We start from the raw sequence: 55,969 nt of genomic DNA, 5'->3' as shown, positions 1-55,969 counted from the left end.
GGGCCAGTGGTGGCTGGACGTCCGCAAGCCGAAGAAGGCGGAGGTCGCGGCGCACCTGGTGAACCTGTGCTGGCACGGCCTGGAGAACCTGGAGGCCAAGCCGCGCCTGATAGGCCACAGGAAGAGCTGACCCCGGCGGGTCACCGGCCGGTGGCGAGTGCGTGGAGCAGCCCGTACGCCGTCTCCACCAGGCGGCATCTGTCGCCCCGGCGGGTCGCGAGGGCCGCGACGCCGGTCCCCGAGGCCGGATGGAAGCCGAGGAACGCCTGCTGGCCGAAGGTGGCTCCGGCGTGGAAGAGCAGTGGTCCGCGCGGCGCCGGGTGGTGGAACCAGGTCAGGGTGTGCGTCTCGCGGTGGCGCGGACCGTGGCGCAGCTGCGGGATCTGGACGTCGCTCAGGGCCCGGCGCAGCGGCGCCGCCCCGGGGCCGCGGTGCGCTTTGGGGCGGGCGTCGAGGAGTGCTTCGAGGTACGCGAGCAGGTCGGCCGGGGTGGAGCGGACGGCCCCGGCGGCCAGGAACGGGCCCATGCCGATGCCCGGTACGGGTGTGTGGCCGTCCCTGCGGTGCCCGACGGCGGTGGTCGCGGGGTCGCCGGGTCCCAGCGTCGTCCCGCCCAGCCCCAGGGGGCGCAGCACGTGGCGGGCGAGCAGTGTGCGGCAGTCGGCGCCGGCGGCGCGGGCCATGGCGGGGGCGAGCAGCGCGACGCCGAAGTTGGAGTAGTGCCAGCGGGTACCGGGGCGGTGGTGGGGCCGGGTGCGGGCGAAGGTGTGCAGGAGGCGTTCGGTGTCGTACGTGGCGTAGGCGTCGGTGTACGGGCGCAGCAGGGCGCTGGGGATCAGGTCACCGGGGATGCGGGGCAGTCCTGCGGTGTGGGTGGCGAGATGGCGCAGGGTGATGCGGCGTGAGGCGGGGTGGCGCAGCGGCAGGTCCGGCAGGTGGGCGGCGAGCGGGTCGTCGAGCCTGAGGACGCCGGTGCGGGCGAGAGCGGCGAGGAGCAGGACGGTGAAGGTCTTGCTCACCGAGCCGAGTTCGTAGCGCAGTGCGTGGCGCGGCACGGCCGGGGCGAGGGCGTGGCCGCCGCTGATCGTGGTCCGCCGGCCGTGGTGGGTGACGGCGAGCACGACGTCCGGGGCGTCGACGGCGGTGACCGCCTCGGCGAGGCGCAGCGCGAGCGCGGCGTCGGGTGTCGCGGCCGTCGCGAGGCGGCTGGTCACGTGGCGGACATCGCGCGGGAGGTGGCCATGGCGGAGGCGAACGCGGCGACCAGGGTGGGGTGGTGGACGACGTCGAACACGTCCGCCGCGTCTCCGTCCGGCAGGGCGCGCTGCAGCGGCATCGCGCCGCTCTCGGACTGGGCCGCGGCGTACCGCTCCCAGACCCGCGCGTCGAGGGCAGGGCGGGGCAGGCAGGTGTCGACGACGAGGAGTTCGCCGAGCAGGTCCCAGTGTTCGAGGTCGGCCCAGTCCTCGATCCAGGCGGGCAGGTACAGGGCGAGGTAGTCGGCGGTCTGCGGGGGGATGCGGCCGGGTTCCGCGCCCCAGTCGGTGAGGTGGAAGACGGTGTGGGTGATGTCGTACGCGATGTGGTACTGCACCGTCCACGGTTCGGGCAGCCGGCTCAGCCAGGTCAGGCGGGCGGCGTCGTCGAAGTCGCCGCTGGGCGGCAGGCCGATCCTGCGTTCGGCGCGCAGGACGCTGAGCCTTCGGTTGGGCACCATGTCGAGCGCCGGCCAGGTCAGGGTGCGGCGGCAGACCTCCACGGCGGACTCCAGGCCGGGGTGGCGAAAGCCCAGTTCGTGGAAGGTCGAGTAGATCTCCAGGGGTACCGGGGAGAAGGGCTCGTCGTGCTGGAGGGCGGCCAGTACGTTGCCGCCGTCCAGCAGCTCCCGCCAGGTGAAGTCCAGGAGCTGCCCGGCGCGGGCGTGCTGGCGCGAGCCGGCCACTCCTTCCCGGAAGAGCACCCGCATGTTGACCGCCAACTCGCCGATGGGTTTGAGCCGTTCGACGACGCCCCGGCCGGTGGCGCGGTCCTCGTCGGTCAGCCGGAACTGCTCGCGGTGGGCGTCGAGCCACATCAGGGCGCGGTCTCCGACGCCGTGCAGCAGCGCGGGCGGGGCGGTCGCGGTCGCGGCTGTCATGGGGCCACCTCGCTTTCGTGGACCTGGGCGCGCTGTCCGGCCCCGGTCGCGTCGAGGGCGACGCGGGTGAGGGTGCCGGCGAAGGCGGTCGCCAGGGTGGAGTGGTAGCAGGACGTGAAGGTGGCGGCGTGGTCGCCGCTGGAGGACCCCGCTCCCAGGTCGGGCACGCGGCCGTCGGACTCCTGCGCGGCGGCCAGCCGCTGCCAGGCCACGGTGTCGTACGGGGCGGCGGACACACAGGCGGTCACCGCGAGCAACTCGGCGGCGAGGTCCCACAGTTGCTCGTCCAGCCAGTTCTCCAGCCAGGCGGGGAGCCAGAGCCGCAGGTAGTCGGCGTACGCCGGGGGCAGCCGGCCGGGGGCGCGGCCCCAGTCGGTGAGGTGGAAGACGTCGTGGGTGAGGCCGTACGCCCCCTTGCGGTCCAGTGCCCACGGTTCGGACAGCATGCCGAGGTTGGTGCGTTCGAGGACGGTCGTGAAGTCGGCGTGCGGCGCCAGGCCGATCCTGCGTTCCGCGTTGAGCACGCCGAGCGTCCGGGTGTGGTCCTCGCGCGCCACCCGCCAGCCGCGCAGGGCGGTCGTCGCCGCCAGCAGCCGGTCGACGGCCGGGGCGCGCAGCCCGGCCTGGGCGAAGACTCCGTAGATCTCCACCGGGTACGTCGCGTGCGGCTCGCCCCGCACCAGTTCGGCGAACAGCTCCCCTTCGCGCGTCTCGTCCCACGCGAAGGCGAACAGGCCGCCCGCCGCCCGGCGCAGGTCGTCGCGGGGGTGCGAGGTGCTGATCAGGTACGTCAGTTCGGCCAGTTCGCCCAGGGGTTTGAGGGTGTGGTCGGGGTCGGCGTCCGTCGTGACGTCCGGGGGAAGCCGGAAGTCGTCGCGCACCGTGTCCAGCCACCCCAGGGCGCCGCCGACCAGGTGGTCGAGGAGCGACGCCGGGGCGGCCCGGTCGCCGCTCACCCGCCCCGTCCGTAGAACTGCCGTGCGGCCACGACGTGGAGCGCCACGCGGGGGTCGCCGTCGCTCATCTGCCGGACGAAGGCCAGTCCGGTGTCGAGGCCCAGCGTCGGCGGGACGTCGGGCAGCCGGGCCAGCCACCGCCCGAGGCCCGCCGCCTGGAGCCAGTCCCTGCGGCGTACGGCCCGGACGAACCCGCGGGCCAGGTCGTCGGTCCGGGCCGTCAGCCGGTCGGCCAGGTCCTGAGCGACGCCGGGGAGGGCGAGTGCGGCCAGTTGTGACACCCGATGGGAAAGCTTTGGCCAAGGATCGTCGGTCACCCAGGCGGAGGCGGCCCGCGGCGCCTGCGGGAAGCGGTCGGCGCCGCCGGGCAAGAAGGCGTGCGAGGCCTCGACGAGGCCCCGGTAGGTCCACACCGACACCGCCGAGGCGTCAGGGCCCGGCGGGTAGGCGGCCAGTGCTTCCCGGACGACCGCTTCGTCGTTCTCACCACCGGGTACTGCCCGGTGGTCCAGCGCGTAGGGTGCGAGCGCGTCGGCGCCCAGTACCCGGATCGCCGCCGATGCCATCGCGTCGCCCTGCCGCAGGAGGCGGGAGAGCGCGTAGGGGTCGCCCCCGCCCGCGAGGGCGAGGACGACTCCGTTCGCGGCATCGGCGACCACAGCGCTCAGCGGGACGGCGCCCGCTCCTTGAGCCTGTTCAGCCAACGCTTCCTCCTCAACGGGCCTTCGGGTCCGTCTTCGGGCGGGGGGTGGGCGGTGAGCCGAGAAGCAGGAGTGCGAGCAGGAGAGCGCCCTCGCACTCGCGGGTGTCCCGGAAGACGCCCTGTGGCTCCGCGGAGTCCAGCAGCCCCTCGACTTCAGCGCTCAGGGCTGCGGTCTCGACGTGGGAAGTGCGGTCCATGATCATGGGACCATCTCCTCGTTGTTGCGGCTGAATAACCAGCGTTGCATGGGCCCCATTTGGTTGCAAACGGTAGAAAACGGCGAGGTCGCGGCAGGAAAAACGGCACTGGTTGACGACACAACAGCTCACCCCTGACCCTCGGTCAGTTCAGACGGCCGCCGCCTTGCGGGCCACCGCGAAGACGCGCCGGAACGGGAACACGGTGCCGTACGGGCCCGCCGGGTACGCGGCGCGCAGCGCCTCGGCGTACTCGCCGACGAACGCCTCGCACGCCTGCGGATCGTCCGCCAGAGCCGTCAGAACCGGGCGGAGCGCGGTGCCCTTGACCCAGTCGAGCACGGGGTCCTCGCCGTGCAGGACCTGAAGGTACGTCGTCTCCCACACGTCGGCCTCGCAGCCGAGCGCGGCCAGCCGGGCGAGGTACTCCCCCGGTTCGAGCACGGCACCGCTCCGCTCGCCCGCCCCGCCCAGTTGGCCGCGCCAGCGCGGGGAGTCGCGCAGGGCGGCCAGGACGGTGTGGCTGGGGGCCGAGAAGTTGCCGGGGACCTGGAAGGCGAGGGTGCCGCCCGGGGTGAGGGCGTCCAGCCAGGCCGGGAAGAGGCCGGCGTGGCCCGGGACCCACTGGAGCAGGGCGTTCGAGACGATCAGGTCGTACGTCGCCTCCCCGGGCGCCCAGGTCTCCGCGTCGGCGTGGGCGAAGTCGAGCAGCGGACCCGCGTACCGCCGGGCACGTTCCAGCATCTGCGGCGAGTTGTCGAAACCGGTGACGTGCGCGGCGGGCCAGCGCTGCGCGAGGAGCGCGGTGACGTTGCCGGCGCCGCAGCCGAGGTCGGCGACGCGGGCGGGGGCGGGGGCGGCGACGCGGGCCAGGAGGTCCAGGAAGGGCCGGGTGCGGTGGCCCGAGTGCCGCAGGTACTGCCGGGGGTCCCAGATCGGTCGCTCACTCATGCACAGCAGCTTCACCCCGCACTATCTTGATGTCAAGACACTTGACACCAAGAGACTTCATGTCGACAGACCAACTACACTGATCGCCATGGAGGACGAGGTCGACCGACTGGTCGCTGCATGGCGCCGCGAGCGCCCCGACCTCGACGTGGAACCACTCGAGGTCCTCAGCCGTGTCTCCAGGCTAGCCCGCCACCTCGACCGCGCCCGCCGCATCGCCTTCTCCGAGCATCAGCTGGAGCCGTGGGAATTCGACGTACTGACGTCCCTGCGGCGCGCCGGCGACCCGTACCAGCTCTCGCCGGGCCAGCTGCTGACCCAGACCCTGGTCACCTCCGGCACCATGACCAACCGCATCGACCGGCTCGCCAAGAAGAGCCTCGTCGAGCGGCTGCCCGATCCGAGCGACCGGCGCGGGGTGCTCGTACGGCTCACGGCGGAGGGGCGCGACCGGGCCGACCAGGCGCTCGCCGGGCTGCTCGCGCAGGAGCGGGCGATCCTCAGCGAGCTGTCGCGGACGCAGCGGGGCGAACTGGCCGGGCTGCTACGCCAGTTGACCGCCCCGTTCGACAACATCCCGGGCTAGGTCGGCCGGGCCGACGCCCGCGCGGCGCGCGAGGGCGACGGCGGCGAGCGTGGAGTGCACGCCGAGCTTCCCCAGCACGTTCTGCATGTGCGTACGGACGGTGTGCGGGGACAGGAAGAGCCGCTCGGCCACGGCCTTGCGGCCCAGACCCGCCACCATGCACCGCAGCACCTCGCGCTCACGCGGCGTCAGCGACTGCACCAGCCGCTCGCTCTCGGTGCGGTGCTTGCGCGCGGCCGTCAGCTCCCGCAGCACCCCGGTCAGCAGGGCGGGCGGCAGGTGCGTCTCGTCGCGCAGTACGCCGCGGATGACGGCCAGCAGGCGTTGCAGCGAACAGTCCTTGGCCACCCAGCCGGCGGCCCCGGCCTGGAGGGCGAGGGCGGCCCGGCGCGGGTCGTCCTTCTCGGCCAGTACGACGGAACGGACGGCGAGCTGACCGGTCCGTACGCCCGCCACCAGCGCTATCCCGTCCACCAGGCCGCCCTCCCCCTCGCCCTGCTCCGGGACGGCGCGGGGCGGCTGCGCGGCCGAGGCGCCGAGGTCGGCGTCCACGAGCATCACGTCGAATCTGCGGCTCTCCGCCGCCGCCCGCTCCAGCGCGCGCAGGGCGGCCGGGCCACTGCCGGCCGCCGCCACCTCGACGTCGGGCTCGGCTGCGAGGGCCGCGGCGAGCGACTCGGCGAAGATGCGGTGATCGTCCACCACCAGTACCCGGATACGAGCCACAGACACCCCCATGCCGCGTAGGACCCGGTCGGTCCCCCCTGGACCCCCGGAGGGGCGGACGGTCCGCGGGTACGGCGCCCGGGGGGAGGGGCCGGTCTCCGTGGCACGGCCGCCGCCGTGACGCACTGACACTGCCCGCACCCCGGACGACGTACCCGACTGCCTCGCCCCCTGATCGAGCACCGGCCCCCACCGGCGCTCTGCTTCAGCGTACGGGCGAGCGCCGGGAGCGGAAGGTTATTCACAGAACTGATGGGCCGAGGTGTTTAAGGTGAGCCACATGTTTCGCATTGAGACAGAAGTCGACAAAGAACGACGCACTGTGTTGGGCGAACGGCTGGAGGAAACCAACGCGGGGCGCTCACCGACGATGGCCGCCCTGCGGGGCACCCCCGCCCAGGAAGAAGTTCCGCTCCAGGTCTGGGCGTGGGACGAGGCGAGCGGCGAACTCGTCGCGGGACTGGACGGTTTCACCTGGGGCCACTGGCTGCACGTGGGACTGCTGTGGGTGGCGGACGCGCACCGGGGGGCGGGGCTCGGGTCCCGGTTGCTGGAACGGGCCGAGTCGATGGCCCGGGCGGAACGGGGATGCGGGTACGCGCGCCTGGAGACGTGGGACTTCCAGGCACCGGACTTCTACCGGACGCTGGGGTACGAGGTCGTCGGCCGCGTCGACGACTACCCGCCGGGGGTGACGGAGTACATCCTGACGAAGCGGCTGGGCTGAGCCGGCGGGACTGCCCGCCACGCCAGGAGGAGCAGACCCCCCGGCGGGCTCATGCCAGGCGCAGGGCTCCTGGGGACGGGAGGGCGGGGAAGACGCGGGGCGGGGTGAGGCCCGTCGACTCGAACGCCGCCCCGACCGACTTCGTGACCGTGTCCGACGCCGCCGACTCCACCAGGACGATCGCCGAGCCGCCGAATCCGCCTCCCGTCATCCGCGCCCCCAGCGCCCCCGCCGCGTTCGCCGTCCGCACCACCAGGTCCAGCTCCGCGCACGAGACCCGCAGGTCGTCGCGGAGCGACGCGTGGCCCTCGGTCAGCAGCGGCCCGACCGCTCGCGGCGCGCCGTCGTCCAGGTGGGCGATCACCCGCTCCACGCGGTGGTTCTCGGTCACGACGTGGCGTACGTAGCGGCGTGTCCGCTCGTCGCCCAGTGACGCCAGCGCGTCGGCCAGCCCCGCGTACGGGACGTCGCGCAGGGCCCGCACGCCCAGCGCCCGCGCCCCGGCCTCGCACCCCTCCCGCCGCTCCGCGTACGCCCCGTCGCCCAGCGCGTGCTTGACGCGCGTGTCGACGACCAGGAGTTCCAGACCGTGGGCGGCCAGGTCGAACGGGACCTGGCGGCGCGTGAGGTCCCGCGTGTCCAGGTGCAGCGCGTGGCCCTGCGTGCAGCACGCCGACGCCGTCTGGTCCATGATCCCGCAGGGCACGCCGACGAACGCGTTCTCGGCCCGCTGCGCGGCGACCGCGAGACGGTCGCCGGAGAGTCGCAGGGCGTACAGGTCGTTCAGGGCCAGCGCCGTGACCACCTCCAGCGCGGCGGACGACGAGAGGCCCGCGCCCGTCGGCACGGTCGACGCCAGGTGGACGTCCGCGCCGCCGACCGGGTGGCCGGCCTCCCGCAGCGCCCACACCACACCGGCCGGGTACGCCGCCCAACCGCCGCCGCCGTCCGCCGGCGGCGCGAGGTCGTCGGCGCGCAGCTGGACGACGCCGCCGTCGACGTCCGCCGAGTGCAGCCGCAGTACGCCGTCGTCGCGGCGCCGGACCGCCGCGACCGCCGTGTGCGGCAGGGCGAGCGGCAGCACGAAGCCGTCGTTGAAGTCGGTGTACTCGCCGATGAGGTTGACCCGGCCGGGCGCCGCCCACACCCCGTCGGGCTCGGCCCCGTACAGCGCGGTGAACCGCTCCGCGACGGCGGCGGCGACTGCGTCTGTCATGCTTCCTGCTCCTCCCGGCGGGCGAAGGCCCACGCGTCCGCGACGATGCCCGCGAGATCCGCGCGGGACGGGTTCCAGCCGAGCTTCTCGCGCGCGGTCTGCGCCGAGGCGACCAGCACCGCGGGATCGCCGGCCCGGCGGGGCGCCGGGGTCTCGGGGACCGGGTGGCCGGTGACCTTCCGTACGGTCTCCACGACCTCGCGGACCGAGAAGCCGTTGCCGTTGCCGAGGTTGCAGATCAGGTGCTGTCCCGGCTCGGCCGCGTCCAGGGCCAGCAGGTGCGCCTCGGCCAGGTCGGCGACGTGGATGTAGTCGCGGACACAGGTGCCGTCCGGGGTCGGGTAGTCGTCGCCGTAGACCGCGATGGAAGCGCGGCGGCCCCGGGCCACCTGGAGGACGAGCGGGATGAGGTGGGACTCGGGGTCATGGCGCTCACCGTGGGCGCCGTACGCGCCGGCCACGTTGAAGTAGCGCAGCGAGACCGCCGCCAGGCCGTGGGCCGTGCTCTCGCCGCTGATCATGTGGTCGACGGCCAGCTTGGACGCGCCGTACGGGCTGGTGGGCGCGGTCGGCGCGGCCTCCGTGATGGGCGTGGAGAGCGGCTCGCCGTACGTCGCGGCCGTCGAGGAGAAGACCAGCTTGGCCACGCCCGCGTCGCGCATCGCGGCGAGCAGGGCCATCGTCCCGCCGACGTTGTTCGTCCAGTACTTCTCCGGGTCGGCGACGGACTCGCCGACCTGCGAGAACGCGGCGAAGTGCAGGACACCGTCGTACGACGCGTCCAGCCAGCGCGCGGCGTCCTGCACGCGGCCCTCGATGAAGGTGGCACCGGCCGGGACGCCCTCGCGGAAGCCGGTGGACAGGTCGTCGAGGACGGTCACCTCGTGACCGGCCTCCAGCAGATGGGCCGCCACCACGCTGCCGACATACCCCGCGCCACCCGTGACCAGATACTTGTGCTGACTCACTCGCTCGCTACCTCTCGCAGTCGCGCGGCCGCGGTCTCCGGCGGCACATCGTTGATGAACACATTCATGCCGGATTCGGAACCCGCGAGAAACTTCAGCTTTCCCGAAGTCCGTCGGACGGTGAAGAGCTCGAGGTGCAGGGCGAACTCGGGTGCGAAGTCCGACGGCCCGAACGGTGCCTGGTGCCAGGCGGAGATGTACGGCGTCGGCGGCTCACCTGGACCGAAGATCCGGTCGAACCTGCGCAACAGTTCCAGATAGACCTGTGGGAACTCTGTGCGCGCCGCGTCGCCGAGCTCCCGCAGGTCGCGGACGCGCCGCTTGGGGTAGAGGTGCACCTCGTACGGCCAGTGCGCGGCGTACGGCACGAAGGCCACCCAGTGCTCGCCCTCCAGGACCACCCGGGCGCCCTCGGCGCGCTCGCGGGCCACGACGTCGTCGAAGAGGTTGCGGCCGGTCCGCGCGAGGTGCGCGGCCACCGAGCGGAGCATCAGGTCCGTGCGCGGGGTGACGAAGGGGTAGGCGTAGATCTGGCCGTGCGGGTGGCCGAGGGTGACGCCGATCTCCGCGCCCCGGTTCTCGAAGCAGAACACCTGCCGGACCCCGGGCAGCCCGGCCAGCTCCGCCGTCCGGTCGGTCCACGCCTCCAGCACGAGGCCCGCCTGCTCCTCGGTGAGGTCGGCGAAGGAGGCGTCGTGGTCGGAGGTGAAGCAGACCACCTCGCAGCGCCCGGCGTCGCCGGCCAGCGAGGGGAAGCGGTTCTCGAAGACGGCCACGTCGTAGGAGGCGGCCGGGATCTCGCTGTGCCTCCCGTCGCGCGACGGGCACAGCGGGCACTCGTCGGCGGGCGGGTGGTAGGTGCGGGCCTGTCGGTGCGAGGCGACGGCGACGCGGTCGCCGAGGAGCGGGTCGCAACGGATCTGCGAGGTGGTGGCGACCGGGTCGAGCGGCCGCGGATCCACGGCGTCGCGCACGGCGTCGTCGCGGGAGTCGTAGTAGAGCAGCTCGCGACCGTCGGCCAGCCGCGTCGACGTCTTCTTCACCGGCAGGCTCCTCACCACCGCATCCAACATAACCGAACACAATCAACCATGACCCAACGGCAGCGTCAACGCCGATCAACAACGTGAGTGCCGACCAAAAGGTACAGATGCTACCCAATCGAGCATTTGCGAGTGAATGAGTGGCGGAACGCCGGACTACTCCGGCCCGCCAGCGCTACGGTCCACCGCGTGAAGGCAGACACGCTCCGGGCGGTCGAGCAGTGCCGGTACTTGACCGCTGCCCGAAGCGAAGCTGATCTCGCTTGGCTCGCCGAGCTGCCCGCGCAGGCAGGCCAGCAAATCCTCCAGCGCCTGGACCGGGTGTACGAGAACTTTTTCAACCCCCAGCTCACGGCCCGTTTCCCGGCATTCGAGAAGCGCAGTCACGGACTGTCGGTACCGCTGCCGGGACAAGCGGTCGAGGTGCGCAAAACCGGCCGCCACTGGGCCCCCGCAATCCGCAACGCCACAATCACGCGGAACGGCACCGGCTGGCACGTGATCGAGGCCCGAGCCCGCCGGACGGGCGGCTCGGTTACCAACAGCACGCGCAGGCGCCCATCGGCGTCGAGTCCCGCCACCCGGGCGGAGGCGGACGCGTGAAGCCCAGTCAGCGACCTACGGTAGCTGAGGGAATCTCCCGGGTTCAGCCGGGTGAGCTCGTCAAGTCCCGTACTCCTTCTGCATGTCATTGTTGCCAGGCTCGAAACACCTCGCCCACCAGCTACTCGCGGCTCAGAAGCACGCCAACCCATGCTGCCGCCAGGCTGGACAACCGCGCCCTCCCCTCCGAAGGGAGTGGTCAGTAACGGCGTCCGACCTGGTCTGGCTGAAGCTGCGGCCCCTGGCCCCGCCGACGGCCGGGCCGGCCGAGTAGGAAGTGCCCGCGGGCTCCTTGCCCGCGCGCTCCCCCCCGCATCGGGGGCGCCCGGGGACGGAGCTCGGCGCTCTCAGCGTTCCGGGGCCGCCCGGTCCAGCAGGCCCGTGCGGGCCGCGAGGGCCGCCGCCTCCAGGCGGGAGCCGACGCCGAGCTTCATCAGGACCCGCTGGACGTGCGTCCGCGCGGTACTCGGCGCGATGCCCATGCCGGCCGCGATCAGCCGGGTGTCCTCGCCGTCCGCGACCCGCATCAGGACCTCGACCTCGCGCGGCGTCAGCAGCCGCAGCAGCCGTCGGCCCTCGTCGTCGGGCTGCGCCGCCGGGTTCAGCAACTCGGCGAACGCGCCCTGGAGGAGCTGCGGCGCCGCAGCGGCCTCCCCGGCGCGTGCCTTCACCATCGCGCGCTCGACCCCCTCGATGCGCTCGTCGTGGCGTACGTACCCGGACGCCCCGGCGGCGAACGCGGCGGCGATGCCGCGCGGGCTGGGCACCGGGCCGAGCACGACGACGGCCACCTGCGGCCGTTCGCGCTTGATCCGGACGATCGGGTCGAACACCCCCTCGTCGGCGGGGGTCGCCGTACCGAAGAGGCAGACCTCCGGCGACCGGCTGACGACCAGTTCCGCCGCCCCCGAGGTCGGGGCGGCCGCCGCGAGCACCCGGTGCCCGCGCAGCTTGAGCGCCGAAGCGAGCGCCTCGGCGAGCAATCGGTGGTCGTCGACCACCATGAGCCGCACGCCCATAGCCAAACCCCCCATAAGCCCTGCCCGTGGAGCTGGCCCCCCGGCCCTCCTGACCCGGCAAGCTACACGCTTGTTCGAGGTTGCGCGCCCCTTACTGGTAAGAAGCCCCTCGGATTGTCGAATTCCACGCGATTCAGGACTACTTGCCGGGTCGGTATGAGAAAGGGACGGCCCCGGCAGTGGCGGGAAGCCACTGCCGGGGCCGGTGCGACCCGTGCGCCGGACGCGTCAGCGCGCGCCGAAGCCGATCGCGAGGTAGCGCTTGATCCCGGCGCGCTCCTGGCTCATCAGGCGCGTCGCCATGAACAGCCGCCCGTCGGCGTAACGGAACTCGGCGGAGTCCACGGTGAAGCTCGTCGCCACCTCGCGGACCGCCCGGTCGGCCGGGGCCTCGAGCAGCAGCGTCTGCTCCATGGAACCGCCGTTGACGCTCACCACCTGGCCGCCCTTGTCGTACGGCGGGTACTTGTACGCGATGACGTTGCCGCCGTCCATCCGGACCGGGTGCATCGTGTAGCGGTCGCCCGCGTCGGCCCGGTCGCTGGTGAGCTTGCCGGTCGCGAGGTCGAAGGAGACGATCTCGTTCGTGCGGCCGCCCTCGCTGCCGCCCTCGTGCTCCTCGGTCGGCACGTAGATCCGGCCGTTGCCGACGACGACCTTGGTGCACCCTTCGGTGTCCCGGCACCTCGGCGCGTACTTCTCGGCGTCGGCCGCGATCCTGGCGCGCAGCGTGCCGGTCTTCTCGTCGATCGAGAAGAAGTCGGACACGCCGCTGCCGTCGCCCGCGGTGTCACCGACGTCGGCGGCCGCGACCAGCGGCTTGGTGGAGACGATGCTCGCCTGGTCCACACCGCTGGGCATCTTGTACTTCGACAGCGGCGCCCCGGTCTTCGGGTTCAGGTACTCGATCGAGAGCTGCGGGGTGCTGACCGACCCGCAGCTGCGCACGGTGGCGAGCGCCTCGCCGCCGGCGTAGCCGACGTCGCGGCACTGCTCCGCGTTGGGCTTGGGCTGCCAGCGGACCTTGCCGGTGGCGACGTCGAAGGCCGCGCCGCCCCGGGTGCCGCCCACGCCGACCGCGTCGCCGCCGATGGTGATCTCACTGAAGATGATCTTGTCGTCGCCGTCCTTGACCGACTTCTGCCACAGCAGCTTGCCCGCGTCGATGTCGATGACGCCGACCTCGGTGCACGGCGAGTACGTCGCTCCCGAGGGCATCGGTCCCGCGAAGAGAACCGCGGTCTTGTTGTCCTTGGTGACGTGCGGCGAGGCCGCGCAGACCTCGCCGGGCAGCGGGACCGTCCACAGCTCCGTGCCCTTGTCCAGGTCACGGCCCACGACCTCGTTGAGGCCGCTCTTGACGTACGCCTTGTCGGTGATCCAGGAGCCGTGGACGCCGGCCACCGACTCGGTCACCTTCGGCGCGGGCAGCTGGAACAGCACCTTCGCGTTGGCGTCGGAGGGCTTCTCCTCCTTGCCCGCGCCGTCGGGGGCGGGCTTGGCGTCGCCGCCACCGCCTCCGCCGGTCGCTCCCGCGGAGGAGTTGCGGGCCGGGTCGTCCTTGCCGCCCTGGTCGTCGCCGGACGCGTACCAGACGCCGCCGCCGACGATCACCGCCACCGCGACGACCGCCGCGACGACGATGGCGGTGGTGCTGTTGAGCTTCTTCCCACCGCCGCCGCCCTGCGGAGGCATGCCCTGCGGGTAGCCGTACGGCGGCTGTTGCTGCTGCCCGTACGGGCCTGGCTGACCCGGGTAGCCGTAGCCGGGCTGCTGACCGGGCTGGGCGGGGTAGCCGTAGCCCGGCTGTTGGGGCGGCGGCCCCGGGGGCGTCTGCGGGTAGCCGTAGCCGGGCTGACCGGTGGGCGGGAGCGGGGTCGGAGCGCCGAAGCCGCCCGCGGGCGGGGGCGTCGGAGCGCCGAACCCGCCCTGCGGGGGCTCGTTCGGCGGCGGGGGCGGTGGCTGCGTCATGGCGTGCGTACCTCGGAAGATGGGGAGTCGAAGACGAGGGGGAAGACCCGGAACTCAGGCACCGGCCGTCACTTGCCGAAGACCATCATGGTCTTCGTCTCCTTCTCCTCCTCGTCGTTGGTGGCGCTGACCCGGGAGGCGACGACGTACAGTCGGCCGTCCTCGTAGGCGACCTTCGTCGAGAAGAAGCCGTTCTCGATCTCGGCGGTCGACTGCGGGTTCTGGAGCAGCGTCTTGGGCTTGCCGCCCGACGGGGCGATGGTCGCGAGTGCGCCGCCCTTGTCGTACGACGCCTCCATGTGGACCAGGACGTCGCCGCCCTCCATCTTCAGCGGCATCATGGCCCGCTCGCCCTCGGAGCGCCACTTGGGCTTGCCGGTGTCGAGGTCGAAGGCGACGACCTCGTTGCTGCGCTCCAGGCCGCTCGTCTTCTCGGCGGTCGCCATGTAGAAGGAGTTCGCGTCGGCGGCGACACCGGTGCAGCCTTCGAGGTTCCGGCCGAAGATGACGAAGGTGCCGCCGCAGCGGGGCTGGAACTTGTCCTTGCCGCCGTCGATCTCCGCACGCAGCTTGCCCTTGTCGGTCAGGGCGATGACGCTCCAGGTCTTCTTCTCGCGCTCCTGCACCGACACGACGAGCGGGGAGACGGAGTAGACCTTGTCGACCTGCCAGCCCTTGGCCAGCGGGTAGCTCCACTTGACCTTGCCGGTGGCCGGGTCGTGCTCCTGGATCCGCTCGTGGTTCCTGGCGGCCTCGCCGGTGGAGCACGCGGCGGCGGAGATCAGCTTGGCGCTGCTGGTGAAGGCGTACGGCTGGCACTCACCGGGGAGCTTGCCCCACAACACCTTGCCGTCCTTCATGCTGAAGGCGGTGGAGTGGCCGGTGCGTCCGGCGGTGACGGTGTTGCCGCTGATGGCGATCGTGATGTCGGAGAGGAGGTCGAACGCCCCCTCCTTCTTCACCTCGGCCTTCCAGCCCGCCTTTCCGGTCTTGAGGTCGACCATCTGCAGCTCGCTGCACTTGGCCTTGTCGGTGGTGCCGTTCTTGACCCCGATGACGATCTTGCCGTCGTCGGCGGCCCTGACGGGCGCCGCGCAGATCTCGGTGGAGAGCGGAAGGCTCCACTTCTCCTTGCCGTCGGTGGTGTTGTACGCGGCGACCTTCTTGTACATCGCCTTGACGACGAGGCCGTCGGTGAACCACGGCCCGTACACGTCGGAGCCGTTGCGCGGCAGGTCCACGTCGTTCTTCTGGAGCCACAGGACCTTCGACTCGCCCGACTGGCGCCCGGCGTTGAGGTCGTCGCCCGCGTCGCGGTCGCCGGCCGGATCGCCGCCGGTGTCCGTGTCGCCGGTCGGCAGGCCGCCCTTGTTGTCGTGGGTGCCGCCGGCGACGGGCCGCTTCTTCTTGCCGCCGTCGTCGCCGCTGGTGGCGATGTAGATGCCGCCCCCGACGACGAGGGCCGCGGCGAGCGCCGCGCCGATGATGACCGCCGGCTTGCCCTTGAAGCCGCCGCCGCCGCTGCCGCCCGGCGCGGGCGCGCCCGGGTAGCCGCCGTAAGGACCGGGCTGCTGCTGGCCGTACGGGCCGGGCTGCTGACCGTAGGGGCCGGGCTGCTGACCGTACGGACCGGGCTGCTGGCCGTACGGGCCCGCCTGGCCGGGCTGTTGACCCGGCTGGCCCGGGTAGCCGTATCCCTGCTGCGGCGCCTGCTGGGGCGCCTGCGGGTAGCCGTATCCGGGCTGCGCCGGGGGCTGCTGCGGCGGCGCGGCCGGCGGGGCCGGGGGCGCCTGCGGCGGCTGGGCAGGCGGCTGGGGCGGCTGCTGCCGGGGGTCCTGGGGGGCTCCGAAGCCGCCCTGCGGCGGCTGGTTGGGCGGCTGAGACATCAGCGCTTACCTCTTCACACGAGACCGCCGCCCGTTCGGTCTCCCCCGCAATTCCGGGCGGCGTAACTCCCCCGGAAAGGAGCGAATCGGGCTTGGGCCCCGCAGTTCTACGACAGTCGAGCGGGGCTTCTTTCTATCACTTGGGCCCCTGTGCACGAGGGCCCGGTCCGCCCCTGTTCCCAAGGGAGGACCGGGCCGTGACGCGCTCGTTATTCGGCGTCGCGCATCTGCTACGCGTCTTCGGCGAGTTCCATCCAGCGCATCTCCAGCTCGTCGCGCCCGGCGACGAGTTCGCGCAGTTCGGCGTCGAGCAGGGCCACCTTCTCGAAGTCGGTGGCGTTGTCCGCAATTTGGGCGTGCAGCTTGGTCTCCTTGTCGGAGAGCTTGCCGAGCTGGCGCTCGATCTTCTGCATCTCCTTCTGGGCGGCACGCGTGTCGCCGGACGCCTTCTTCTTGGCGGGCGCGGCGGCGGCGGGCGCCGGGGCGGCGGCCTCGACCGCCTGCTGCCTGCGCTCCAGGTACTCGTCGATGCCGCGCGGCAGGTTGCGCAGCGTCCGGTCGCCCAGCAGCGCGTACACCTTGTCCGTGGTGCGCTCGATGAAGAACCGGTCGTGCGAGATGACGATCATCGATCCGGGCCAGCCGTCCAGCAGGTCTTCGAGCTGCGTCAGCGTCTCGATGTCAAGGTCGTTGGTCGGCTCGTCCAGGAACAGCACATTGGGCTCGTCCATCAGCAGCCGCAGGATCTGCAGCCGCCGCCGCTCACCGCCGGACAGGTCACCGACCGGCGTCCACTGCTTCTCCTTGCTGAACCCGAACTGCTCGCACAGCTGCCCCGCCGTCATCTCGCGGCCCGTACCGAGGTCCACCCGGTCCCGTACGCGCTGGACGGCTTCCAGCACGCGCAGCTTCGGGTCGAGCTCGCCGACCTCCTGCGAGAGGTACGCGAGCTTCACGGTCCGGCCGACGACGACCTTGCCGGCGACCGGCTGGGCGTCGCCCTGCGTGCGTGCCGCGTCGGCCAGGGCGCGCAGCAGCGACGTCTTGCCCGCGCCGTTCACCCCCACGAGTCCGACGCGGTCGCCGGGCCCGAGCTGCCAGGTCAGGTGCTGGAGCAGCACCTTGGGCCCGGCCTGGACGGTGACGTCCTCCAGGTCGAAGACCGTCTTGCCGAGGCGCGAGTTGGCGAACTTCATCAGCTCGGAGGTGTCGCGCGGCGGCGGCACGTCGGCGATCAGCTCGTTGGCCGCCTCGACGCGGAAGCGCGGCTTGGACGTACGGGCGGGGGCGCCGCGGCGCAGCCACGCCAGCTCCTTGCGGACCAGGTTCTGCCGCTTGGTCTCCTCGGTCGCGGCGATGCGCTCGCGCTCGGCGCGGGCGAAGACGTAGTCGGAGTAACCGCCCTCGTACTCGTGGACGGCGCCGCGCTGCACGTCCCACATGCGGGTGCAGACCTGGTCGAGGAACCAGCGGTCGTGGGTGACGCAGACGAGGGCGGAGCGGCGGGCCTGGAGGTGCTGGGCCAGCCAGGCGATGCCCTCGACGTCGAGGTGGTTGGTCGGCTCGTCGAGGACCAGCAGGTCCGGTTCCTCGATGAGCAGCTTGGCGAGCGCGATGCGGCGGCGCTCACCGCCGGACAGCGGCCCGATGACCGTTTCGAGCCCGTGCTCGAACCCGGGCAGGCTGAGGCCGCCGAAGAGGCCGTTCAGTACGTCGCGGATCTTGGCGGTGCCGGCCCACTCGTGGTCCGCGAGGTCGCCGATGATCTCCTGGCGGACGGTCGCGGCGGGGTCGAGCGAGTCGTGCTGCGTGAGGACGCCCAAGCGCAGGCCGCCGCTGTGCGTGATGCGGCCGCTGTCGGCCTCCTCCAGCTTGGCGAGCATCCGGATGAGGGTCGTCTTGCCGTCGCCGTTACGGCCGACGACGCCGATCCGGTCGCCCTCCGACACGCCGAGGGACACGCCGTCGAGCAGGGCACGGGTGCCGTACACCTTGCTGACTGCCTCGACATTGACCAGGTTGACGGCCATGGGTGCGCGCTCCAGGGACGGGAAAGGGACAGACGCTCAAGCGTAGTCGCCCGCCGGACCCCCTCGACGCCCACCCGGTGCGCGGGCGCCCCGGGGCCCGTCTCAGACGGCCCGGGCGCGCGAGGCCCGCCCCGCCGTCTCGACCAGCAGCCAGCCCGCCAGTGCCATGACGACCGCCGCCGGGGCGCTGATCCGTACGGCTATGAGGACGGCCGTACGGCCTTCCAGGAGTCCGCCGAATCCGACCATCGACAGCCCGAGCACCCCGAGCAGGCTCAGCGTGACGCCGAGGGCCGCCGCCGGTCCCGCGAACCGCCCGGGGGAGGCCGCCGGACGGCTGCCCGCCGGCCGCTCGAAGGCCCGGAACGCCGCCACGCACAGCGCGGTCAGGGCCGCCGCGGCGGCGAAGCGCAGCGGTACCTGCGCCCACCAGGCGGCGCTCGCCGGTGCGGGCAGCGGGAGGTCCAGGGCGAGCATCGCGCCGTACACGCCGAGCATCGCGGTCAGGTGCCACAGGAACGCGGTCATGGCGACGCCGTTCGCGGCGACGACGCCCCGCCAGACGCGCGGCCGCGCGACGAGGCGGGCGCCGGGTGCGCGCAGCAGCTCGACGGCGCCGACCAGCCACATGCCGTGGGCGAGGAGGGCGAGGGTGGGCGGGGCCATGTTGCTGACTTTCTCGCCGGGCATCCCGACCATGCTCAGCGGGTACGGCCCGAAGGCGACCAGCGCGGCCGCGGCGGCCAGCCCGCCGGCCGCGAGCACGGCGGGCCGGCCGATGCGGCCGTCGGCGCGCAGGAAGCCGAGCTGGTGGACGGCGAGCCAGACGAAGGCGAAGTTGAGGAACTCGACGTACGGAACCTCCGCCGCGAAGCGCAGGGCGTCGACCCCGGCGGCGGCGAGGGCGAGCGCGCCGAAGGCGGCCCAGCCCCACCGCTCGTGCAGCTTCAGCAGGAGCGGTGTGAAGGCCACCATCGCCAGGTAGATCCCGATGAACCACAGCGGCTGCGCGACGAGCCGCAACGCGACCCCCGCGAGCCCGTCCCGCCCGCCGAGGGCGAGCGCCGCGACGCCCCAGACCAGTACGAACACCATGGTCGGCCGCAGCAGCCGCTGGAGCCTGGCCCGCACGAACACGGAGTACACCGCGTCGTGCCGGCGGCTCAGCGACCGGTACGAGAGCGCGTGCGAGAAGCCGCCGACGAAGAAGAACACCGGCATGACCTGCAGTGCCCAGGTGAGGATCTGGAGTTCCGGCAGGACGGCGAGGAGGTTCCCCACCTGTCCGTCGGCGAACACGGCGGCCATCAGCCAGTGACCGGCGACGACGGTGCCGAGCGAGGCGACGCGCAGCAGGTCGACGTACCGGTCGCGGCCGGCGGGCGTCCGGTCGGCGAGCTCGCGCACAGTGTTTCCCATGCGGGGTACGTTCTCGCCGCCGCCCGCCGGCCGGTAAGCGCTGCGGTACTCAGTCCTGGCTGAGTACGTCGACGACCGTCGCGCCCGCCGCCGGGGACGGGGCCGCCCGAGCCGTCCGGCAGGTGCCCGAGGCGACGAGGGCCGCCGCCACCGACTCGGCCGCCTCCGCGTCCTTGGCGAGGAACGCCGTGGTCGGCCCCGACCCCGAGACCAGGCCCGCCAGGGCGCCGGCCTCCGTGCCGACCGCCAGGGTGGCGGCGAGGGAGGGGCGCAGGGACAGGGCGGCGGGCTGGAGATCGTTCACCAGGGCGCCCGCCAGCGCCGCCGCGTCACCGGTGCGCAGGGCTTCCAGCAGCACCGGGGAGGCCACGGGGGCCGGGACGTCGGCGCCGGCCGTCAGCCGGTCGAACTCCCCGTACACGGCAGGCGTCGACAGCCCGCCGTCCGCCACCGCGAACACCCAGTGGAACGCCCCTCCCACTTCGAGCACGGACAGCTTCTCGCCGCGCCCGGTCCCCAGCGCGGCCCCGCCCACGAGGCTGAACGGCACATCGCTGCCCAGCTCGGCGCAGATGTCCAGCAGCTCGTTCCGCGACGAGCCGGTCCCCCACAGCCGGTCGCACGCCAGCAGCGCGCCCGCGCCGTCCGCACTGCCGCCCGCCATGCCGCCCGCGACCGGGATGTCCTTCTCGATGTGCAGATGCACATCGGGCGAAAGGCCATGACGTTCGGCCAGCGCGATCGCCGCCCGCGCGGCCAGGTTCGTGACGTCGAGAGGGACCTGGCCGGCGTCCGGCCCCGAGCAGGTGACGCGCAGCGAGTCCGACGGCGTGGCGGTGACGGTGTCGTACAGGCCCACCGCCAGGAAGACGTTCGCGAGGTCGTGGAAGCCGTCGGCCCGCGCCCCGCCGACCGCCAGCTGGACGTTGACCTTCGCCGGTACCCGGACCGTGACCGTCATGCTCCCGCTCCCTTGTGCTCGGCGATACGCGCGAACTCCTCCACCGTCAGCGACTCGCCCCGGGCCTGCGGCGAGATGCCGGCCGCGACCAGCGCGGCCTCGGCCGCCGGAGCCGAGCCGGCCCAGCCCGCGAGCGCGGCCCGCAGCGTCTTGCGCCGCTGCGCGAACGCCGCGTCGACCACGGCGAAGACCTCCGCCTTCGTGGCGGCGGTCTTGACGGGCTCGGCCCGTCGCACGAGCGACACCAGCCCCGAGTCGACGTTCGGCGCGGGCCAGAAGACGTTGCGTCCGATGGCCCCGGCCCGCTTGACGTCGGCGTACCAGCAGGCCTTCACCGACGGCACGCCGTACACCTTGTTGCCGGGGCGGGCCGCGAGGCGGTCGGCGACCTCCGACTGGACCATCACGAGCGTCCGCTCGATGCTGGGGAAGCGCTCCAGCATGGTGAGCAGCACCGGGACGGCGACGTTGTACGGCAGGTTCGCGACCAGCGCGGTCGGCGGCGGCCCCGGCAGCTCGGTGACCTGCATGGCGTCGGAGTGCACCAGCGCGAACCGGTCGGCCCGCTCCGGCATCCGCGCCTCGATCGTGGCCGGCAGGGCGGCGGCGAGCACGTCGTCGATCTCGACGGCCACGACCCGCTCGGCGGCCTCCAGCAGGGCGAGGGTCAGCGACCCGAGCCCCGGGCCCACCTCGACGACCACGTCGTCGGCCCGCACATCGGCCGTCCGCACGATCCGCCGGACCGTGTTCGCGTCGATGACGAAGTTCTGGCCACGCTGCTTGGTCGGGCGTACGCCGAGCGCCGCCGCCAGCTCCCGGATGTCGGCGGGGCCCAGCAGGTCGTGCGGGGGAGGCGTCTCAGAAGGCTCAGTGCTGCTCACCGCTCAAGCCTAAGGGCCCCGCCGCACACCCCGGTGCCGGGCGAGGTGCGGCCCGTGCGGAAGAGACACCGGGGCACACCGTCCCACGTGCCAGGAGGGGACGTGCCGGGGCGCTCCCCGCAGGGCGTCGAACGCACTCCCCCGAACAACTCACCACCCGAACGTTCGGCACCCGAGGAGACGCCCGGGCGCGGCACCGGCCCCGACGCCCCGGGATGCCGCGCACCCCGACCCCGACCCCGACCCCGGCACCGACACGCACACCGCACCGCACCCCGCACGCGTACCGACCCGCAGCCCCGGCGCCCCGGGGCCACCCTCACCCCCGCAGCCGCCCCCCGCAGTGCGGCCAGGGACTGGCCCCCCGCTGCACGTACAGCTTCTTCGCCCGGAACGTCTGCTCCGCCGCGCTCGCCTCCTGCGGCCGCCCGCTGCCGCCCAGCGCCTGCCACGTCTGCGTGTCGAACTGGTACAGCCCGCCGTAGTGGCCGGTGGCGTCCACCGCCCCCGGCCGCCCCCCGGACTCGCAGTGGGCGAGCCCGCTCCAGTTGAGGCCGTCCGCCCCGGCCACGGACGCCGGCTTCTCCTTCGTGCCGACCTTCACGCGCCGCGCGACCGGCTCGCGCGCGATCTCCTCCGCGACCCTCCTCGGCTGCTGCCGCACGCCGTTGACCGTACGCACGAAGTACGTGACCCGCCGCGACCCGACCTCCCCCGCCCGCACCACGACCTCCGTGCCCTTGAAGAGCGTCGGGTCCTCGCTCCGCACCACGTCGAACGGGATCGGCTCCTCGCGCACTTCCTTCGCCCCCCTGATCCGCATCACGGTGACGGTCTGCCCGTCGCGCGGAAAGCTGCCGGACGGCACGGAGGTGGTGTCCTGGCCGCGCAGGCTGATGCCGGCCTCGGCCAGCGCCTCCCCGACCGTCGCGGCGTTCGTGCGGATGGTGCGTTCGCGCCCGTCGGCCATGAAGGTGACGCTTCGCTCGGTGCGTACGTCGAGAGTGAGCCCGGCCCGCCCGATCCGCAGGGAGCGCGAGGCGGAGAGGTACGCGCCCTCCGCGCGCACCCCGAGCTGGCGCAGTGCGCCCTCGACCGTGCGGGCGGTGGTCCACACCCGGTGCCGCTGCCCGTCCAAGGTCAGCGTCACGGGACGGCCGAAGCGCACCACGACCTCGTCGCCGCTGGCCAGCGCCGCGCCGGGGGCGGGCGCGACGAGGTCGTGCGCCCCCACTTCCACGCCCTCGTCCTCCAGCAGCTCCGTGACGTCGTCGGCGAAGGTGTGCATGGTGCGGGATACGCCGTCCACGCTGAGCTTGACCGCCTTGTCGCTGGCGACGAACGCCGAGGTGCCCCCGGCCAGGAACGCGACCACCAGGGCCTGCGGCAGGAGCCGGCGCAGCGCCTCGGGCCGCTCGGCCCCCTTGCGCCGCCGGGCGGCCCGCCGGGCCTCCGCCCTGCCGCCGCGCCCGTCGCCCACGCCGGGGCCGACCCCCTGACGCGGCAGCCAAGCCTCCCTCAGCTCGTACGCGGGCGCGTAAGGATCAGGAGCGCACTCCCCCCGCCCCCCGAACTCGCGACGCTCCTCGTACTCCGGGTACTCGATCGTCTCCACCGCCCGGCGGCCGCTGCCGCGCGCCGCTCGGTGACTGCCCTGCGAATTGCCCACGACGCTCCAGTGATCCGGTCCGCCCCGATGACGCTGCGGCCCGGGACACTAGCGGAGCGGCCGTCACTCTCCAAAGCAACACGACCACGAAGGGTGACGGTCTTTCAGAAGGCGCCCCCGGTCCGGTTCGGCGGCGCCGGGCTCAGTAGTCGAACGCCCGGGCCGTGTTCGCCGCGAGCGCCGCCGCCAGGACGTCCTCCTCGATCCCCCGGACGGCGGCCATCGCGCGCACGGTGACCGGAATGAGGTAGGGGGCGTTGGGCCGTCCGCGGTACGGCGCCGGCGTCAGGAACGGCGCGTCGGTCTCGACGAGGACGAGCTCCAGCGGCGCGACGGCGAGCGCGTCCCGCAGCGGCTGCGCGTTCTTGAAGGTCATGTTGCCGGCGAAGGACATGAAGTAGCCGTTGCGCGCGCAGATCTCGGCCATGGCGGCGTCGCCGGAGTAGCAGTGGAAGACGGTGCGCTCGGGAGCGCCCTCCTCCTCCAGGACCCGCAGCACGTCCGCGTGCGCCTCGCGATCGTGGATGACGAGCGCCTTGCCGTGCCGCTTGGCGATCTCGATGTGCGCCCGGAACGACCGCTCCTGGGCGGCCATGCCCTCGGGTCCCGTACGGAAGTGGTCGAGGCCGGTCTCGCCGACGCCGCGCACGTACGGCAGGGCGGCCAGCCGGTCGATCTCGGTCAGCGCGTCGTCGAGGGCGGCGTCCCCGCCCGCGACGCGCGCGCCCTGGCGCGACCAGCCGTCGGGGTCGCCCAGCACGATGCGCGGGGCTTCGTTGGGGTGCAGGGCGACGGCGGCGTGCACGTTCTCGTGGGCCGCCGCGGTCTCGGCGGCCCACCGGGAGCCCTTCACGTCGCAGCCCACCTGGACGACGGTGGTGACACCGACCGAGGCGGCCTTCGCGAGGGCTTCCTCGACGGTGCCGTCCTGCATGTCCAGGTGGGTGTGCGAGTCGGCCACCTCTCCCCGGAGAGGCTCGGGCAGCGGCGGGGGTGCGTCCTTGGGGCTCATGGTCACGATCGTACGAAAACCGCGCCCCCGTCCCGCACCCCGCGGCCCTCGTGCGCCGCCCTCAGGTGCGGTGTCGGCGGGGATGCAGCAGATCCGACAGGCGCCATTCGTGCTTCACGCGCACCGGGCCGGGGGCGTCCTCGAGCGCCGGTCCCGCGATGCCGACCACCGGCCCCGCCATGGGGGCGTCCACCACGGCGGCCCGCAGCATCTCCCTGATCGACGAGACCTGGCCCGCCTTCATGATCCGCACGACGTGCCCGCCGCAGTTGAGGCAGGTGGGGCGGGAGAGCGGAGAGGGGACCCGCTCACCGTCAGCCGTGTAGACCACGAACGCGTGACCGCTGCCGTCGACGTGGTGGTGTATCTCGAAGGACTGCTCCCAGCCGTGCCCGCACCGCATGCAGGCGAAGGCGTACGCCTCGTGAACGGTGGTGGTGCCCGTGCCGGCGGTGTCCGCGATCTCGCTCATGCCAGCTCCTTTCCACTGGGTCCAGTGGACGCCGGTTTCGGCGGGAGCGCATCGGTACCTGTCGACATGTGGACCGGTCTTGGCCTTTCCGTGAAGAAAGGCCCGGTGCGCGGTCTGATGCTTTAGCCGGCTTTAGATGGCTTTAACTCTTCACGATAGTCCTTTGCCGTCCGCCGGGCCCGTTCGTGCCGCGTTCTTTGCCGCGACGACGGCATCGAACACCTCGCGCTTGGGCAGCCCCGCCTCGGCGGCGACGGCCGCGATGGCCTCCTTGCGCCGCTCCCCCGCCTCCTCGCGCACCCGCACCCTGTCCACCAGCTCCGCCGGGTCCAGTTCCCGCACCGTCTGGGAAGCGCCCTCGACGACGACGGTGATCTCGCCGCGCACTCCTTCGGCCGCCCATTCGGCGAGCGCCTTGAGCGGGCCGCGCTTCACTTCCTCGTACGTCTTGGTCAGCTCGCGGCACACGGCGGCCCGGCGCCCGTCGCCGAACACCTCCGCCATCGCGGCGAGGGTGTCGTCGAGCCGGTGCGGGGCCTCGAAGAACACCATCGTCCGCCGCTCCCCGGCGACCTCGCGCAGCTTCCCGAGGCGCTCGCCGGCCTTGCGGGGCAGGAAGCCCTCGAAGCAGAAGCGGTCGACGGGCAGGCCGGACAGGGCGAGGGCGGTCAGCACGGCGGAGGGGCCGGGCACCGCGGTGACCCTGATGTCCTTCTCGACGGCGGCGGCGACCAGCCGGTAGCCGGGGTCGGAGACCGACGGCATGCCCGCGTCGGTGACGAGCAGGACGCGCTTGCCGTCCTCCAGGGCCTCGACGAGTTCGGGCGTACGGGCGCTCTCGTTGCCCTCGAAGTAGGACACGACACGCCCCGTCGTCTGCACCCCGAGCGCCTGCGTCAGGCGGCGCAGCCGCCGGGTGTCCTCGGCTGCCACGACGTCGGCCGTCGCGAGTTCGGCGGCGAGGCGCGGCGGCGCGTCGGCCACGTCGCCGATGGGCGTCCCCGCGAGCACGAGCGTTCCGGCCGCCGCCGATCCGGGCGCCGCGGCCGTTCGAGCCGTTCGAGTCGTTCCAGTCGTTCCAGTCACAAGAGCCATCCTCGCAGGGCGCGCACACGACGCGCACAGATGTGTTCCCTACGATGGCGCGGTGACCAGTACCGCGTCAGAAGCCCAGCAGGACCGGGCCCCCGGGGAGCAGCCGCCGTCGTGGCAGCAGCGGCTGCGCCGATACGGCTACGTGCCCAGGCCCGGAAGCCACATCGGGCTGCGCGACCGGCTCGTGCCGCCGTACAGCAGGCCCGGCACCGAGATCTGGAGAATCCTCGGCGTACCGCCGGTGCTCGCGGGCCGTCTGGTGCGCTGGGCCGCGTGGGGCGGGCCGCTGCTGGTCGCGCTGGTCGCGGGGCTCCTGCGGTTCTGGAACCTGGGCGGCCCCAAGGCGGTGATATTCGACGAGACGTACTACGCCAAGGACGCCTGGGCGCTCATCCACCAGGGGTACGAGGGCCAGTGGCCGAAGGACATCGACAAGGCGGTCCTCGCCGACCCGTCCACGGTCACGGTCCCCGCCGACCCCGGTTATGTGGTGCATCCGCCGGTCGGCAAGTGGGTCATCGGGCTCGGCGAACAGCTCTTCGGGTTCACCCCGTTCGGCTGGCGCTTCATGGTCTGCGTGCTCGGGACGCTGTCGGTCCTGATGCTCTGCCGGATCGGACGCCGCCTCTTCCGTTCGACGTTCCTGGGCTGCCTGGCGGGCGCGCTGCTCGCGGTGGACGGCCTGCACTTCGTGATGAGCCGCACGGCGCTGCTCGACCAGGTGCTGATGTTCTTCGTCCTGGGCGCCTTCGGCTGCCTGCTGATCGACCGGGACTGGGCCCGGCGCAGGCTCGCGGCGGCGCTCCCGTCGGACGACGAGGGGGTGCTGCGCCCGGACGGGGAGGTCGCGGAGCGGCTGCGGCTGGGGTGGCGGCCGTGGCGGATCGCGGCGGGGGTGTGCCTGGGCCTCGCGTTCGGCACGAAGTGGAACGGCCTGTACATCCTGGCGGCGTTCGGCCTGCTGACGGTCCTGTGGGACGCGGGCGCGCGCCGGACGGCGGGCGCCCGGCAGCCGTACCTCGCCGTGCTGAAGCGGGACGTGCTGCCGGCGTTCGTGGCGACGGTCGTGGTCACCTTCGTGACGTACGTCGTCTCCTGGACGGGCTGGATCGTCACCAAGGAGGGTTACTACCGGGACTGGGCCACCGGCGCCGGCAAGGGCGGCGACTTCACGTGGCTGCCCGACTGGCTGCGCAGCCTGTGGCACTACGAGACCGAGGTCTACAGCTTCCACGTCAACCTGACGTCCGGTCACACCTACCAGTCGAACCCGTGGAGCTGGATCGTCCTGGGCCGCCCGGTGTCGTACTTCTACGAGTCGCCGAAGCCGGGCAAGGAGGGCTGCCCGGCGAGCGAGACGAGCGACTGCGCCCAGGAGGTACTGGCGCTCGGGACGCCGCTGCTGTGGTGGACGGCGTGCTTCGCGGTCCTGTACGTGCTGTGGCGCTGGGCGCTGCGGCGCGACTGGCGGGCGGGGGCGATCGCGTGCGGCATCGCGGCGGGCTGGGTGCCCTGGTTCTTCTACCAGGAGCGCACGATCTTCCTCTTCTACGCCGTCGTCTTCGTGCCGTTCCTGTGCCTGGCGGTGGCGATGATGCTCGGCGCGATGCTGGGGCCGCCGCACGCGAGCGAACGGCGGCGGGTGGCGGGAGCGGTCGGCGCGGGAGTGCTCGTGCTGCTCATCATCTGGAACTTCGTCTACTTCTGGCCGATCTATACCGGCCAGACGCTCCCGATCGACGAATGGCGCGACCGCATCTGGTTCGACACCTGGGTGTAGCGGCGGGCCGCGCCGTGCGGGGCAGTGGGGCGCGGGCGGCCGTGTCCGTCCCGGTCCTGTAACGCTCACCCCATGGGCAACTGACGTCACGTACAGTGCGATACAGCACTTCTTGAACATGTTCAGTTCAGGAGGGACGCCTGGGGAGGGGACCGCACAGCATGCGCAGTGGAGCGAAGGTCGCCATAGTCGGCGGAGTGTTCCTGGCCATGGCCGGAGGGGTGGGCTACGGGGCGTACTCCATGGTGAGCGACGAGGCCGGCGGTGCGGACGTCGGCATCCTGTCGGCGCCGAAGAAGACCGGGCCGCCGAGCGCCGACGAGGTCGCGCGGACCGCCGAGGACTTCCTCGCCGCCTGGGCGAAGGGCGACGCCCGCGTGGCCGCCGATCTGACCGACAACGCCGCCGCCGCGCAGCCCGCGCTGTTCGCCTACCGCGACGAGGCGCACATCAGCGATGTGAAGCTGACGCCCGGCACGCCGGTGGGGGCGAAGGTCCCGTTCACCGCCGACGCCACGGTGACGTACGAGGGCAGGAGCAAGGCCTTCTCGTACGCGTCGGAGCTGACCGTCGTGCGCGGCCTGACCTCGGGCAAGGCGCTGGTCGACTGGAAGTCCTCCGTCGTCCACCCCGACCTGAAGGAGGGCGAGCTGCTGAAGGCGGGCGAGGCCGCGGCCCCGCCCATCAAGGCGGTCGACCGCAACGGCGTCGAACTGACGGAGGAGAAGTACCCGTCGCTCGGGCCCGTCCTGGACGCGCTGCGTGAGAAGTACGGCGAGAGGGCGGGCGGGAAGCCCGGCGTCGAGCTGGCGATCCACAGCGGCAGTGACAGCGATGTCGCTCCCCGCACCCTGGCCACCGTCACCAAGGGCAAGCCCGGCAGGCTGCCGACCACGCTGGACGCGGGCGTGCAGGCGGCGGCCGAGACGGCGGTGAAGGAGCACGGCGAGGCGTCGGTCGCGGCGGTCAAGCCGAGTACGGGCGAGATCCTGGCCATCGCCAACAACCGTGCGGACGGGTACAACGCGGCGGTCCTCGGCAAGCAGGCGCCGGGCTCGACGATGAAGATCGTGACGGCCACGATGCTGCTGGAGAAGGGCCTGGCGGGCGCGGACCGCGAGGCGGAGTGTCCGAAGACCGCGATGTACCAGGGCGTCACCTTCAAGAACCTGGACGGCTTCGACATCCCGGACGGCACGTTCGGCACCAGCTTCGCCCGGTCCTGCAACACCGCCTTCATCAAGCTGATCGACGACACCAAGGACGACGCGGCGCTGCCCGCAACGGCGCGTGAGGTGTTCGGTCTCGGCCTCGACAACTGGCAGACGGGGATCGTCACCGAGGACGGTTCGGTGCCCGAGGCCACCGGCGGCGAGGCGGCGGCGCAGTACATCGGGCAGGGCACGGTCCAGATGAACGCCCTCAACATGGCGTCGGTCACCGCCACCGCCAAGGCGGGCACGTTCCGGCAGCCCGTCATCGTGCCGCAGTCCCTCGACGGCAGGACGCTCGCCAAGGCGTCCCGCACCATGTCGCCCTCCACCCACAGCCAGTTGCTCCGCATGATGCGGCAGACGGCGACCGCGTCCTGGGGCACGGGCACGGCGGCGATGGCCCCGGTCGGCGGCGACAAGGGTGCGAAGACCGGTTCGGCGGAGGTCGACGGGCAGGGCAAGTCCAACAGCTGGTTCGCCGGCTTCAGCGACGACGTGGCCGCGGCCGCGTCCGTCGAGTCGGGCGGCCACGGCGGCGACGCGGCGGGCCCGCTGGTGGCGGCGGTACTGCGCGCGGGCTGAACGGCGGCACGACCGCACGCGGCGACGGGCCCGATGGTGATCGGCATCGGCCTTGTGGTCCACACCGGTTGCCGCACCGGTATGCACAACCCCTGGGGCGAGATGACCTGGGTCAGTGAGGACGACTTCGTCAACGGCACCATGGACAAGGCGTCGGACCAGCGATTCCCCGACGCCACCGGTGCCCACATCCCGAAGTGAGGACCTGATGCCGAAGCTGCGCGAGAGGCAGGCCCTGCGGGCCCTCGCGGGCGGTGCCGCGGTGCTGGCCATGAGCGGCGCGGGCGCGGTGGCCTACGAGGAGTACGCCGAGGACGAGACCTGCTGCGCGGTCCCCGAGCCCCTCCACAACGTGCCGCGGGGACCGGACGGCGAGATCGACATCGCCTCCCAGTCGGTGGAGACCAAGGTGCTCGTCGACCACGACTTCTCCCTTCACGTGCGGCCGGGCGGTGACGCCGCCGACTGGGAGGTCGCCGACACCGGGGAGTCGGGGCAGGTCCTGCGCGCCAAGGGCCACAAGACCGTCGAAGGCACCCGTTACTTCACGTTCCGGGCGCTGAGGACCGGCTCGGCGCGCGTGGTGCTGAAGGAGACCGACGGCGACCGCACCATGACGTACCCGGTCCGGGTCGAGGACAGCATCCAGGGCACCGTCGTGACGCGTGACCCCGAGGCGGCTTTCAACGAGGCGTACGAGCCGGAGGAGTCCCGCAGGCTCGACGGGGATTTCGCGGGCAGCTTCACCGTGCGCCCCGGCGAGCGGTTCCTCGTCGCGAATCGCTACGGCAACCAGCCCGGCTACACCTGGAAGGTCACCGGGGAGCCGGACGGCGCGGTGGCGGGTATGGAGCCCGGGCCGGTGCGGACCACGGGCGACCCGGCCGCCGAACGGCAGGACTGGTACAGCTTCACCGCGCGGGAGACGGGCACGACCACGGTCGAGCTCTTCGGCTGCTACCGCTGCGGGTACGACGACCGTCCCGCGTCGCCCGAGAGCAAGAAGTTCTCCGTGACGAAGACGCTGACCGTGGTGGTGCGCTGAACGACGCGGTCGGACGACCGGCCCACGGAGTCACACGGCCGACCGCACCGCTGTGATCAGGGCCTGGGCGCGCGGGTCGGCGGTGACGCCCTTCTGGAGTCCGTTGGTCACGTAGCCGAAGGCGATGCCCGACTCCGGGTCGGCGAATCCGAGCGAGCCGCCGCGCCCCGGGTGACCGAACGAGCCGGGGGCGAGCAGCGGCGCGGCGGAGCCGTGCAGCATGAAGCCGAGCCCGAAGCGGGTGCCCACGACGAGGACCCGGTCCGGGCCGGCCGACTCCTCGGTGCGCGCCAGGGTGAGTGTGGCGGGGGCGAACAGGCGGTGCCCGTCGACCTCGCCGATCATCGCCGCGTAGCACCGGGCCAGTGCCCGGGCGGTGGAGATCCCGCCGGACGCGGGGAGTTCGGCCGCGCGGTACGCCGGGTCGTTCTCGTCCGCGAGCGGGGCGATCGCCCCGAAGGCGCGCCGGGTGAGCGAGGCGGGATCGGCGTACGCCTCGCTGACGCTCCGCTTGGGGCGCAGCCGCAGCGCCCCGCCGTCCAGGGGCGGCGGCTCGACGGGTCCCACCCGGCCGACCCGGTGCGCCTCGTCCGCCGGCAGCCCGACCCAGAAGTCGAGCCCCAGCGGCCGGGCTATCTCCTCGGCGATCCACCGGCCGGCGGTGCGTCCCGTCACGCGCTTCACGAGCTCGCCGATCAGCCAGCTGTACGTCTGGGCGTGGTAGCCGTGGTCGGTCCCCGGCTCCCACGCGGGCGCCTGGGCGGCGACGGCGTGCGGCCCGCTGACGCCGTCGATCGCCTCGGCGGGCGTCAGCGGACGGTCGAGCACGGGGACGCCCGCGCGGTGGGACAGCAGGTGCCGTACGAGCACGCGCTCCTTGCCGTTCGCCTTGAACTCCGGCCAGTACGTGGCCACCGGGGCGTCCAGGTCGATCTGGCCGCGCTGGTGGAGGAGCAGCGGCACCGCGGCGGTGACGCCCTTCGTCGCGGACCGCACGATCTGGGCGGTATCGACGGCCCACGGCTCGGTGCCGTCGACGTCACGGGTGCCGGCCCAGAGGTCGACGACCTTGTGGCCGTGCCGGTAGACGGCCACCGCGGCGCCGCGCTCGCCGCGCCTCGCGAAGTTGCGTACGAACGCGTCCCTGACCGGTTCGAATCCGGCAGCCACCGTGCCCCGTGCATCCACTACTGCGCTCGCGCTCATGCCCCCCATGGTGCAACGGCCCTGCCGGGGCGGGGCGGCGGGGGTGCGCCGGCCGCCGCTACGCCTCGACCCGCACCGACCCCGGGTCGAACCCGAACGGCAGCTCCAGCCGGTGCTCGCGCATCACCGCGTCGTCCGACAGCAGTTCCTGCGTCCGCCCGTCCGCCACGATCACGCCGCCGCTGAGGATCACCGAGCGCGGGCACAGCTCCAGGGCGTACGGCAGGTCGTGGGTGACCATCAGCACCGTGACGTCCAGGGACCGCAGGATGTCGGCCAGTTCGCGCCGGGACGCCGGGTCCAGGTTGGACGAGGGCTCGTCCAGCACCAGGATCTCCGGTTCCATCGCCAGTACGGTCGCGACGGCGACCCGGCGCCGCTGCCCGAACGACAGGTGGTGCGGCGGCCGGCCGGCGTACTCGGCCATCCCCACCCGCTCCAGCGCGGCCGTCACGCACGCCTCCAGCTCGGCGCCGCGCATCCCGGCCGCCGCGGGCCCGAAGGCCACGTCCTCGCGGACCGTCGGCATGAAGAGCTGGTCGTCGGGGTCCTGGAAGACGATGCCGACGCGGCGGCGGATCTCGGCGAGGTGCCGTTTGCCGACGGGCAGCCCCGCCACGGTCACGGAACCCGCGCCCGCGGTGAGGATGCCGTTGAGGTGCAGGACGAGTGTCGTCTTGCCCGCGCCGTTCGGTCCGAGCAGTGCCACGCGCTCGCCGCGCGCGACGTTCAGGTCGACGCCGAAGAGCGCCTGGTGGCCGTCGGGGTAGGCGTACGCGAGGCCGTTGACCTCAAGAGACATCGTCATAGCGTCCATCCCAGCAGACATACCGCGAGCGCGGAGACCGGGAGGGCCGCCGCGTACGACCACTGCGCCCGTGTCGCGGTCACTTCGTCGATCACCGGCATGGTGCCGGTGTACCCCCTGCTGACCATGGCCAGGTGCACCCGCTCGCCCCTCTCGTACGAGCGGATGAAGAGCGCGCCCGCCGTCTTGCCCAGGACGCCCCAGTGCCGCACGCCCCGGGCCTCGAAGCCGCGCGAGCGGCGGGCGATCGACATCCGGCGCATCTCGTCGGTGATCACATCGCCGTACCGGATCATGAACGAGGCGATCTGCACGAGCAGCGGCGGCAGCTTGAGGCGCTGGAGGCCCAGCAGCAGCGACCGCAGCTCCGTCGTCGACGCGAGCAGGACGGACGCGGCGACGCCGAGCGTGCCCTTGGCGAGGACGTTCCAGGCGCCCCACAGGCCCGAGACGCTCAGCGACATGCCGAGTACCTCCACCCGCTCCCCCTGGGCCACGAAGGGCATCAGCACGGCGAACGCCACGAAGGGCACCTCGATGAGCAGCCGCTTGAGCAGGTACCCGGCCGGTACGCGCGCGGCGTACGCGACCCCGCCGAGCAGGGCGGCGTACAGGCCGAACGCCCACATCGCCTCGCGCGGCGTGGAGACGACGACCAGCACGAAGCAGAAGACGGCGGCGAGCTTGCAGTGCGGCGGCAGCGCGTGCACCGCCGAGTGCCCGTGCCGGTAGAGCTTGTGGGCGTGGCCCGCGCCCATGTCAGGATGTTTCCTTTTCCTCGGTGCGCGCCGGCGCGGCCACGACCGCCGGCTGCTGCCCGCGCCGGCGCCGTACCGTCCAGAAGACGCCGCTGCCGACGGCGACGGTCGCGCCGACGCCGACGACGCCCGCGAGGCCGCCGGAGAGACGGCCGTCGGTGATGCCGCTGACGCCGTAGTCGGCGAGCGGGGAGTCGGCGGTGGCGTGCTCCTCGGCCTTCTTGTCGATGCCCTGGTCGGCGGCGACCTTCTCCAGACCGTCGGGGCTGGCGGAGGCGTAGAACGAGACGACCCCGGCCAGGACGAGCGCGGAGGCGAGCCCCGCCCCCCACACCCCGCGGGTGGAGCGCGCGGGGGCCGCGGCCGGTGCGTCGGCCGGGGCCGCGTCCACCAGCTCGCCGCCCACCAGCAGCTTGAGCGGCGCGGACAGGCCGCGCGCGCCGTGCACCAGGTCGGGGCGTACGGCGATGACGGCGCCCACGGTCAGCGCGGTGATCGCGGCCTCGCCGATGCCGATGAGGACGTGGACGCCGACCATGGCGGTCATGACCTTGCCGATCGGCACGTCCGTCGTGCCCCCGACGGCGTAGATCAGTGTGAAGGCCGCGGCGGCGGCGGGCACGGACACCAGCGCGGCGACGAACGCGGACGCGGTGACCGAGGAGCGGTGGCGCGGCAGCACCTTCACGAGCCCGCGGAAGAGCCCGTACGCGACGATCACCGTCACCACTCCCATGACGGTGATGTTGACGCCGAGCGCCGTGAGCCCGCCGTCCGCGAACAGGATGCCCTGCATCAGCAGCACGACGGAGATGCAGAGCACACCGGTGAACGGGCCGACGAGTATCGCGGCGAGCGCGCCTCCGAGCAGATGCCCGCTGGTGCCGGCGGCGACGGGGAAGTTCAGCATCTGCACGGCGAAGACGAACGCGGCGACGAGACCGGCCAGCGGGGCGGTCCGCTCGTCCAGTTCGCGGCGCGCTCCGCGCAGGCCGACGGCGACGGCGGCCACGGCTGCGACGCCCGCCACAGCCGAGACAGGTGTGTTGATGAATCCGTCGGGGACATGCATGGGGAGGCTCCGCTTCCTGCGGTGTGATGAATCGTTCGATGATAGTGCTCTCCTGCAAAGAGGTCGCAAGAGCGCACTGGTCACAAATGAAGCGGAACACGCGCCCCAAAATATGGGACATTGTAGGACAAAAGCCCACGAACCCGAGGAGCCGCCCGATGCCCCCTTCCATTGAGGACCACGCACGGGCCTGCCTCGTCACGGACGGCCCGCAGCGGCACGCCGTGCCCGTGGCCCTCCGCTACGACCCTCAGCAGGACCCGCTCGCGGTCCGCCTGGTCTTTCCGCCGGACGTCTCGCCCGACGGCGCCGAGAACGAGTGGGTCTTCACCCGGTCCCTCCTGGAGGCCGGCATGACCCGTCCGGCCGAAACCGAGAGCGGCGATGTACGGGTGTGGCCCTGCGGCAGGGTGCAGGCCGTGATGGAGCTGCGTTCGGACCAGGGCATGGCCGTGATCCAGTTCGACCGGGCCCCGCTGCTCCGCTTCCTGCGCCGTACGCACGCCGCCGAGGAGCCCGTCACCACCGAGGCCGCCCACTGAGAAACGCCGACACACGCCGAGAACCGACCGGCGCCGGGAGACGCCGGAAAAGCGGTGAGGTCCCTCCGGCCGTCACGGCCGGAGGGACCTCACCGTCGCACCGGGTCCCGTCCCCACGAGCCGGTGCGCGACCGGGGCCGCCATCCGCTCAGAAAGCGGCCCCGGAGTTCTGCCGCGCCTAGGCGCGCACCAGCTCGCGCTCGTCCTCGGCGGCGTCGTCGCCGAGCTCCTTGCGCAGCTGCTCGCCCTCGACGTCGACGTTCGGCAGCGCCCTGTCCAGCCAGCGCGGCAGCCACCACGCGTTCTTGCCGAGCAGCGCCAGCACGGCGGGCACGATGGCCATCCGTACGACGAAGGCGTCGAAGAAGACGGCGATCGCCAGGCCGAATCCGATCATCTTGACCATCGACTCGCTCGACCCGATGAACCCGGCGAAGACGGCGATCATGATCACGGCCGCGGCGGTGACGACCCGCGCGCCGTGCCGGAAGCCGGTGACGACCGCCTGGCCCGGCCGCTCACCGTGGACGTACGCCTCCCGCATGCGGGTGACGAGGAAGACCTCGTAGTCCATGGCGAGGCCGAAGACGACGCCCACCATGAAGATCGGCATCATCGACATCACCGGACCGGTCTGCTCGACGCCGAACAGATCCGCCAGCCAGCCCCACTGGAAGACCGCGACGACCGCGCCGAGCGCCGCCACCACCGACAGCAGGAAGCCGAGCGCGGCCTTGAGCGGTACGAGGACCGAGCGGAAGACCAGCATCAGCAGCAGGAAGGCGAGCCCGACGACGAGCGCCAGGTACGGCAGCAGCGCGTCGTTCATCTTCTGCGAGAAGTCGATGTTCATGGCGGTGGCCCCGGTGACCAGGACCTCGGCCCCGGTGTCGGACTTCAGGTCCGCGCCGGCCGAACGGATGGAACGCACCAGCTCCTCGGTGCCCTCGGAGCTGGGCCGGTCCTTGGGCACGACGGTGACGACCGAGGTGTCACCGGCCTTGTTCAGCGGCCCGGGCACGGTGGCGGCGACGCCGTCCATGCCCTTGACGACGTCGGTGACGCGGCTGACCGCCTCCTTGGGGCGCTCGGCCTCGTCGACGTCGACGACGACCATCAGCGGCCCGTTGGAGCCGGGGCCGAAGCCGTCCGACAGCAGGTCGTACGCCTTGCGCTGTGTGGTGCTGACCGGCTGGGAGCCGTCGTCGGGCAGCCCCATCTCCAGCGAGGCGGCGGGTACGGCGACGACGCCCAGCCCGACCACGGCGGTGAGCAGCACGGCGACCGGCCGGCGCAGCACGAAGCGGGCCCAGCGCGTCCCCATGTTGGGCTTGGCGGCCTCGCCGTCCTGCTCCTGCTCCTGCCGCTTGCGGGCCTTGCGCCCGAAGACCTTCTGGCCGGCGAACCCGAGCAGCGCGGGCACCAGCGTCAGCGCGATGAGCACCGCGATCACGACCGTGCCGGCCGCGGCGAAGCCCATCTTCGTCAGCATCGGGATGTTGACGACGGCGAGCCCGACCAGGGCGATCACGACGGTCAGTCCAGCGAAGACGACGGCGGAACCGGCGGTTCCGACGGCCCGGCCGGCCGCGTCCTCCGGCTCCCGGCCCTCGGCCAGCTCGGCCCGGTAGCGGGAGACGATGAACAGCGCGTAGTCGATGCCGACCGCGAGGCCGATCATCATCGCGAGCGTCGAGGTGGTGGAGCCGAGGTCGAGCACGGTGGCGAGCGCGGTGATGGTCGAGACACCGATGCCCACGCCGATGATCGCGGTGAGCAGCGGCAGCCCGGCCGCGATCAGCGACCCGAAGGTGATCACCAGCACGACGGCGGCGACCGCGACGCCGATGATCTCCCCGGAACCGGTCTCGGGCGCGGCCTGGAGCGCGTCGCCGCCGATCTCGACGGTCAGCCCGGTGTCCCGGGCCTCGTCACCGGCCTCCACGAGGGCGTCCCGCGTCTCGTCGGTCAGTTCCATGCCGCTGACCTTGTACGACACCTGGGTGTAGGCCGTCGTACCGTCGCGGCTCACGGCCTTGCCGGCGTACGGGTCGACGACCGAGGCGACCTGGTCGGAGCCCGACCGCAGCCCGGCGACGACCTTCTCCACTTCGGCCTTGTGGCCGGCATCGGTCATCCGCTCCCCTTCGGGAGCCTTGAACACCACGCGGGCGGTGGCACCGTCGGCGGCGGCGCCGGGGAAGCGCTCGTCGAGCAGATCGAACGCTTTCTGCGCCTCGGTCCCCGGTATGGAGAACGAGCTGGAGGTGGCGGTGGACGCGGAGGCGGCGCCGACACCGGCGAGCACCAGCAGCGCTATCCACGCGAGGGCGACGAAGGGGCGGCGGCGGAAGGCGAACCGGCCCATCTTGTAGAGGAAAGTGGCCACGAGGGCGTACTCCCGGTCAGGTCGTTGGTACGTACAGGGCAGGGGTGACCAGCCCGACGACGAGAGCGGTGCGCGTCAGGTGGGGCGTTTGCGGGGACGGACGCCGGGCGGGGACTTCACGGCGCCGCGTGGGGCACTACACCGGGACCATCAGGCGGCGCCCAACGCGGGCAGCACCACGGCATCGATGTAGTCGGAGAGAAAGGCCCGGTCGGGCGACCGGCCCTCGATGAGCTCCTGGGCGACGAAGGCGCCGACCAGCATGTGCGGGACGTACCGCAGGGCAGCGGTATCGGCGGGGATCTCCCCCCGGTCGACAGCGCGCCGCAGCATGCCGTCGAGCCCGGTGAGCTCGGGAGCGATGAGCAGCTCCCGCAACGCCCGGTGGAGATCGGGATTCTCGTGCACGGCCTGGGCGAGACCCCGCATCAGCGCGGAGTCCCTCTCCAGCTGACAGTCGTCGGTCCGCTCCACCAGGGCGCGGAAATCGCCCCGCAGCGTGCCGGTGTCGATGTCGGCCACGCTGACCGGCTTGTTGTGCCGCAGCGCCCTGACGACGAGTTCCGGCTTGCTGCCCCACTGGCGGTAGAGGGTGGCCTTGCTGGACCGCGTACGGGCCGCGACGGCGTCCATGGTGACCGCGTCGTACCCGACCTCGCGCAACAGGTCCAGTACGGCCTCGTACAGCTCGCTCTCCCGCTCGGGCGTGAGCCGCGTACGTGCCATGCCGACCCACCTCCAAGCGAACGAAACGGTTTCGTACACCGACGGTACGCCGCCGCCCGACCGAAACGAAACCGTTTCGATGGTGTTCTGCGCCACAAGTTGCCGCGCCCCCGGCCCGGGGAAAGCATTGGGGGGTGAGCGACGCACCCGGGTCCGTCGGCCCGCAAGAGACCACCCCGAAGCGATCCGCGGTGCCGGACGGGGGCGCGCCGGACCCCACCGCCGCATCGCGCTCCACGGTGCCGGAAGGGGACGTGCAGGGCGTCGGACGCGATCACCCCGAGGGAAACGCGGCGGTGGCCGAACGGTCGATGCCCGACGAGACGCCCGGCACCGGCCCCGGCGCCCCGGGGGGAAGCGTCACCCCCGCCCCCGCGTACCTCCGCTTCCCCCACCTCCACGGCGACCTGCTCTGCTTCGCCGCCGAGGACGACCTGTGGCTGGCCCCGGTCGTCCCGCCCGGCAAGCAGCCCGACCGCGCCTGGCGCATCACCGTCGACCGTACGAAGGTCTCCCACCCCCGCTTCTCCCCCGACGGCCGCCACATCGCGTTCACGACCTGGCGCAGCCTGGACCCCGAGGTCCACCTCGCCCCCGTGGACGGCGGCCCCGCCCGCCGGCTCAGCCACTGGGGCTCCCTGGACACCCGCGTCTGCGGCTGGACCCCCGACGCCCCCGGCCACCCCGCGCACATCCTCGCGGTCGCCTCGCACGGCCAGCCGTTCTCGCACTTCTCGTGGGCCTACACCCTCCCCACGGACGGCAGCCCCGGCGCGAAGCTGCCCTGGGGCCCGGTCTCCGACATCGCGGTCGCGGACATCGGCGGCGAGCGCCGCACGCTCCTGCTCACCGGAAAGCCCCCGCACGAGCCCGCCGCGTGGAAGCGCTACCGGGGCGGGGCCACGGGACGCCTGTGGCTGCACGGCCGGCAACTGCTGCCGGACCTCGACGGCCACCTGGACTGCCCGATGTTCGTCGACGGACGCGTCGCGTTCCTCTCCGACCACGAGGGCGTGGGCAACCTCTACTCCTGCGCGTACGACGGCACCGACCTGCGCCGCCACACCGACCATGACGCGTTCTACGCCCGGCACGCCTCCAGCGACGGCGGCCGCGTGGTCTACCAGTGCGCGGGTGACCTGTGGCTCGTGGACGACCTGTCCCCCGGTGCGAAACCGCGCCGCCTCGACGTGCGCCTCGGCGGCCCCCGCGCCGGCCGGCGCACGTACCACGTCCCGGCGGCGGCCAACGTGGACGGCCTCTCGGTCGACATGACGGGCCGCGCCAGCGCGGTCGTGGTCCGGGGCAGCCTCTACTGGCTGACCCATCGCGACGGCCCGGCCCGCACGATCACCGACATCCCCGGCGTACGGGCCCGCCTGCCGGAGATGCTCGGCGGCGGCGGCCAGGTCGCGTACGTCACCGACGCGGAGGGCGAGGACGCGATCGAGATCGCGTACCTGCCGCGCGCGAGCGGGGACCGCGAACCTCGCCGGCTCGCCTCCGGCCGGCTCGGTCGCGTACACGAGCTGGTGTCGGACCCGGAGGGCGAACGTCTCGCGGTCGCCTCGCACGACGGCCGGCTCCTGCTGGTCGACACGACGGCCGACGCGGACGGGGCCGGCGACGTCGTCACGGAACTGACGCGCTCCACCAACGGCCCGGTCCGCGACCTGGCGTTCTCCCCGGACGGGGCCTGGCTCACCTGGTCGCACCCCGGCATCGGCCGCTCGCTGCGCCAGATCAAGATGGCGAAGATCGAGACGAAGCACGTCATCGACGTCACGAACGGCCGCTTCGAGGACGAGAACCCGGTCTTCACCAGCGACGGCCGGTACCTGGCGTTCCTCTCGTGGCGCGGCTTCGACCCGGTGTACGACGTCCACACCGGCGACCTGTCTTTCCCGCTGGGCTGCCGCCCGTACCTCGTCCCGCTGTCCTCGGCGACGCCGTCCCCTTTCGCACTGTCCGCCGAGGGCCGCCCGGCGGCGGGCGGCCTCGACCCCGTGGAGGGCGAGGACGGCGAGACCGCGGACAGCACGGCGGTGCTGGTGGAGGTCGAGGGCCTGCCGAACCGGGTGACGCCGTTCCCGGTGTCCGCCTCCAAGTACTCGGGGCTGCAGCCCGTCTCCGGCGGCGGCCTGGTCTGGCTGCGCTGGCCGATCTCGGGCGCGCTCGGCGAGACGTTCGCGAACCCGGCGGACATGTCGGGCCGCCCGACGCTCGAACACTTCAACCTGACCAAGGCGCGCAAGACGGAACTCGTCGACCACCTCGACTGGTTCGCGGTCAGCGGCGACGGGACACGGCTGGTGGTGATGGACGAGGGCGAACTGCGCGCGGTCCCCGCCACCGAGACCGGCGACTCCGACTCGACGGTCTACCTGGACCTGCGCCGCATCCTGCACCAGGTCGACCCGGAGGCGCAGTGGCGCCAGGCGTACGCGGAGGCGGGCCGGATCGTCCGCGCGTACTTCTGGGAGCCGCACATGTGCGGCGTCGACTGGGACGCGGTCCTCGACCACTACCGCCCCCTGCTCGAACGGGTGGCGACACCCGACGAGTTCGCGGACCTGCTCCGCGAGGTCCTGGGCGAGCTGGGCACCTCGCACGCGTACGTCGCCGCCGCGCGCCGCAACGAGGGGCCGCCGCACTACCAGCGGGCGATGGGCCTGCTCGGCGCCAACCTCGTCTGCCGGGACGGGGAATGGCTGGTACGCCGCATCCTGCCCGGCGAGTCGTCCGACTCCAAGGCGCGGTCGCCGCTGGCCGGCACCGGCATCCGGGAGGGCGCCGCCCTCACACACGTGGACGGCCGGCCGGTGGACCCGGTGGCCGGCCCGTACCCCCTCCTCGCGGCGGCCGGGGGCACGACGGTGGAGCTGACGTTCAAACCGGCGGAGGGCGAGGGCCCGGCGCGCCGGGTCGCGATCGTCCCGCTGATCGACGAGCGTCCGCTGCGCTACCAGGACTGGGTGGCCAAACGCCGTGAGGTGGTGCGGGAGCTGAGCGGCGGCAAGTGCGGCTACCTGCACATCCCCGACATGGGCGGCTCCGGCTGGGCGCAGTTCAACCGCGACCTGCGGATGGAGGTCTCGCGCCCGGCCCTGATCGTCGACGTGCGGGGCAACGCGGGCGGCAACATCAGCGAACTGGTCGTGGAGAAACTCACCCGCACGATCATCGGCTGGGACCTGACACGGGACGCGGAGCCGGTGTCGTACGCCTCGAACGGCCCCCGGGGGCCGGTGGTGGCGCTGGCGGACGAGGCGACGTCGTCGGACGGCGACATGATCACGGCGGCGTTCAAACTGCTGGGCCTGGGGCCGGTGGTGGGGCAGCGCACGTGGGGCGGGGTGGTGGGCATGACGGGCCGCCACACGCTGGGCGACGGCACGGTGATCACGGTGCCGATGAACGCGGCCTGGTTCGACGCGTACGGCTGGTCGGTGGAGAACCACGGGGTGGAGCCGGACATCGCGGTGCTGCGCACGCCGCTCGACTGGGCGGAGGGGCGCCAGGCGCAGCTCGGCGACGCGGTGCAGGTGGCGCTGGAACTCCTCGCGCGGCGGCCGGCGGCGTCGCCCCCGACGTACACGAACGTCCCCGACAAGTCCCGCCCGCCGCTGCCGCCGCGCGGCGCCTGAGGAAGCGCGCGCGCTTCGTCCCGCACGGGCCGGGAATTCCCGGCGTGGGGGGCACCTTCATCAAGTGACCTGCGTCACAAGCTGTCACAGTGGCCGGCAGCGCGGTGTCTTGTGCCCGAAGACCCGCGAATGAAGGAGTCACCATGACGAACAACACCGAGGTGGTCGTGATCGGCGGCGGATACGCCGGCGTCATGGCGGCCAACCGCCTCACGCGGCGCGACGACGTGACCGTGACGCTGATCAACCCGCGCCCGACCTTCGTCCACCGGATCCGCCTGCACCAGCTCGTGGCCGGGTCCGACAGCGCGGTCGTCGACTACCGGGAGGTCCTGGGCGAGCGCGTCCGCCTGGTGGTCGACTCCGTGGATCAAATCGACGCGGCCGGGCGCAGCGTGGCGCTGGCGTCGGGCGGCACGGTCGGCTACGACTACCTGGTGTACGCCGTGGGCAGTGGCAGCGCCGACCCGGCGGTGCCCGGGGCCGCCGAGTTCGCGTACCCGATCGCCACCTTCGAGGAGGCGGAGCGGCTGCGGCCGGCCTTCGACACCGCGCCCGCGACGGCCGCGGTGACGGTGGTCGGAGCCGGTCCGACCGGCATCGAGACCGCCGCCGAACTGGCGGAGGCGGGCCGGGCCGTGACCCTCGTCTGCGGCGGGGCGCTCGGCCCGTACCTGCACCCCCGGGGCCGGCGTTCGGTCGCCAGGCGGCTGGCCGGGCTCGGCGTGAGTGTGCTCGACGGCCCCGACACGACGGTGACGGCCGTGACCCGCGACGCCGTGCGGCTCGCCGACGGCCGCGAGCTGCCGAGCGCGGTGACCGTCTGGACCGCCGGGTTCGGCGTGCCGGACCTGGCCGTGCGCAGCGGGCTGAGCACCGACGCCCTGGGCCGGCTGCGTACGGACGAGACGCTGACCAGCGTGGACGACGTACGCATCGTCGCGGCCGGCGACTCGGCGGCCCCCTCGGGCCTGCCGCTGCGGATGAGCTGCCAGGCCGCGATGCCGCTGGGCGCGCGGGCCGCCGACACGGTGCTCAGCCGGATCGCGGGTGAGCGGCCCTCGGCCCTGAACCAGCCGTTCGGCGCCCAGTGCATCAGCCTGGGCCGGCGCGACGGCATCTTCCAGTTCGCCCGCGACGACGTCGCGGTGTGGTTCAACATCGACGGCCGCCCCGGCGCGAAGCTCAAGGAACTCGTGTGCAAGGTCGTCGTCAAGCACCTGGCCGGCGAGGCCGGCAAGCCCGGCTCGTACCGCTTGCACCTCCGCTCGGGAGGCACCAAGCGCCGGCAGCTCTTGCGGGCCGGGCACGAGGGCGCGCCGGCCACCGCCGAGCGGGCGGCCTAGCCGGGCGCCCCTCGACGGCGCCGCACCGGTGGGTCAAGATCGAACCGCTGCCGACGAAAAGGACTGTGCTGTGGATGCGCGTATGAAGACCTGCCGTGAGCGGAGCCGGCCGCGCGGGAGAAGGGCGGGAAGATGAGCGACCACGCCACCGACACGGCGACCGAGGCGTTCGTCGCGCACCGCAACCTGCTCTTCACCGTCGCCTACGAGATGCTCGGTTCGGCGGCCGACGCCGAGGACGTCCTGCAGGAGACCTGGCTGCGCTGGGTCAAGGTCGACCTGGGCCAGGTGAGCGACCAGCGCGCCTACCTGGTCCGGATCACGACCCGGCAGTCGCTCAACCGGCTGCGCACCATGAAGCGCCGCAGGGAGGCGTACGTCGGCCAGTGGCTGCCCGAGCCGATGCTCACGGCGCCGGACGTGGCCGAGGACGTCGAGCTCGCCGAGAGCGTGTCGATGGCGATGATGCTCGTCCTCGAAACGCTGTCGCCGACCGAGCGCGCCGTCTTCGTGCTGCGCGAGGCCTTCGACGTGGGGTACGACGACATCGCCGCCGCCGTCGACAAGAGCCCCGCCGCCGTCCGCCAGATCGCGCACCGCGCCCGGCGGCACGTCGATTCCCGCCGCCCTCGCCAGGCGGTGTCCCCGAGCGTGGCGCGTGCGGCTCTGGAGTCGTTCCGGCGCGCGCTCGAAACCGGGGACCCGCAGGGGCTCCTCGACGTGCTCGCTCCCGAGGTCGTCCTGGTGAGCGACGGCGGCGGCATCAAGCAGGCCGCGCTGCGGCCGATCACCGGCGCCGAGAAGGTGACCCGCTTCATGGTCGGGGGTCTCGGCAAGAACAAGCTCCCGATCACCCTCGCTCCCACCGTGGTCAACGGCACGCCGGCACTCCTCGTCCACCTGGACGGCGAGATCGACGGCATCATGGCGGTCCGGGTCGAGGACGCCCGCATCAGCGGCCTCTACTACGTCCGCAACCCCGAGAAGCTGCACCGCGTCGAGTCCGAGACCCCGCTCACCCTGCGGTGATCCGGGTGGCGCGTCGGTGACTTGGGGGCGGGCGGGCGCCGGACCCGGCTGCCCCGCCCGCCACACCGTGCGAAGAGCGCACCCGCGGTGAACCCGGGTGCGCTCTCCCCTCCGCGAAGTCCGCGAGGCGCACAGCGCCTCGCGGACCCACGTCAAGACCAGTTACCGGTAGCGCTCCTGGCCCGCGTCACGCTCGTCGTCGAGGAGCACGTCGTCGTTCACGCCCAGGTCCCGGTCCTCCCGGGCCCGGCGCATGCGCTCCGACGCCTCGTCCGGCGCACCGGCCGGTACCCGCGCGCCCGGGTCGCGCTGGGCGCCCTGGTCGCCCTGCTTGCGCTGCTTGGCCTGCTTCGCCTGGTCCGCGAGCTCCTGCGCCTTGTCCTTGAACTGGTCTGCGATACCCATGAGGTTCACTCCTATTGGGGTGTGAGGGGGTGCGGCTGTTTCCGCCCCCCATGGGGCCTCGACCAGACTGACACGACCGGACATTCAGCGCATTTCGACCACTACAGCCGGTGACATCGCCCGGTGGGCGTCGCGTACGCCCGCACCCCGGACCCGCGCCCTCACCCCTGCGCGCGCGCCTTCTCGTCCGCCTCGCCGCCCGCCCCCACCAGACCCGTGGAGACTCCCGCAAGCCGAGGCTCGAAGCGCTTCATCTCCCGCTGCCCCACCGCACCGATGACCGCCGGCAGGTACCCCCGCACGGACTGCATCCCCCGCAGCCACCACTGCGCGTACACGTGCGAGGAGCGCCGTTCGATCCCGGCGACGATCCGGTCCACCGCCGGGCCGAGCGGGTACGTCCGGTTGGACGGCCACGGCAGCCGCTGCCGCAGCTCGCGCATCACGTCGTCCTGGTCCGCGCCGCGCACCATGTCGGTGTCGGTCCACGACAGATAGCCGACCCCGACCCGCACGCCCCGGTACCCGACCTCGGCCCGCAGCGAGTGCGCGAACGCCTCGACGCCGGACTTGGACGCGCAGTACGCCGTCATCATCGGCGCCGGCGTGATGGCTGCCAGCGAGGCGATCTGGAGGAAGTACCCCCGGCTCTCCATGAGCACCGGCAGGAACGCCCGTCCGGTCACCGCCCCGCCGATCAGGTTGACCTCGATGACCCGCCGCCAGGCGACCGGGTCGGAGTCCACGAACGGCCCCCCGGAGGCGACGCCCGCGTTGGCGACGACGATGTCGACCTTCCCGAACCGCTCCTTCACCTCCCGCGCGACCCGCGCCATCGCCTCGTGGTCGGTGACATCGGCGTACCACCAGTCCGCCTCGGCGTGCAGCCGCCCCGCCACCGCCTTCAGCTCGTCCGGCTCCAGGCCGACCAGCGCCACCTTCGCGCCGCGCGCCGACAGTTTGCGGGCCAGCAGCTCGCCGACTCCGCGCGCCGCGCCGGTGACGACCGCGACCTGACCTTCGAGACTCCGCCTGCTGCTCATACGGCCTGCTCCTTAGCTTCCCCTGCGGTCACTTCGGCCGCTTCGGCCACTTCGGTCGCCCCGGCCACCGCCGCCGGACCGGTGACGTACGTGCTCACCAGCTCCCGGAGCTTCGCCGTGACGGCCTCCGGAGCCTCCACGGGCGTCATGTGCCCGACCCCGGTCAGTTCGGTGAGCCCCAGCGAGTGCGGCAGCGCCGCCTCGATCTCGCGGGCGTGGACGGGCGGCGTCAGCCGGTCGGCGCTCCCCGCGAGGACGGCGGTGGGTACGGTCAACTCCCGCATCCCCGCGCCGAGGTCCAGCTCGCCGAGCACATGCGACCAGGCCACCCGCGCCGCACGCGGACAGGCGTGGACGATACGCGCGCACTGCGCCACCCGCTCCGGCGCGGCCCCGGGCCCCATCGTGGCGTACTTGAGGATCTTCTTCGACAGCGGAGTGACGGGCCCCAGCGGCGCCCGCGCCCCCAGCACGGCCCGCGTGAACCGCGTCCGCAGCCGCCCCGCGCGCATCGGCAGGACGAGCGACTCCGCGACCAGCCGCGCACTGCCGGTGCTGCACAGCAGGACGGCCGCCGCGTGCTCGCGGAACGCGGGCCGCCCGGCGGCGGCCATGATCGTCATGCCGCCCATGGAATGCCCGGCCAGCACGGCCCGCTCACCGGGCGCGAGCGCGGCGGCGAGCACCGCTTCGAGGTCGTCGGCGAGGGAGTCGGTGCTGTAGCCGTCCGGCCCGACGGCCGGCGAGCGCCCGTGTCCCCGCTGGTCGTAGGCGACGACCCGGTACGCGCCGGAACCGGCCAGCTCCCGTATCTGCGCCGACCAGAAGAGCGTCGAGCAGGTCCAGCCGTGCGCCAGCACCAGCGCGGGGGCGCCTTCGCGCCCGTACACCTCGACGTGCAGGCGCGATCCGTCGGCGGAGACGGCGGTCAGTTCGCGCGAGGCGACGAGCGGCTCGCCCTCGCCCTTCATCAGCCGGCTCACGCGACGGCCTCCGCGGCCCCGGTGGCGGTCCCGGCCCGGTCTCCGGCCGTCTCCTGCTCGGCCCGCGCCCGGACGACCTCGTACTCCGCGAGGTTCACCGCCCGCGTCGCGCGCCGGAACTCGCTCGGCGTGCCCGGCCAGATGGTGGTGTTGCGGCCGTTGGCGTCCAGGTACCAGCTGTCACAGCCGCCCGTGTTCCACACGGTCCGCTTCATCCGGTCCTGCACCCGCCGGTTCCACGCGTGCACGGCCGACGCCCGCGCCCCGAGCGCCGCCCGGCCGCCCAGCACCCGCAACTGGCGCATGTAGTCGGCCAGGTAGTTGAGCTGGGACTCGATCATCAGGATCATCGAGCTGTTGCCCAGGCCCGTGTTGGGACCGATGATCGTCATCCAGTTGGGGAAGCCGGCCGCCGTCGCACCGCGCAGCGACTCCATCCCGTCCTTCCACGCCTCGGCGAGCGTGATGCCGTCCGCGCCGACGACCCGCTCGGCGATCGGCATGTCGGTGACGTGGAAGCCGGTGCCGAAGACGATCGCGTCGACCTCCGCCTCGGTCCCGTCGGCCGCCACCACCGTGGAGCCGCGCACCTCCTTGAGCCCCGAGGCCACCACCTCCACATTGCGCTGGGCGAGCGCCGGGTAGTACGAGCTGGACAGCAGGATGCGCTTGCAGCCGATCCGGTACGAGGGAGTCAGCTTGGCCCGCAGCTGCGGGTCCTTGATCGCCTTGGCCATGTTGGCCTTGGCGAGCGACTCGATGGCGCCCAGCTGCTTCGGATGCTTGGTGAACGCCGTGACCTGCAACTCCCGTATGCCGAAGAGCAGTCCGCGCCGCGCCTTGCCGGTGAACGGAAGCTGCCGGTGCAGCCAGCGCTCCGGGCCGGTGATCGCCCGGTCCATGCGCGGCATCACCCACGGCGGCGTCCGCTGGAAGAGCGTCAGCTGCGCCACGTCGGGCTGGATCGACGGCACGATCTGGATCGCGGACGCGCCCGTCCCGATCATGGCGACGCGCTTGCCGCGCAGGTCGTAGTCGTGGTCCCACCGCGCCGAGTGGAAGACCTTGCCGGGGAAGCCGTCGAGGCCGGGGATGTCCGGAGTCTTCGGGTCCGACAGCGGCCCGGTCGCGGAGACCACCACATCGGCGCTCAGCCTCCCCTGCGCGGTCTCGATCTCCCAGCGCAGCGCGTCGCCGTCCCAGCGCATCATCACGACTTCGTGGTTCAGCCGGATCTGCGGCCGCAGCCCGAAGGTGTCGGCGACGTGCTCCAGGTACGCCCGGATGTGCTCCTGCCCCGAGAAGGTGCGCGGCCAGTCGGGATTGGGCGCGAACGAGAACGAGTACAGGTGGGACGGTACGTCGCACGCGCAGCCCGGGTAGCTGTTGTCGCGCCAGGTGCCGCCCACCGATCCGGCGCGCTCCAGGACGACGAAGTCGGTGATCCCCTCGCGGCGCAGCCGGACCGCGGCGCCCAGGCCGCCGAATCCGGATCCGATCACCGCCACTCGTACGTGCTCGTGCTCGGCCATGCCGACGCCTCCCGCGATCCCGCGACTCTGCCAGCGATCACTGGCATGGTTCGGAGAGTAGAGCAGTGGCGTACTGATGGGTAGGGGGCGGACGGCAGAAAGTTACCGGCGGTACAACATAGGCTTTCCCCCGTGGACGAAGCCGCAGGAGCCCGCGAGTACCGCATGGAGGAACTGGCCGGGAAGGCCGGCATTCCCGTGCGCACCCTGCGCTTCTACCGCGAGCGCAAGCTGCTGCCGCCGCCGCGCCGCGAGGGCCGCATCGCCTGGTACGACGACCGGCACCTGGCTCGGCTGCGGACCATCGCCGCCCTCCTGGAGCGCGGCCACACCCTGAACGGCATCGCGGACCTGGTCGCCACCTTCGAGAGCGGCCGGGGCGTCGGCGAGCTCTTCGGGCTCGACGAGGACGCCGCAGCCCCCGCGTGGACGGAGGAGACCCCGGTCCGGCTCACCCCGGAGGCCCTCGCCGACCACTTCGCGGGCGAGGTCACCACCGAGAACCTCGCCGCGGCGCTCGACCTCGGCTACCTCGCCACGGACGGCGAGGAGATCGTCCACGTCAGCCGCCGCCTGCTGGACGTGTCGGCGGCCCTGGTGCGCGAGGGCGTCCCGCTGGCCGCCGTGCTCCAGGCCGGCCGGCAGGTGCGCGAGCACACGACGGCCATGGCGGAGATCTTCGCCACCATGGTCCGCTCGCATCTCGCCGAGGAGCCGGCCGGAGAGGACGGGCCGCCCCGGGGCGCGGCGGCCGACGCGCCCCTGGAACGCCTGCGCCCGCTCGCCAAGAGCGTCGTCGAGGCGGAGCTGTCCATGGCCCTGGACCGCCTGCTGCGCACCGGGAAGGAAGCCCGGGCGCCCGACTCCGACGCCTAGGGGCTCAGAGTCCCGGCTGCTCGAAGACCGTCGTCACCGGAGCGTGGTCCGACCAGCGCAGGTCGTAGCTCGCCGCCCGCTCGACGTACGCCTTGACCGCCCGGCCCGCGAGGCCCTCGGTCGCCACGGCGTAGTCGATGCGCCATCCCGAGTCGTTGTCGAAGGCCTTCCCCCGGTACGACCACCAGGTGTACGGCCCCTCCTGTCCGGGGTGCAGGGCGCGCACCACGTCGACGTACCCGGCCTCGTCGAAGACCCGCGTCATCCACTCCCGCTCCTGTGGCAGGAACCCGGAGGACTTGCGGTTGGCCTTCCAGTTCTTGAGGTCGGCCTCCTGGTGGGCGATGTTCCAGTCGCCGCAGACCAGCACCTCGCGCCCGTCCGCCGCCGCGCGCTCCTTCAGGCCCTTCAGGTAGGGCAGGAACGCGTCCATGAACCGCGTCTTCTCGTCCTGCCGCTCGGTGCCCACCTCGCCGGACGGCAGATAGAGGCTGGCGACCGTGACGCCGGGCAGGTCCGCCTCGACGTACCGCCCGCTCCCGTCGAACTCGGCACTGCCGAAGCCGACCCGCACCCGGTCCGGTTCCCGCCGCGTGTAGAGGGAGACGCCCGCCCGCCCCTTCGCGGCCGCCGGGGCGTGCACGACGTGCCAGCCCTCCGGGGCGCGGACCTCCTCCGGGAGCTGCTGCGGTTCGGCCCGGACCTCCTGGAGGCAGATCACGTCGGCGGAGGTCCCGGCCAGCCAGGGCACAAAGCCCTTCTTGGCGGCGGCGCGCAGACCGTTAACATTCACGGAGGTCACAGTGAGCATCCCGGCACCCTACAGACACCGGCCCGGGGCCGGACGCCGGGCCCCGCATAGAAGTACGCTGATACGCATGAATATACAGCCGCGCCCCTACGACCACCCCGACGCCGTGAAGCTCGAAGAAGAAGTGCAGCAGGAGTACATCGAGCGCTACGACGGCCAGGGCGACACGACGCCGCTCGACCCCACGATGTTCCGGCCGCCGGGTGGTCTCTTCCTCATCGCCTACGACGAGCGGGAGCGCCCCGTCGCCACCGGCGCCTGGCGCTCGCAGGACGAGAACGGCGAGGGGTACGCGGACGGCGACGCCGAGATCAAGCGCATGTACGTCCGCCCCGAGAGCCGGGGGCTCGGCCTGGCCCGCCGCATCCTGGCCCTCCTGGAGGACGACGCCCGGGCGGCCGGCCGCAGACGGATGGTCCTGGAGACGGGCACGCAGCAGCCGGAGGCCATCGGCCTCTACCTCTCGTGCGGTTACACCCCCACCGAGAAGTTCGGCCACTTCCGCGAGTACGAGGACAGCCGCTGCTTCGCCAAGCCGCTGGGGCGGTGAACCGGGCCGGCGAGCCCCCGCCGGGCTTCCCCGGCAGGGGCTTCGACGTCCGGCCGGCGCCGTGGACTTGAGGTGATCGCTCCGGTTTCCCGACAGGTGACGCACGACACGCTGGGCCGGAACCCGGCCGCCATCGCCCCGAAGCCGGAACTGATCGCTCGAACGGGCAAGTTGCGGGAGCGGGTCGCGCGGAGGCCGAGGACGGCACCGAAGCGGTCGACCTGGCGAAGAGTCACCTCTCCCTCGCGGCGGACGGGGCGTCCATCGACGAGGTGGCAGAGCGCGCGGTGCGCCGTGAAACGACGAGATCCCGCGCGGACGGTGACCGTCCGAGCGGGATCTCGGTGAGCGGTTCGCGGGCTGACCCGTGAACCACCATTGCGGTGGACCTGTGGGGATTTGAACCCCAGACCCCCTCGATGCGAACGAGGTGCGCTACCAGACTGCGCCACAGGCCCTTGCAACGAGTGAAACTTTAGCACCTCGATCGGGGTGCTCAAAAATCCGCTCCCCGCAGGTCACTCGTTGACCGCCCGGGGCCGGTCTCCGTCCTCGTACTGGTCGAAGAGCGGCGTGCGGCCGCGGCCGCCGCGGTCGCGGCGGGCCGGGTTCGCGCGGCGGCCCTGGGGCGCTTCGGCGGCGGCCGGGGCCTCGGGGGCGGGGGTCGGCTCGGCGGTGCTCGACCGCGCCGAGCTCCAGGTGCCCGGGTCCCCGAAGTCGACGCTGCCGGTGGCGCGCGGGGCGACGGGGGCGGTGACGTACGTCGGCAGCGGGACCGGGACCGGGTCCCAGCTCTCGCCGTGGGCCGCGCCGCGCTCCCGCTCGCGCTGCTGGTCCACCCACTCCGCGTGGTCCGTCTGCTCCACCAGCGCCCGGCGGCCCGCCTCCTGCGGCGAGACGGCGGGCGCCGGCTCGGGCTCGGGTCGTACGACAGGCTCCTCTTCCGGCTCCGCGGAAGCCGGCCGGCGGCCCGGGTGCGGGCGGCGCTCGCGCAGCCGCTGCGCCGCCGCCTCCGCCCTGCGCCGGTCCATGGTGAAGGCGAAGCGCCGCCGCTCAGTGGTCCGCAAGTGCACGATGTACGTGCTCAGCAGCACGGCGGGGATGGCCGGCGCCCACAGGAACCGCAGCCCGCCGACCGCCGCGACGATCGCGCCGAGGGTGAAGGCGAGGAAGAGGATCACAGTGGTGCGCCGACGGCGCGCGAGGACCTTCGAGCGCCGGGCGCGTTCGGCGGCCGCACTCGCCGTGCGCGCACGGCGTTGCGCCCGTGCCGCCTCCCGTGCGCTCTCGCGCGCCTCCTCCCGCACGTCCTCCCGTGCGGGAGGGCGCTCGGTCTCCTGCGTCGGGGGCACGGCGAAGGCCCGGACGTCGACGGAACTCATTCGGTCCGTGACGGCGTCCGGGTCCACGTCGTGCTCCGCCTCACCCGCGGCGCGCTCCTGAAGCTCCCTGGCGTATCGGCGCTCCATTGCCGCCCGTCCGGACAGCAGCCGGATGGCGGTGCTGAAGCGTTCCGTCGGACGGGCTTCGTTGAGCTCGTCCTGCCTGCGGAGCCACATCGGCACCAAGTAGGCGGCCCAGGCCCCGACGATGACTGCGTAGATCAGGCCGCTGCTGCTCACACCCCACACCGTAGAGGGGTTCGCGCAAGGCCATCCGCCAATTGAGCCGGTGTGTCGCACGATCTGGCTGATAACTCGAACTTTTTTGTGGCTGATCGGATCAACAGGCTGCTTTGTGTGTCCTTTTGCAGTCGGCACCCGATGTAATTCGAACAACTATTTCATTTTGCGCGAGGTGCCGGGTCGTGCCTGGTGCCAGCGGTTCAGCAGCCCCTCGGGCACTTCTTCCGCCGTGAGCGCGTAGACCAGATGGTCGCGCCACCCGCCGTCGATGTGGAGATAGCGGGGACGCAGCCCTTCCTGGCGGAATCCGAGCTTTTCCACGACCCGGCGACTGGGCGCGTTCTCGGGGCGAATGCAGACCTCGATGCGATGCAGTCCGACCGTACGGAAGCAGTGGTCGACTGCGAGAGCGACCGCCGTCGGCATCACACCGCGGCCCGCCACGTCGCGGTCGACCCAGTACCCCACGTGCCCCGAGCACATCGATCCCCAGGTGATCCCGGCGACCGTCAACTGGCCGACCAGCTCGCCCCGGTACTCGATGACGAAGGGCAGCATGCGGCCGGCGTTCGCCTCGGACCGCAGGTGGCGGACCATCTGACGGTACGTGGGGCGCTGGGCGACGGGGCCGGTGGGCGCGGGCGGCGGGATGGTCGCCTCCCAGGGGCGCAGCCATTCGCGGTTGCGCCGGTTCACCTCGCGCCAGCTCCGCTGGTCGCGCAGCTTTATCGGGCGGAGGGTGACATCGCCGTCCACCAGCTCGACGGGCCAGGACGAAGCGTTCAGCTCTGGCTCCCCGGCAGGGGGGATCCGGATCCGGATCCGGGGTGGTCGCCGCCCCGGATCTGGTCCACGGCGTGGAGCAGAAGGCGCTCCAGGACCGCCAGTCCGTCCCGTACGCCGCCGGTGGAGCCCGGCAGATTCACGATCAGGGTCCGGCCGGCCACGCCCGCCAGCCCCCGGGAGAGCGCGGCGGTCGGGACCTTGCCGAGGCCCTCGGCGCGGATCGCCTCGGGGATGCCCGGGACGTCGTAGTCCAGGACACGGCGGGTGGCGTCGGGGGTGCGGTCGGTCGGCGAGACGCCGGTGCCGCCCGTGGTCAGGATGACGTCGTACGCGGCGGCGACACCGGCCCGCAGGGCCTCCTCCACCGGGTCCCCGTCGGGGACGACCCGCGGTCCGTCGACCTCGAAGCCCAGGCCGCGCAGACCGTCGGCGAGGATCGGTCCGCCCCGGTCCGCGTAGACGCCGGCGGAGGCGCGGTTGGAGGCGGTCACCACCAGGGCGCGGCGCGGCGGGCCCGCCGCGGCGGCGCCCCGCACGGGTCCCGGCTCGGGCGCCGGCTCGTGGCTGTGGCTGTGGCTGTAGACCTCTCCGCCGCGGGGGCTCACGCCCGGCTCCAGTCGCCGGACTTGCCGCCCGTCTTCTCCTCGACCCGTACGTCGGTGATGACCGCGGCCTTGTCGACCGCCTTCACCATGTCGATCACGGTGAGCGCGGCCACGGTGACGGCGGTCAGGGCCTCCATCTCGACGCCCGTACGGTCCGTCGTGCGCACGGTCGCGGCGATCTCGACGGCGTCGTCGGCCACCACGAGGTCCAGCTTCACGCCGGAGAGCGCGAGCGGGTGGCAGAGCGGGATCAGGTCGGGCGTGCGCTTGGCGCCCATGATGCCCGCGATCCGGGCGGTGGCGAGGGCGTCGCCCTTGGGGACCCCCTCGCCGCGCAGCAGCTCCACCACGCGCGGCGCGACCAGGACGCGTCCGGTGGCGCGCGCGGTGCGCGCGGTGACGTCCTTCGCCGAGACGTCGACCATGCGGGCAGCCCCCGCCTCGTCGATGTGCGTGAGCCGTTCGTGCGTACTCATTACGTGTGGCGCTCCCGGTCAGGGCCTGTGAGAGCAGACACGCTACCGCCACCGGGCCCCGCTCACCCGAGCAGGACCACCTCGGCCTCGGCGCCCGGCTCCAGCTCGGTGGTGTCCTCCGGGACGACGATCAGGGCGTCGGCACGGGCGAGCGCCGCGACCAGGTGCGATCCGGTGCCGCCGACGGGGGTGACGGTGCCCGCCGCCTCGTCGTACGCGCCGCGCAGGAACTGACGCTTGCCGGACGGCGACGACAGCGGCTTGTCGGCGCTCAGCGTGGCGCGGACCTTCGGGCGGTGCACGTCCTTCAAGCCCATCAGGGCCCTGATCGCCGGGCGCACGAAGAGCTCGAAGGAGACGTACGACGACACCGGGTTGCCCGGGAGCGCGAGCAGCGGGGTGTGCTCGGGGCCGATGGAGCCGAAGCCCTGGGGCTTGCCGGGCTGCATGGCGAGCTTGCGGAAGTCGACGCCGCCGCCGGTGTCGTCTCCTTCGCCCACGGACGACAGCGCTTCCTTGACGACGTCGTACGCGCCGACGCTGACGCCGCCGGTCGTGACGATCATGTCGGCGCGGATCAGCTGGTCCTCGATGGTCGCGCGCAGCGTGTCGGCGTCGTCCGTGACGGCGCCCACGCGGTAGGCGATGGCGCCGGCGTGACGGGCGGCGGCGGTCAGCGCGAAGCTGTTGGAGTCGAAGATCTGCCCGGCCGACAACGGCTCGCCGGGCTGGACCAGTTCGCTGCCGGTCGACAGGACGACGACGCGGGGGCGGGGCCTGACCTTGACGGTGGCGCGGCCGACGGCGGCGAGCAGGCCGATCTGGGGCGGGCCCAGGACCGTACCGGACTCCAGGGCGAGGTCGCCGGCCTGGACGTCGCTGCCGCGCGCCCGCACGTGGGCCCGCGCCTCGACGGGGCGGTGGACGCGGACCTCACCGCTCGCGCCCTCGGGGGCGCCGCTCGCGGCGCGCATCGTGACGGCCGGTCCGCCGCCCGAGCCTCCGTCGGTCCACTCGACCGGGACGACGGCCTCGGCGCCGGGCGGCAGCGGGGCGCCGGTCATGATGCGGGCGGCCTCGCCCGGCCCGACGCGGAGCGTCCCGCCGCTGCCCGCCGCCACGTCACCGACGACGGTGAGGACGGCGGGGAACTCCTCGCTCGCGCCCGCGACGTCGCTCGTACGGACCGCGTAGCCGTCCATCGAGCTGTTGTCGAAGGGGGGCAGCGCGATCTGGACGGTGATGTCCTCGACGAGGACACAGCCCTGCGCGTCGAGAAGCTGCAGCTCGATGGGTTCGAGCGGCTTCACCGCGGCGAGGATGTCCTCAAGGTGCTCGTCGACAGACCAGATCGTGCTGCTCAAGGTGCTACATCTCCTCGGTCACGTAACTGCGAAGCCAGGTCCGGAACTCCGGCCCCAGGTCCTCACGTTCGCACGCGAGTCTGACAATGGCACGCAGATAGTCGCCGCGGTCGCCGGTGTCATAGCGGCGGCCCTTGAAGACGACGCCGTGCACGGGGCCGCCGGCCTTCCCCGCGGCGTCGGCCGCTGATTCATACGTCTCGGCCAGGTGCTGGAGGGCGTCGGTGAGCTGGATCTCGCCGCCGCGGCCCGGCTCGGTCCTGCGCAGTATGTCGAAAACGGCCGGGTCCAGCACATAGCGGCCGATGATGGCGTAGTTGCTGGGCGCGTCGGCCGGGTCGGGCTTCTCGACCAGCCCGGTGATCCGTACGACATCACCCTCGGCGGTCGGCTCGACGGCCGCGGATCCGTACAGGTGGATCTGGGCGGGGTCGACCTCCATGAGCGCGATGACGCTGCCGCCGTACTGCCCCTGGATCTCGATCATCCGGGACAGCAGGGGGTCGCGCGGGTCGATCAGGTCGTCGCCGAGGAGCACGGCGAACGGCTGGTCGCCGACGTGCGGCGCGGCGCACAGCACGGCGTGCCCGAGGCCCTTGGGGTCGCCCTGGCGGACGTAGTGCATGGTGGCGAGGTCGCTCGACTCCTGCACCCGGGCGAGACGTTCGGCGTCGCCCTTGCGGCCGAGTGCCGATTCCAGCTCGTAATTGCGGTCGAAGTGGTCCTCGAGGGGGCGCTTGTTGCGGCCCGTGACCATGAGGACGTCGGAGAGCCCCGCGGTCACGGCCTCCTCGACCACGTACTGGATGGCCGGCTTGTCGACGACCGGCAGCATCTCTTTCGGAGTGGCCTTGGTCGCCGGCAGGAACCTGGTGCCGAGGCCGGCGGCAGGGATGACAGCCTTGCTGATCCCGGGGTGCGACTGAGTCATGGTCAGAACGATATCCGTTGCGTATGGGAGGAAGATTGGGCTCCGGCCAGTAAATTCTCATACGAGGCGTTTTGTGGAGCCACTGTGATGTGTGACGAGCCTGACAAGGCCGGGTTGCGGGGAGAACTCCTCGCCATGAGATCCCGGTTGACCAGGGATGACGTGCAGAAGACCGGAACGGTTCTGGCCCGCAGGGCACTGGAGCTCCCGGAGCTGGCGGACGCCGCGACGGTCGCGGCGTACGTGTCCGTCGGGAGTGAGCCCGGCACCCGCGCGCTGCTGGACGCGCTGCGCGCGCGGGGCGTCCGGGTGCTGCTTCCCGTGCTCCTGCCCGACAACGATCTGGACTGGGCCGTGTACGAGGGCCCCGAGCACCTGGGGCGCGCCCGGCTCGGGCTGCTCGAACCGGTGGGCGCGCGGCTCGGCGTACGGGCCGTCCTGGAGGCCGACGCGGTGCTGCTGCCGGGCCTGGCGGTGGACGGGCGCGGGACGCGGCTCGGGCGGGGCGGCGGCTCGTACGACCGGGTGCTCGCCCGCCTGGAGGCGGCGGGCGCGCGGCCGCACCTGGTGGTGCTGCTGTACGACGAAGAGGTGGTCGCGCGGGTCC

The 55,969-nt window shown here is 72.7% G+C and carries 53 protein-coding genes and 1 tRNA gene (2 of these 54 only partly in view); 15 read left to right on the top strand and 39 right to left on the bottom strand.

The window, feature by feature from the left end:
- On the top strand, positions 1 to 130 hold the 3' end of the coding sequence (locus IE185_RS23865; RefSeq protein WP_138896332.1) for a TetR/AcrR family transcriptional regulator. 560 nt of this gene lie to the left of the window's left edge; 130 of the gene's 690 nt are visible here — the last part of the coding sequence; its start codon lies beyond the left edge, outside the window; it ends in the stop codon at positions 128 to 130.
- 10 nt (positions 131 to 140) lie between these two features.
- Here IE185_RS23865 and IE185_RS23860 read toward each other — a convergent pair whose 3' ends face one another.
- The 6 genes from IE185_RS23860 to IE185_RS23835 form a co-directional block, all read right to left on the bottom strand.
- Positions 141 to 1,214 carry a serine hydrolase domain-containing protein gene (locus IE185_RS23860; protein WP_189715959.1) on the bottom strand — a complete coding sequence of 358 codons (1,074 nt, stop codon included), beginning with the start codon at positions 1,212 to 1,214 and terminating at the stop codon, positions 141 to 143.
- A complete protein-coding gene (locus IE185_RS23855; RefSeq protein WP_138898107.1) occupies positions 1,211 to 2,137 on the bottom strand; it encodes a DUF6895 family protein in 927 nt (308 codons plus the stop codon). Before IE185_RS23855 ends, IE185_RS23860 begins: the two co-directional genes overlap by 4 nt.
- Positions 2,134 to 3,093: a DUF6895 family protein gene (locus tag IE185_RS23850; RefSeq protein ID WP_138898108.1), complete on the bottom strand. Its 960-nt coding sequence runs from the start codon at positions 3,091 to 3,093 to the stop codon at positions 2,134 to 2,136. Before IE185_RS23850 ends, IE185_RS23855 begins: the two co-directional genes overlap by 4 nt.
- Positions 3,090 to 3,797 (bottom strand): hypothetical protein, encoded by a 708-nt coding sequence (locus IE185_RS23845; protein ID WP_229843663.1) that lies wholly within the window; start codon positions 3,795 to 3,797, stop codon positions 3,090 to 3,092. Before IE185_RS23845 ends, IE185_RS23850 begins: the two co-directional genes overlap by 4 nt.
- A 10-nt stretch (positions 3,798 to 3,807) precedes the next feature.
- Positions 3,808 to 3,999, bottom strand: coding sequence for a hypothetical protein (locus IE185_RS23840; protein ID WP_138898109.1), 192 nt, complete (start codon positions 3,997 to 3,999; stop codon positions 3,808 to 3,810).
- Between the two features lie 144 nt (positions 4,000 to 4,143).
- The gene (locus tag IE185_RS23835; RefSeq protein WP_138898110.1) at positions 4,144 to 4,944 is read right to left on the bottom strand and encodes a trans-aconitate 2-methyltransferase; all 801 of its coding nucleotides are present in this window, start codon (positions 4,942 to 4,944) and stop codon (positions 4,144 to 4,146) included.
- Between the two features lie 88 nt (positions 4,945 to 5,032).
- On the opposite strand from IE185_RS23835, the gene IE185_RS23830 reads away from it, so the two are divergent.
- Positions 5,033 to 5,530 carry a MarR family winged helix-turn-helix transcriptional regulator gene (locus tag IE185_RS23830; protein WP_138898111.1) on the top strand — a complete coding sequence of 166 codons (498 nt, stop codon included), beginning with the start codon at positions 5,033 to 5,035 and terminating at the stop codon, positions 5,528 to 5,530.
- Here the strand turns inward: IE185_RS23830 and IE185_RS23825 are convergent.
- Positions 5,489 to 6,256: a helix-turn-helix transcriptional regulator gene (locus tag IE185_RS23825; protein ID WP_138898112.1), complete on the bottom strand. Its 768-nt coding sequence runs from the start codon at positions 6,254 to 6,256 to the stop codon at positions 5,489 to 5,491. The genes IE185_RS23830 and IE185_RS23825 overlap by 42 nt on opposite strands.
- 280 nt (positions 6,257 to 6,536) lie before the next feature.
- Between IE185_RS23825 and IE185_RS23820 the strand changes: the two genes are divergently transcribed.
- Positions 6,537 to 6,983 (top strand): GNAT family N-acetyltransferase, encoded by a 447-nt coding sequence (locus tag IE185_RS23820; protein ID WP_189715957.1) that lies wholly within the window; start codon positions 6,537 to 6,539, stop codon positions 6,981 to 6,983.
- A 49-nt stretch (positions 6,984 to 7,032) separates the two neighbouring features.
- On the opposite strand, the gene galK is transcribed toward IE185_RS23820, so the two are convergent.
- The 3 genes from galK to galT are packed head-to-tail and all read right to left on the bottom strand — an operon-like array spanning position 7,033 to position 10,210.
- On the bottom strand, positions 7,033 to 8,199 hold the full coding sequence (gene galK, locus IE185_RS23815; protein ID WP_189715955.1) for a galactokinase: 1,167 nt from the start codon (positions 8,197 to 8,199) through the stop codon (positions 7,033 to 7,035).
- The gene (gene galE, locus IE185_RS23810) at positions 8,196 to 9,167 is read right to left on the bottom strand and encodes a UDP-glucose 4-epimerase GalE (protein ID WP_138897865.1); all 972 of its coding nucleotides are present in this window, start codon (positions 9,165 to 9,167) and stop codon (positions 8,196 to 8,198) included. The genes galK and galE overlap by 4 nt, the downstream gene beginning before the upstream one ends.
- Positions 9,164 to 10,210 carry a galactose-1-phosphate uridylyltransferase gene (gene galT / locus IE185_RS23805; protein WP_138897864.1) on the bottom strand — a complete coding sequence of 349 codons (1,047 nt, stop codon included), beginning with the start codon at positions 10,208 to 10,210 and terminating at the stop codon, positions 9,164 to 9,166. Before galT ends, galE begins: the two co-directional genes overlap by 4 nt.
- A gap of 189 nt (positions 10,211 to 10,399) precedes the next feature.
- Between galT and IE185_RS23800 the strand changes: the two genes are divergently transcribed.
- Positions 10,400 to 10,813, top strand: a complete 414-nt coding sequence (locus tag IE185_RS23800) for a hypothetical protein (protein WP_138897863.1) — start codon at positions 10,400 to 10,402, stop codon at positions 10,811 to 10,813.
- Positions 10,814 to 11,160: 347 nt separating this feature from the next.
- Here IE185_RS23800 and IE185_RS23795 read toward each other — a convergent pair whose 3' ends face one another.
- From IE185_RS23795 to rsmI, 11 genes are all read right to left on the bottom strand, one after another.
- Positions 11,161 to 11,832 carry a helix-turn-helix domain-containing protein gene (locus tag IE185_RS23795; protein ID WP_138897862.1) on the bottom strand — a complete coding sequence of 224 codons (672 nt, stop codon included), beginning with the start codon at positions 11,830 to 11,832 and terminating at the stop codon, positions 11,161 to 11,163.
- A gap of 228 nt (positions 11,833 to 12,060) precedes the next feature.
- Positions 12,061 to 13,803, bottom strand: coding sequence for an outer membrane protein assembly factor BamB family protein (locus IE185_RS23790; protein ID WP_189715953.1), 1,743 nt, complete (start codon positions 13,801 to 13,803; stop codon positions 12,061 to 12,063).
- A gap of 68 nt (positions 13,804 to 13,871) precedes the next feature.
- Complete coding sequence (locus tag IE185_RS23785) at positions 13,872 to 15,689, bottom strand: outer membrane protein assembly factor BamB family protein (RefSeq protein ID WP_189715951.1); 1,818 nt, start codon at positions 15,687 to 15,689, stop codon at positions 13,872 to 13,874.
- Positions 15,690 to 15,919: 230 nt separating this feature from the next.
- Positions 15,920 to 17,719 (bottom strand): ABC-F family ATP-binding cassette domain-containing protein, encoded by a 1,800-nt coding sequence (locus IE185_RS23780; protein ID WP_138899338.1) that lies wholly within the window; start codon positions 17,717 to 17,719, stop codon positions 15,920 to 15,922.
- A 102-nt stretch (positions 17,720 to 17,821) separates the two neighbouring features.
- Complete coding sequence (locus IE185_RS23775) at positions 17,822 to 19,138, bottom strand: acyltransferase family protein (protein WP_189715948.1); 1,317 nt, start codon at positions 19,136 to 19,138, stop codon at positions 17,822 to 17,824.
- Between the two features lie 49 nt (positions 19,139 to 19,187).
- Positions 19,188 to 20,099, bottom strand: a complete 912-nt coding sequence (locus tag IE185_RS23770; RefSeq protein WP_138899083.1) for a 4-(cytidine 5'-diphospho)-2-C-methyl-D-erythritol kinase — start codon at positions 20,097 to 20,099, stop codon at positions 19,188 to 19,190.
- Positions 20,096 to 20,983, bottom strand: coding sequence for a 16S rRNA (adenine(1518)-N(6)/adenine(1519)-N(6))-dimethyltransferase RsmA (rsmA, locus tag IE185_RS23765; protein ID WP_229843662.1), 888 nt, complete (start codon positions 20,981 to 20,983; stop codon positions 20,096 to 20,098). Before rsmA ends, IE185_RS23770 begins: the two co-directional genes overlap by 4 nt.
- A gap of 319 nt (positions 20,984 to 21,302) precedes the next feature.
- The gene (locus IE185_RS23760; protein WP_373303750.1) at positions 21,303 to 22,589 is read right to left on the bottom strand and encodes a resuscitation-promoting factor; all 1,287 of its coding nucleotides are present in this window, start codon (positions 22,587 to 22,589) and stop codon (positions 21,303 to 21,305) included.
- 205 nt (positions 22,590 to 22,794) lie between these two features.
- Positions 22,795 to 23,664, bottom strand: a complete 870-nt coding sequence (locus tag IE185_RS23755; RefSeq protein WP_138898413.1) for a TatD family hydrolase — start codon at positions 23,662 to 23,664, stop codon at positions 22,795 to 22,797.
- 61 nt (positions 23,665 to 23,725) lie between these two features.
- On the bottom strand, positions 23,726 to 24,136 hold the full coding sequence (locus IE185_RS23750; RefSeq protein ID WP_138898414.1) for a hypothetical protein: 411 nt from the start codon (positions 24,134 to 24,136) through the stop codon (positions 23,726 to 23,728).
- Positions 24,137 to 24,286: 150 nt separating this feature from the next.
- Positions 24,287 to 25,147 (bottom strand): 16S rRNA (cytidine(1402)-2'-O)-methyltransferase, encoded by an 861-nt coding sequence (rsmI, locus tag IE185_RS23745; protein WP_138898416.1) that lies wholly within the window; start codon positions 25,145 to 25,147, stop codon positions 24,287 to 24,289.
- Positions 25,148 to 25,283: 136 nt separating this feature from the next.
- Here rsmI and IE185_RS23740 point away from each other — a divergent pair, with 136 nt between their 5' ends.
- The 4 genes from IE185_RS23740 to IE185_RS23725 all read left to right on the top strand — a co-directional run bounded on the left by IE185_RS23740 (position 25,284) and on the right by IE185_RS23725 (position 29,852).
- Entirely contained in the window at positions 25,284 to 27,011 is a 1,728-nt protein-coding gene (locus IE185_RS23740) for a dolichyl-phosphate-mannose--protein mannosyltransferase (RefSeq protein ID WP_189715937.1), read from the top strand.
- 161 nt (positions 27,012 to 27,172) lie between these two features.
- Complete coding sequence (locus IE185_RS23735) at positions 27,173 to 28,807, top strand: penicillin-binding transpeptidase domain-containing protein (RefSeq protein WP_138896268.1); 1,635 nt, start codon at positions 27,173 to 27,175, stop codon at positions 28,805 to 28,807.
- Between the two features lie 33 nt (positions 28,808 to 28,840).
- On the top strand, positions 28,841 to 29,008 hold the full coding sequence (locus IE185_RS23730; RefSeq protein WP_170198322.1) for a hypothetical protein: 168 nt from the start codon (positions 28,841 to 28,843) through the stop codon (positions 29,006 to 29,008).
- 7 nt (positions 29,009 to 29,015) lie between these two features.
- Positions 29,016 to 29,852, top strand: a complete 837-nt coding sequence (locus IE185_RS23725; protein ID WP_138896269.1) for a hypothetical protein — start codon at positions 29,016 to 29,018, stop codon at positions 29,850 to 29,852.
- A gap of 30 nt (positions 29,853 to 29,882) precedes the next feature.
- Here the strand turns inward: IE185_RS23725 and IE185_RS23720 are convergent, their stop codons facing one another.
- The 4 genes from IE185_RS23720 to IE185_RS23705 form a co-directional block, all read right to left on the bottom strand.
- Positions 29,883 to 31,040: a serine hydrolase domain-containing protein gene (locus IE185_RS23720; RefSeq protein ID WP_138896276.1), complete on the bottom strand. Its 1,158-nt coding sequence runs from the start codon at positions 31,038 to 31,040 to the stop codon at positions 29,883 to 29,885.
- Positions 31,041 to 31,116: 76 nt separating this feature from the next.
- Positions 31,117 to 31,866 (bottom strand): energy-coupling factor ABC transporter ATP-binding protein, encoded by a 750-nt coding sequence (locus IE185_RS23715; RefSeq protein ID WP_138896270.1) that lies wholly within the window; start codon positions 31,864 to 31,866, stop codon positions 31,117 to 31,119.
- The gene (gene cbiQ / locus IE185_RS23710) at positions 31,863 to 32,624 is read right to left on the bottom strand and encodes a cobalt ECF transporter T component CbiQ (RefSeq protein ID WP_138896271.1); all 762 of its coding nucleotides are present in this window, start codon (positions 32,622 to 32,624) and stop codon (positions 31,863 to 31,865) included. The genes IE185_RS23715 and cbiQ overlap by 4 nt, the downstream gene beginning before the upstream one ends.
- Before the next feature lies 1 nt (position 32,625).
- Positions 32,626 to 33,696, bottom strand: a complete 1,071-nt coding sequence (locus IE185_RS23705) for an energy-coupling factor ABC transporter permease (RefSeq protein ID WP_138896272.1) — start codon at positions 33,694 to 33,696, stop codon at positions 32,626 to 32,628.
- A gap of 158 nt (positions 33,697 to 33,854) precedes the next feature.
- Here IE185_RS23705 and IE185_RS23700 point away from each other — a divergent pair, with 158 nt between their 5' ends.
- Entirely contained in the window at positions 33,855 to 34,238 is a 384-nt protein-coding gene (locus IE185_RS23700; RefSeq protein WP_138896273.1) for an SsgA family sporulation/cell division regulator, read from the top strand.
- A gap of 178 nt (positions 34,239 to 34,416) precedes the next feature.
- Here IE185_RS23700 and IE185_RS23695 read toward each other — a convergent pair whose 3' ends face one another.
- Together IE185_RS23695 and IE185_RS23690 are read right to left on the bottom strand one after the other, a co-directional pair.
- Complete coding sequence (locus IE185_RS23695) at positions 34,417 to 36,627, bottom strand: MMPL family transporter (protein ID WP_138896274.1); 2,211 nt, start codon at positions 36,625 to 36,627, stop codon at positions 34,417 to 34,419.
- 150 nt (positions 36,628 to 36,777) lie between these two features.
- Positions 36,778 to 37,353, bottom strand: a complete 576-nt coding sequence (locus IE185_RS23690) for a TetR/AcrR family transcriptional regulator (RefSeq protein WP_138896275.1) — start codon at positions 37,351 to 37,353, stop codon at positions 36,778 to 36,780.
- A 311-nt stretch (positions 37,354 to 37,664) separates the two neighbouring features.
- Here IE185_RS23690 and IE185_RS23685 point away from each other — a divergent pair, with 311 nt between their 5' ends.
- From IE185_RS23685 to IE185_RS23675, 3 genes are all read left to right on the top strand, one after another.
- On the top strand, positions 37,665 to 41,000 hold the full coding sequence (locus tag IE185_RS23685; protein WP_189715975.1) for a S41 family peptidase: 3,336 nt from the start codon (positions 37,665 to 37,667) through the stop codon (positions 40,998 to 41,000).
- A gap of 143 nt (positions 41,001 to 41,143) precedes the next feature.
- Positions 41,144 to 42,346 carry an NAD(P)/FAD-dependent oxidoreductase gene (locus tag IE185_RS23680; RefSeq protein ID WP_138898950.1) on the top strand — a complete coding sequence of 401 codons (1,203 nt, stop codon included), beginning with the start codon at positions 41,144 to 41,146 and terminating at the stop codon, positions 42,344 to 42,346.
- A gap of 132 nt (positions 42,347 to 42,478) precedes the next feature.
- Positions 42,479 to 43,375, top strand: coding sequence for an RNA polymerase sigma-70 factor (locus tag IE185_RS23675; RefSeq protein WP_138898951.1), 897 nt, complete (start codon positions 42,479 to 42,481; stop codon positions 43,373 to 43,375).
- Positions 43,376 to 43,537: 162 nt separating this feature from the next.
- Here IE185_RS23675 and IE185_RS23670 read toward each other — a convergent pair whose 3' ends face one another.
- The 4 genes from IE185_RS23670 to IE185_RS23655 all read right to left on the bottom strand — a co-directional run bounded on the left by IE185_RS23670 (position 43,538) and on the right by IE185_RS23655 (position 47,338).
- Positions 43,538 to 43,780, bottom strand: coding sequence for a hypothetical protein (locus IE185_RS23670; protein ID WP_138898952.1), 243 nt, complete (start codon positions 43,778 to 43,780; stop codon positions 43,538 to 43,540).
- A 161-nt stretch (positions 43,781 to 43,941) separates the two neighbouring features.
- Positions 43,942 to 44,823: an SDR family oxidoreductase gene (locus tag IE185_RS23665; RefSeq protein WP_138897928.1), complete on the bottom strand. Its 882-nt coding sequence runs from the start codon at positions 44,821 to 44,823 to the stop codon at positions 43,942 to 43,944.
- Positions 44,820 to 45,794, bottom strand: a complete 975-nt coding sequence (locus IE185_RS23660; protein ID WP_138897930.1) for an alpha/beta fold hydrolase — start codon at positions 45,792 to 45,794, stop codon at positions 44,820 to 44,822. The genes IE185_RS23665 and IE185_RS23660 overlap by 4 nt, the downstream gene beginning before the upstream one ends.
- 8 nt (positions 45,795 to 45,802) lie before the next feature.
- Positions 45,803 to 47,338, bottom strand: coding sequence for a flavin-containing monooxygenase (locus IE185_RS23655; protein WP_138897927.1), 1,536 nt, complete (start codon positions 47,336 to 47,338; stop codon positions 45,803 to 45,805).
- A gap of 165 nt (positions 47,339 to 47,503) precedes the next feature.
- Between IE185_RS23655 and IE185_RS23650 the strand changes: the two genes are divergently transcribed.
- On the top strand, positions 47,504 to 48,214 hold the full coding sequence (locus tag IE185_RS23650) for a MerR family transcriptional regulator (RefSeq protein ID WP_138897929.1): 711 nt from the start codon (positions 47,504 to 47,506) through the stop codon (positions 48,212 to 48,214).
- Between the two features lie 4 nt (positions 48,215 to 48,218).
- On the opposite strand, the gene IE185_RS23645 is transcribed toward IE185_RS23650, so the two are convergent.
- On the bottom strand, positions 48,219 to 49,025 hold the full coding sequence (locus IE185_RS23645) for an exodeoxyribonuclease III (RefSeq protein ID WP_138897926.1): 807 nt from the start codon (positions 49,023 to 49,025) through the stop codon (positions 48,219 to 48,221).
- 67 nt (positions 49,026 to 49,092) lie between these two features.
- Between IE185_RS23645 and IE185_RS23640 the strand changes: the two genes are divergently transcribed.
- Complete coding sequence (locus IE185_RS23640; RefSeq protein ID WP_138897925.1) at positions 49,093 to 49,575, top strand: GNAT family N-acetyltransferase; 483 nt, start codon at positions 49,093 to 49,095, stop codon at positions 49,573 to 49,575.
- Between the two features lie 384 nt (positions 49,576 to 49,959).
- On the opposite strand, the gene IE185_RS23635 is transcribed toward IE185_RS23640, so the two are convergent.
- From IE185_RS23635 to galU, 7 genes are all read right to left on the bottom strand, one after another.
- A tRNA-Ala gene (locus IE185_RS23635) sits at positions 49,960 to 50,033 on the bottom strand.
- Between the two features lie 60 nt (positions 50,034 to 50,093).
- On the bottom strand, positions 50,094 to 51,197 hold the full coding sequence (sepX, locus tag IE185_RS23630) for a divisome protein SepX/GlpR (protein ID WP_189715930.1): 1,104 nt from the start codon (positions 51,195 to 51,197) through the stop codon (positions 50,094 to 50,096).
- Between the two features lie 156 nt (positions 51,198 to 51,353).
- Entirely contained in the window at positions 51,354 to 51,986 is a 633-nt protein-coding gene (locus tag IE185_RS23625) for a GNAT family N-acetyltransferase (RefSeq protein ID WP_138895901.1), read from the bottom strand.
- The gene (locus IE185_RS23620) at positions 51,983 to 52,522 is read right to left on the bottom strand and encodes a MogA/MoaB family molybdenum cofactor biosynthesis protein (protein WP_138895911.1); all 540 of its coding nucleotides are present in this window, start codon (positions 52,520 to 52,522) and stop codon (positions 51,983 to 51,985) included. The genes IE185_RS23625 and IE185_RS23620 overlap by 4 nt, the downstream gene beginning before the upstream one ends.
- A 65-nt stretch (positions 52,523 to 52,587) precedes the next feature.
- Positions 52,588 to 53,067: a cyclic pyranopterin monophosphate synthase MoaC gene (moaC, locus tag IE185_RS23615; RefSeq protein ID WP_138895902.1), complete on the bottom strand. Its 480-nt coding sequence runs from the start codon at positions 53,065 to 53,067 to the stop codon at positions 52,588 to 52,590.
- Positions 53,068 to 53,129: 62 nt separating this feature from the next.
- The gene (gene glp / locus IE185_RS23610) at positions 53,130 to 54,431 is read right to left on the bottom strand and encodes a molybdotransferase-like divisome protein Glp (protein WP_138895903.1); all 1,302 of its coding nucleotides are present in this window, start codon (positions 54,429 to 54,431) and stop codon (positions 53,130 to 53,132) included.
- A gap of 4 nt (positions 54,432 to 54,435) precedes the next feature.
- Positions 54,436 to 55,362: a UTP--glucose-1-phosphate uridylyltransferase GalU gene (gene galU, locus IE185_RS23605; protein ID WP_138895904.1), complete on the bottom strand. Its 927-nt coding sequence runs from the start codon at positions 55,360 to 55,362 to the stop codon at positions 54,436 to 54,438.
- A gap of 87 nt (positions 55,363 to 55,449) precedes the next feature.
- Between galU and IE185_RS23600 the strand changes: the two genes are divergently transcribed.
- Positions 55,450 to 55,969 carry the 5' portion of a 5-formyltetrahydrofolate cyclo-ligase gene (locus tag IE185_RS23600; RefSeq protein WP_138895905.1) on the top strand. It continues 71 nt past the right edge of the window, so 520 of the gene's 591 nt are visible here — the first part of the coding sequence; it begins with the start codon at positions 55,450 to 55,452; its stop codon lies off the right edge, out of view.

Source organism: Streptomyces chryseus (assembly GCF_014650755.1).
Classification (GTDB): domain Bacteria; phylum Actinomycetota; class Actinomycetes; order Streptomycetales; family Streptomycetaceae; genus Streptomyces; species Streptomyces chryseus.
This window is presented reverse-complemented; position numbering and strand designations above follow the sequence as displayed.

Coding starts and splice junctions, on each gene's coding strand:
- IE185_RS23855 (WP_138898107.1), bottom strand. CDS start 2,137: ATGACAGCCGCGACCGCGACCGCCCCGCCCGCGCTGCTGCACGGCGTC.
- IE185_RS23840 (WP_138898109.1), bottom strand. CDS start 3,999: ATGATCATGGACCGCACTTCCCACGTCGAGACCGCAGCCCTGAGCGCT.
- IE185_RS23835 (WP_138898110.1), bottom strand. CDS start 4,944: ATGAGTGAGCGACCGATCTGGGACCCCCGGCAGTACCTGCGGCACTCG.
- IE185_RS23830 (WP_138898111.1), top strand. CDS start 5,033: ATGGAGGACGAGGTCGACCGACTGGTCGCTGCATGGCGCCGCGAGCGC.
- IE185_RS23820 (WP_189715957.1), top strand. CDS start 6,537: ATGTTTCGCATTGAGACAGAAGTCGACAAAGAACGACGCACTGTGTTG.
- galK (WP_189715955.1), bottom strand. CDS start 8,199: ATGACAGACGCAGTCGCCGCCGCCGTCGCGGAGCGGTTCACCGCGCTG.
- IE185_RS23795 (WP_138897862.1), bottom strand. CDS start 11,832: ATGGGCGTGCGGCTCATGGTGGTCGACGACCACCGATTGCTCGCCGAG.
- IE185_RS23790 (WP_189715953.1), bottom strand. CDS start 13,803: ATGACGCAGCCACCGCCCCCGCCGCCGAACGAGCCCCCGCAGGGCGGG.
- IE185_RS23785 (WP_189715951.1), bottom strand. CDS start 15,689: ATGTCTCAGCCGCCCAACCAGCCGCCGCAGGGCGGCTTCGGAGCCCCC.
- IE185_RS23780 (WP_138899338.1), bottom strand. CDS start 17,719: ATGGCCGTCAACCTGGTCAATGTCGAGGCAGTCAGCAAGGTGTACGGC.
- IE185_RS23775 (WP_189715948.1), bottom strand. CDS start 19,138: ATGGGAAACACTGTGCGCGAGCTCGCCGACCGGACGCCCGCCGGCCGC.
- IE185_RS23770 (WP_138899083.1), bottom strand. CDS start 20,099: ATGACGGTCACGGTCCGGGTACCGGCGAAGGTCAACGTCCAGCTGGCG.
- IE185_RS23755 (WP_138898413.1), bottom strand. CDS start 23,664: ATGAGCCCCAAGGACGCACCCCCGCCGCTGCCCGAGCCTCTCCGGGGA.
- IE185_RS23750 (WP_138898414.1), bottom strand. CDS start 24,136: ATGAGCGAGATCGCGGACACCGCCGGCACGGGCACCACCACCGTTCAC.
- IE185_RS23735 (WP_138896268.1), top strand. CDS start 27,173: ATGCGCAGTGGAGCGAAGGTCGCCATAGTCGGCGGAGTGTTCCTGGCC.
- IE185_RS23730 (WP_170198322.1), top strand. CDS start 28,841: ATGGTGATCGGCATCGGCCTTGTGGTCCACACCGGTTGCCGCACCGGT.
- IE185_RS23725 (WP_138896269.1), top strand. CDS start 29,016: ATGCCGAAGCTGCGCGAGAGGCAGGCCCTGCGGGCCCTCGCGGGCGGT.
- IE185_RS23715 (WP_138896270.1), bottom strand. CDS start 31,866: ATGACGATGTCTCTTGAGGTCAACGGCCTCGCGTACGCCTACCCCGAC.
- cbiQ (WP_138896271.1), bottom strand. CDS start 32,624: ATGGGCGCGGGCCACGCCCACAAGCTCTACCGGCACGGGCACTCGGCG.
- IE185_RS23705 (WP_138896272.1), bottom strand. CDS start 33,696: ATGCATGTCCCCGACGGATTCATCAACACACCTGTCTCGGCTGTGGCG.
- IE185_RS23700 (WP_138896273.1), top strand. CDS start 33,855: ATGCCCCCTTCCATTGAGGACCACGCACGGGCCTGCCTCGTCACGGAC.
- IE185_RS23690 (WP_138896275.1), bottom strand. CDS start 37,353: ATGGCACGTACGCGGCTCACGCCCGAGCGGGAGAGCGAGCTGTACGAG.
- IE185_RS23685 (WP_189715975.1), top strand. CDS start 37,665: ATGCCCGACGAGACGCCCGGCACCGGCCCCGGCGCCCCGGGGGGAAGC.
- IE185_RS23680 (WP_138898950.1), top strand. CDS start 41,144: ATGACGAACAACACCGAGGTGGTCGTGATCGGCGGCGGATACGCCGGC.
- IE185_RS23675 (WP_138898951.1), top strand. CDS start 42,479: ATGAGCGACCACGCCACCGACACGGCGACCGAGGCGTTCGTCGCGCAC.
- IE185_RS23670 (WP_138898952.1), bottom strand. CDS start 43,780: ATGGGTATCGCAGACCAGTTCAAGGACAAGGCGCAGGAGCTCGCGGAC.
- IE185_RS23665 (WP_138897928.1), bottom strand. CDS start 44,823: ATGAGCAGCAGGCGGAGTCTCGAAGGTCAGGTCGCGGTCGTCACCGGC.
- IE185_RS23660 (WP_138897930.1), bottom strand. CDS start 45,794: ATGAAGGGCGAGGGCGAGCCGCTCGTCGCCTCGCGCGAACTGACCGCC.
- IE185_RS23655 (WP_138897927.1), bottom strand. CDS start 47,338: ATGGCCGAGCACGAGCACGTACGAGTGGCGGTGATCGGATCCGGATTC.
- IE185_RS23650 (WP_138897929.1), top strand. CDS start 47,504: ATGGAGGAACTGGCCGGGAAGGCCGGCATTCCCGTGCGCACCCTGCGC.
- IE185_RS23645 (WP_138897926.1), bottom strand. CDS start 49,025: ATGCTCACTGTGACCTCCGTGAATGTTAACGGTCTGCGCGCCGCCGCC.
- IE185_RS23640 (WP_138897925.1), top strand. CDS start 49,093: ATGAATATACAGCCGCGCCCCTACGACCACCCCGACGCCGTGAAGCTC.
- moaC (WP_138895902.1), bottom strand. CDS start 53,067: ATGAGTACGCACGAACGGCTCACGCACATCGACGAGGCGGGGGCTGCC.
- galU (WP_138895904.1), bottom strand. CDS start 55,362: ATGACTCAGTCGCACCCCGGGATCAGCAAGGCTGTCATCCCTGCCGCC.